Here is a 48,572-nt window from a genome sequence, read left to right on the forward strand (position 1 = left end):
TAGTTTCCATGAGAAGGCCTCTTTCGAAATGTATTTGCCCGTCAAAGCATACATTTATGATAGAGTGCCTTCTCTTTTTTGACTAGAAAATTGCCTCAGGTGGCCCCGAGAATTATTTTACACATATTATAGTTTTTTAAGATGAAGTTTAGTGCAGATCAGTGTTCATGAACAAGGTTCTTGATAATTACACCTTCTCGAGCGGATGTTTAGCTCTACCGTTGATATTTGAGGGTTTACCGTTGATGTCTGCGCCCCTACCGTTGATGTTCATGCCTTTACCGTTGATAATCGCCCTACTGCCGTTGATGTTCACGCTCCTACCGTTGATATCCACCTCTCTACCGTTGATGTTCACCTTTTTACCGTTGATAGTCGTGCCCACCGTTGATGTTCACGCTCCCACCGTTGATAGTCGTGCCCCTTCCCTCGATGTTCACGCTCCTACCATTGATATCTGCGCCTCCACCGTTGATACCCGCCCCTTTACCCTCGATAGCCGTATCCCTACCACTGATATCGGCCCCTCCACCATCGATAGTCGCGCCCCTTCCCTCGATGTTCACGCTCCTACCATTGATATCTGCGCCTCTACCGTTGATATCCGCCCTTCTCCCGCTGATGTTTCGGATCGCTGATGGGTCCCCCCTCGTGTGCAAACCACTTTTTAATATAATTTTATTGATAATCAATAAAAAAACATTGAATAATATAAATTAAATATGGTAATATAATAATTGCTCCACATAATTCTATGTGAATTGTATATTTCAGCTGACAAGGAGTGTACCAATGAGTCTCAACATTCTATTTAAGATCTCATCCCTTCTTAGTTTACTATTGTTTTATTTTGTGCTTTTAACAGGCTTATTCACCATCGTAGCAAATGTTTCCTATATCTGGTGGCCGGACAGTTCCTTCACGCAATCGTTGGGAGAATTCAACCCGATATATGGTTATATGACGCTTGACTTTTATCAGCAACCTGATCTTTATACAGATAAATCCTTTATGGTGCTGTATTTCATTTCCAATATCACCTTGTTTCTGTTTGCGCTTGCGTTCCTATGGCTCATGTACAAATTCCTGAAAAATATTTATAAAGAAGGGCTGTTTATGCATGAAAACGTCTCACTTCTTTTCGGTATAGGACTGACATGTCTTGTTCTGGGATCAGCCACTACATATACAGATGGCCTGCTACTCTCAAAAGCTGTGACGGCGCTTGATATTTCCAATGCATCGATTGCTTTTTCAAATATCGCTTATGCTGATTTCATCATCACTGGATTTGTGCTTATGTTTATCGCGTCAGCTCTTAAGACAGCTGTCAGTGCGGTTGAAGAAAACAAGCAAACAATATGATGAAACAGGAGGGCTGCAATGATCCGAATAAATCTTGATGTTATGATGGCCAAGCGTAAAATGTCACTAAATAAACTCTCTGAATTAGTCGATATTACACCTGCCAATCTGTCCATCCTTAAAAATGAAAAAGGCAAGGCTATCCGCTTCACAACACTAGATGCATTGTGTCAGGCTTTGGATTGCCAGCCCGGTGACTTAATGGAATATATCGACGGAGAAAGCCAGCATTCGACATAATGGACCTGAACGGCTGAAACTTTTCTGTGGTTTTTACGTATTACAAAATAGTTAATGAAATGGAGGATTTATCATGTCAGATACAGCAATGGAACTAATCGATGTCAAAAAAGTCATCGGAAACAAAGACATTATTAAAGGCCTGACTTTCAATATTCATAAAGGGGAAGTGTTTGGGTTCATCGGTCCCAATGGTGCCGGCAAGACGACGACTATACGTATGATGGTCGGATTGATGGGACTGTCAGGTGGTGATGTACGGATACTTGGCAACAGTATCAAATCAGACTTTAAAGATGCCATCCGGGAAGTTGGCGCGATTGTCGAGAATCCGGAGATGTACCCGTTCATGACCGGGAAGCAGAATTTAACTCACTATGCCCGCATGATGCCAAAGGTCACGAAAGAGCGTATCCAAGAGGTCGTTAAACTTGTCGGACTGGAAAAGGCGATTAACGAAAAAGCCGGAAAATATTCTTTAGGGATGCGCCAGCGGTTAGGCATTGCTCAAGCCATACTGCATCAGCCATCTGTTCTTATTTTAGATGAGCCGACCAATGGATTGGATCCGGCTGGAATTCGTGAAATCCGTCAGTACATACGAAAGCTGGCAGAAGAGGAAAATGTTGCTGTGATCATTTCCAGTCATTTGCTTTCTGAAATCGAATTAATGTGTGACCGAATCGGCCTGATCAAAAATGGGGAAATGGTCGCCATACAGGATGTGAATGCGGCGACGGAGCAGACGACTGTTGTTGAAGTACAACTGGAGGTGACACCCATACAAGAAGCGGTTAACATCTTAACGGAGGATTTTGGCATTAAAGCATCCGGTCGTGATACGTTGCTTATCCAAGCCGAGCGGGATAGAATACCAGACATTATTGAAACGTTTGTGAAGCAAAATATCCGGATTTACCAGGTGACGGTCACGACATCAACACTGGAGGATAAATTCTTTGATTTGATTGGGGAGAATACGATTGAGTAACTTTTTTCAGCTATTAATGAATGAACAATTTAAATTATACATCCGTAAGTCGACGTGGATCATGTATATTCTGATGGCCGTACTGATCGTGGGAGTGGCTTTTCTGTCCAACTTCGGTGTGGAAAATACACCGACATATCAGGCAGCACATGATGACGACTGGCGGCAGACACTGCAAGACGACAATGCCAGTATGCAGAAAAAGATGGAACAAGACGAGATGATGCAAGGCGCCTATACAGGCCAAATTGAAAAGAATAATTATTATCTTGACAATGACATCCAGCCTGCACCATACGATACATGGCAGTTTGTCATGGAAAACAAATTCCTGCTTTCACTGGTAAGCCTCTTGACGATCATCGTCGCGGCAGGGATTGTCGCCAATGAATTCAAATGGGGCACCATTAAACTATTGCTGATCCGCCCAATTACCCGGACAAAAATTCTGGCATCCAAGTATGTCTCGGTATTATTATTTGCGTTGTTCACGCTTCTTTTTGTCCTGATTTTTTCATGGATCATCGGCGCAATATTTTTTGGTATCAATGGAATGGATCCGCATATCGTGGTCAACCAGAGTGACGGCTATGCCTATGTTTCCGTTATCGGACAAATTGTTCAAGGCTATGGATTGCAGCTTGTGACACTTGTGATGATGGCCACGTTCGCCTTTATGATTTCGGCCATTTTCCGGCAGAGTTCGCTTGCGATCGGAATTGCCATTTTCCTGATGCTGTCCGGAAATGCGATTGTCGGCTTCTTCTCTGATTACAACTGGGCAAAATATATTCTGTTTGCCAATACCAACATGAATCAATATATCAATGGATCACCGATGTTTGATGGCATGAGCCTCGGATTTTCCATCACGGTATTAGCGGTTTATTACGTCATTTTTCTGACCGTTTCATGGGTATTTTTCACCAAACGGGATGTTGCCGGACACTAAACTGCTTTACCAGCATATGATTGAAACATGTATTATAATTGAAGTAAGAGCGTATACCCGAATATCCGAGGTGTAGAAATCATGAAACGTCATTTAACTGCCATATTTATCCTCATAACTGGCATCGTTTTGATTATTGGCATGGGTGTGGATCTTTATTGGAGCGGGATTGCTTCATGGGGTATAGCAGTGGTTTGTTTAATGTTTGCCGTATACTTTACGAAATATATACCAAATGATAAAAATGATAAACAGCAGTAAACAGGACCGGGGTGTTAAGGCATCCCGGTCCTGTCAGCATTTACTGGAAATGATGTTTTTCCTTCAATGATTCCGGTGCCACTTTCACCATCCGCTGCAAAAGAAAGGCTGCGACTGTAATATCATCAAAGAACCCGAATAAATAGAAAAAATCCGGGATCAGGTCAAACGGAATGAGGATATAGCCGATTACCAGGACGACATATAAAAGTTTTGTCGTTCCTTTCACTTGTGATGAACGGAAAAAGTCTATCACAAAAGGAATCGATTTATGAAATTTGAGTAGAAAAATTAATCGTTTGAACAACCTTCTCAATTGCTGGCACCTGCCTTGGCCTTATTTTAAAACTTCCTTTAACTAAAAGAAGCATAACATATAAGGAAGAATAGTTTGTTCGCCAAAGGGGTTTCTTCTGATATTTTCCCACTTCTATTGATATTCCATCTTTTTGTAAATTCCAATCATCTCCCGCAAATCATTCACCGTAACATCACATCTTATTAAAAAAACCGGTAACAGCTCTTGCGGCCATTACCGGTTCAATCATTAACCCATTTTCGTTTTTTTGGATGCTTTTTCACGTTCATTTTTATTCAATATCTTTTTGCGAAGGCGGATCGTTTCCGGTGTCACTTCACAATACTCATCGTCATCGATATATTCGATCGCTTCTTCAAGGGATAAGTCACGCGTTTTTCGGATGACGGCTGTCTGGTCTTTCGTAGCGGAGCGAACATTGGTTAAATGTTTCTCCTTTGTGATGTTCACGGTCAGGTCGTTATCACGATTATGTTCCCCGACGATCATACCAGCATAAATCTCAGTCCCTGGTTCAACAAAAATCATACCGCGGTCCTCGAGCTGCATAATTCCATATGTCGAAGCCTTCCCATCTTCCAGTGAAACGAGAACCCCTTCACGACGTTCGCCAACAGGGCCTTTTGCGACTGGTTCATAGGCATCAAACGTATGGTTCAGGATACCATAACCACGCGTCAGAGACATGAATTCTGTTGCATAGCCGATCATGCCGCGAGATGGCACTTTAAATTCAATGCGCACTTGACCATTGTTCTGGTTCGCCATGTCAAGCATTTCTCCTTTGCGCGAACCGAGCGATTCCATAACCGGACCGGTATAATCTTCCGGAACGTCAATTTGGACACGCTCCACCGGCTCACATTGAACGCCATCGATTTCTTTAATGATGACTTGAGGCTTCGACAATTGCAATTCGAATCCTTCACGCCGCATGTTTTCAATTAAAATGGAAAGATGCAATTCCCCACGTCCTGAGACGGTCCAGGCATCCGGAGAATTGGTTGGTTCTACACGCAGGCTGACGTCGGTTTCGAGCTGTTTCAACAGGCGTTCTTCAATTTGTCTGGATGTGATATAGCTGCCTTCACGGCCGGCAAACGGGCTGTTATTGGTCAAAAATGTCATTTGCAGCGTCGGCTCGTCAATACGGAGCCATGGCAGTCCTTCAGGGTGATCCCTCGGGCAGATCGTTTCACCGACATTGATATCATCCATACCAGCAATCGCCACAATGTCACCGGCTTTTGCTTCCTGAATTTCGACCCGCTTCAGTCCGATGAACCCGAATAATTTACTAATGCGGAACGTTTTTTGCGATCCGTCTTTTTTCAGGACTACCACCTGCTGCCCGACACTGATTTCTCCGCGGACAACACGTCCGATTCCAATCCGGCCTAGATAATCGTTGTAATCCAGCAGTGTAATCTGGAATTGCAGCGGTTCACCTGATGTATCTTTCGGTGCAGGAATGTGATCCAATATCGTTGTAAATACCGGGTCCATTGTTTCTGTCTGTTCATCGGGCTCCTCACCTGAAGTACCATTTATTGCGGATGCATAAATGACCGGGAATTCCAGTTGTTCATCATCTGCACCCAGTTCGATAAATAAGTCCAGCACCTCGTCGATGACTTCATTCGGCCGGGCGTTCGGACGATCGATTTTGTTAAGCACAACAATCGGTGTTAGCTTTTGCTCAAGTGCTTTTTTCAGGACAAATCGTGTCTGCGGCATACAGCCTTCATAAGCATCGACTACCAGCAGAACACCATCAACCATTTTCATAATCCGTTCCACTTCACCGCCAAAATCGGCGTGACCTGGGGTATCAAGGATATTAATCGCTGTGTCCTCATATTTGATTGCCGTATTTTTCGACAAAATGGTAATTCCGCGTTCACGTTCAATATCGTTCGTGTCCATGGCGCGCTCATCCACTTGTTCATGTTCGCGGAAAGTCCCCGAATATTTCAGCATCTGATCAACAAGTGTTGTCTTGCCATGGTCAACGTGGGCGATAATGGCTATGTTGCGGATATCTTCTCTTAATTGCATAAACGTACGCTCCTCATTTGTTTCAGGATGGCTCAAACTATACTAGTATAACACAAATGTTTACTCAGGAAAAATAATTACAAATTTTGCCCCGCCAAGTTCGGACTTCTCCACCATGATCTTCCCGCCGGACTGCTCGATAATGGCTCGAGCGATTGCTAGCCCAAGTCCTGTTTCGCCAGTCTTACCTTTTACAAATCGGTGGAATATATGTGGAATGAGGTCCTCTGAAACACCTTCTCCATCATCTTCAACCATGATTGTTTTATGTTTCACGGTAATCTCTACACGCGAATGAGCATGGCGAATGGCGTTAAAAGTGAGATTCAGTAGAGCGCGCAGCAACTTTTCCTGATCAGCGAAAAAGACACTTTGTTCATCCACGACGTGTTCCAGACTAATATCATTTTCACTGACCAGCGGAAACGCCCGACCCAAAACCTGATCAATCAATTCGGAACCCTTAATCCGCGCTGGCTGATATTCCGTCTGCTCACTGTCCAGTTTCGCGAGCAGGATCATTTCATTAATGATTTTTTTCAGACGGTTCACCTCGGTTACCATCATCTCAAGACCTTTTTCCTTATCGTCGTCATCAAAAACGTTATCACGGATGCCTTCCGCATACCCTTGTATCGTCATGAGCGGCGTTTTCAGTTCATGACTGGCATTTTGGAAAAACGCCTGCTGTGATTTCATGTACCGGTTCAGTTCAGTCGCCATATCGTAGACACCTTGCTCGACCTCTTTTATTTCGCCTGTTGCCTTCACGCGTTCGATTTTATCGAACTGACGGTTTTCAATCTTCTTCAGCTGCTTTTTCAATTTTGTGAGCGGCGTCACTAACTTATTGGTCAGCAAATAACTAAGAAAAACAGCAGCTATGGTACCGATGAGAAACACAAGAATCAACCGTCTGAAAAAATCCTGCTGTATGACTTGTAAATCCGTTAACGGGGTCAGTAAAATCAGCTCAAGACTAGTTTGCTCTGGGTAAATTAAAATACGTGATGTGACAAATTTACTGTTTCCCGCTTCCCATAAATCCTCACGGGTTTCTGCAAAATAATCATTGGCTGAAAATCCTTTCACATACTGCTCCGGCATCGTTGACATGAGGACCTGATTTTGTCTGCGGTCGTATAGAAACAGCTGCAGGTCCTGATCTTCCAAAAAACCGCCGAAGTCCTGTACATTCCCCTGTGGCCGGTATTGTTCGTTCAGTACATCAACAAGCAATTCACCTTTTTGCTGCAATTCCGTTTTTTCATTGTCGATCAGCATCTCAAGTATCATGGAGTAAATGACATAGCCTGTAACAGCAAGAATGACCAGTAAGAGCGCCGTGAACGCTACATTTAACTGTGACTGCAGTTTCATCGTTATTCCTCTTCACCGCGCAGCCGATAACCATATCCCCATACGGTTTCCAATGGAATATCGACCAATTTTTTGCGAAGCCGTTTAACCAGATCGTCGACAGCACGATCACTGCCGAAGTAGTCTTCTCCCCAGATTTTGATGAGTAATTCCTCGCGAGAAAAGGCCCTGTTGATGTTTCTGGCAAGCAACAGAAGCATATCAAATTCCTTGGTAGTCATATCCTGTTCCTCACCATTCCAAAAAATCCGGCGATCATTCTCGTGAATTAGCAGATTGCCCGCCTTAATCCGGTCATGTGGTGTATCCTGTACGGAATGGCTGGTACGCTTGAGCACACGCTTGACACGCGCCACAAGTTCGCGGGGGCTGAACGGTTTAGTTAAATAATCATCACCGCCCAATTCAAGCCCAAGGATTTTATCAATTTCATCATCTTTTGCTGAAATGATAATAATCGGGACATCGCTTTCCTGCCGAATTTTTTTACAAAATTCATAGCCGTCCATCCCAGGAAGCATAATATCAAGCAGCCACATGTCCGGTTGCCGGGTTTCCCACAATTCCCAGGCTTTCTCAGCCGAATCCATCACCGTGACATAAAAGCCTTCTTTTTTCAAATAGGCTGAAACAATGTTTTGGATATTCGCATCATCTTCCACGACACCAATATGGTTCGTCATAAGCGATTCCTCCATTATTTGATCTTTATGATTGTTCGTACGCGAAAACGGGAATACCCTGAATAGAATTACACACTTTTGCCATATCCGTACCAAAATACTACCAAACGTTATGGCTATAATGAAACTTGTAATCATCATAACGCAGAAGAGGTGAGATATTCATGGATGACAATCAGAATCATCAAAATGACAATATGAATCATGATAACGAGGAACAAAAGGAAAACGCGTCCATCCAGAATACAGAACCGGAAACGAATGGCGGCATTGCCCAAACGGCAAGACAACATACAAAAGCGAAACAAACTGAAAAACCACCAAAACAGAAAAAATCCGGTAACCTGCTGAGCGGGCTGGCTGGCGGTCTTATTTCAGCCATTGTCGTTGTCCTATTGTTTACATCGAACATTATACCAGATAATAACAACAGCTCCACTTCCGACGATGCTTCAAGCGAAAATAACCAAGCATCAGAATCACCGGAAGTTACGGAAACCATTGCATCAGACAATGCTGAAGCCGCATCAAATATGGATGAAGCAGCAGATGCCGTTGTTGGGGTCACCAGGATGCAGCAAACAAATATTTGGGAACCCAGCCAGAAATCCGGAACAGGCTCAGGGATTCTTTATAAAAAAGAGGATGGCAATGCCTATGTCGTTACCAACCATCACGTTGTCGCCGACGCTCAGGAAGTGGAAGTGGCGCTCAACAATGATGAACGCATTAAGGCAGAAGTTCTCGGTTCAGATGAACTGAGTGATTTGGCTGTCCTGAAAGTTGACGGCTCCAAAATCGATACCGTTGCTAATCTTGGGGCCTCAGAGGATGTGAAAGCAGGCGAAACCGTCGTCGCCATTGGCAACCCGCTTGGGATGGAGTTTGCCAACACCCTGACAAGAGGAATCGTCAGCGGCATGGACCGTTCCGTCAGTACGGATACGAACGGTGATGGCCAGCCTGACTGGGTAACAGAAGTCATACAGACAGATGCTGCCATTAACCCGGGGAACAGCGGCGGTGCACTTGTCAATTCAGATGGCAAGGTAATTGGAATCAACTCGATGAAGATTGCCCAGACGGCCGTTGAAGGCATCGGATTTGCCATACCAATCGACTCAGCCATGCCAATCATCGAGCAGCTTGAATCGGATGGCAGTGTTGCCCGGCCATACATTGGCATCAGCACAGCATCCATTCAACAGGTTCCACCGCAATACCGTGACCAGATTCAGCTTCCGAAAGATATGGAAGGTGGTATGGTTATAGCCCAGGTCGAAACAGGCTCACCTGCTGAGCAAGCGAACCTGCAGCAATTTGATGTGATCACGAAAATTAACGGAAATGAGATTAACTCGTTGGTGGATTTGCGTAAGTTCCTCTATAATGAAACAAAAATCGGTGAAACTGTCGAGCTTGAAATTTACCGAAACGGCGAAGCACAAACCGTCTCACTCGATTTGGTTGAACGCGAACAGGGACAATAGAAAGCCCCCTTGCAAAAAACCTGCACTCAGTTGCAGGTTTTTTGTTATGATAGAGAATGGACACTTTTCGAAATGCAAAATATACCAAAAACGATTATACTTTAAATAAGCGTTCAAAAAGAAGGATGAAAAGGACCGAGAAATTCGAGGCGAGGCAGCTTTGAGAACGAAGCGTGACTTTTGCGGTTGGCGATTGACGTGGGCATTCGCAGCAGAAGATCATTTATCGATGCGTTGTTTTCACCAGTTTTTTTGAACAACCCTTTAAAGTAAGTATCAAGAAAGGAAGTGATGGTATGCAATGTCCATCGTGTGGTCAGTATTCAGAAGAAGGAAAATTCTGCACCAGCTGCGGGGCGCAACTCGTCCCGGAGCATGAACAGGTAAAGGAAGAATATTCGGGAGACAACGAAGTCTCTGCAGCAAGCGTCAACCCCGGGCAGGACAAGGAAACCGGGGAATCATCCAATGAATTCGTGGAAGTTCTAAAAAATAAGGCAATCGACTTCGGGCACTTTTTTATTACACTTGTTAAAAATCCGGATGAAGCCAAAAAGGCCAATCACTCAGACATGATTTCAAGCCTTATAGCCATCATTTTATTTGCCCTATTATTGTCGGTGAGCTACCATTTTATACTCACTGCCATCCCGGCAGGATTTTTTAGTAATGTTTCCATTTTGGACAGTTTCATTCTGCCGTTGATTACCTTTGTGTTACTGGAATTCCTGATTGCTGGATTGACGTTTGCCGGTGCAAAATTGTCTGCTCAGGCCGTCACATTCCCGGATGTCATCGCCAAATATGGTGCTTATTTAATCCCGTTTCTGCTTTTATATGCAGTAGGCCTGATATTTTCTTTAATCGGAATATCGGCACTCGCTGGCATCCTTATTCTGATAAGCATCCTTGGCTTATTATTGTTGACCCCCACTTTCATCTTATTGGAACAGCCGGCGGAAGGGTTTGATCGCATTTATGTACTTCTGGGGCTGTACATTATCGTCATTCTGGCTTTTGCCTTTTTCTCGCAGTCATTCCTGAGTTCAATTGTCGGGAACATGATGGATACGATGCTTCGCGGATATTAGAAGAAAGGAATGGAAAAGTCCGATAAAAACGGCTGAGAACGCAGCTAAATCCTCCATCAAGTAAAAAGACTGTCGTCCACCTAAACGACAGTCTTTTTATGCTTATTTCCTATCTATCTGACAGGCAAACCGGGCTTACATCACATAACTGAATAAAACAGGTTTTTGATCGTCTTCAAATCTTCATTCCATCGATGAAGACCTAGTCGAACGATTTATGATTTCCTTCAGGTCTTCATTTCTCCGATTAGTGAACGACACCGTGGTTGGGCTAAAATGGTATACGATCTTACCTCACAGCAATGGGCACCAACCACGCATGGATTGGTGCCCATTTTTCCTATGTGATTTGATTATTTTTCGTTAATCTGAATGCTGGATTAGCTGCAAACATCTGGATTTTCGCGCGTCTTTAGCCAGTACCGCTCTTCCACTCCCAGATCGGACTTACCCAAAAAAGAAATCAAATATGTTACTGCCTGATGAGCTTTTCTTATTGTAGAATTCCGAATATCCGCAGTTCTTGCACCAGACCACAATGAACTGGTTACTTTGCACATCAAACATTTTCGATAGGCCTGTCCCGGTCATGGCGACTTCCTTCTGCTCGGCATCTGTACTGCCGCATTTGATACACCCGTGTTTATCTTCCAATTTCATCATCTCCTTATGATGCCATACGGATACACGGCGCTTATGGTTTCACACCTCAAGCGAATCCTTCATCAGCAAATACCATTTATTCCTCATATTCTTTGTGATTCGGCGTCACACCAGTGAAATTCCCTTCACGGTCAGCCGCCAGAAAGCTTTCCTCATCGGTAACACTTCCGACGTTCTCATCACTGTTCGGATACATATCATCGTAGTTGTCACGATCGCCATAAAAATCTGATGCCGTCTCCGATGTCCCGTAGCGGCTCACTTCCTGCCAGGCATCTTCCGCATCGTAACCCGTTTGTTCTTCATCGGTTATCTCATCCGGATTGATATTCGGGCTGAAGACACCTTCTTCCACCGGCCGATCAGCCTTAGCAAGATTATCCAAATCCTCCGCATGTTCAAAACAGCGGTCTGCTGTTGGGATAGCTTCCAGCCGCTCGAACGGTATATCGCGCCCGCATTCGCTGCAGATGCCATACGTTCCATCCGCAATCGCGTGAAGAGCGGCATTAATATCTTTCAGTTCCTTTTCAGCGTGTTCATTCAGCGCAATATCCTTCTCGCGCTCAAACATCTCTGTACCCATATCACCAGGGTGGTTATCATAATTGGATAGTTCATCCATTGACTGTTTTGTCATTTCAAGTGAGGTTCCGAAATGACCCTGCACCTGAGGGATTAACGCATTCTGCCTCTCCAGCAGTTCGTTTTTACATTGATTAAGCTGATCATTTGTCATCATAGCCGTCAGCCTCCATTGTCTAAAAATGAATCGCTAACCATACTATGTGCCGATACAAATGAATGATACTTTATTTTTACTTCCATATCATGTTAATGTGTACGATCCCGTCGTCAAGATATGGTTCAGACACTTGCCGGAACCCCAACTCCGAATAAAAACCTTTTAAATATTCCTGAGCTTCAATCTTAATTTCCGACGAATGCCATTGATTGGAAATGTAGTCGATTGCTTTTTGCATAATCTCGCGTCCATAACCACGGCCCCGGAACTTTTCAGCAACCGCGACCCTGCCTATGGACGGTTCTTCAAATATGGTGTTCCCCGGCAAAATTCGGACATTGGCTGCAATGTCATGATCATCTTTCAAAAAATAATGGACGGCCTGCTGATCATAACCATCCAGTTCAGGGTATGCGCATTCCTGCTCCACGACGAAAACTTCCACCCGAAGTTTCATCAGCGCATATAAGTCATCATTCGTCAGGTTCTGAAATGGCTTTATGTACCAGTCCATCAGCTGTCCGCTCCCTTACATCTGCAAATTTTTGTTCGATTATCATGTCCGTTGACCCATCAATCAGCGGTATTTTTACTTTTATCAGAGCTTTTCTCGGCTTTGTCAACGATTTGCTCCTGCACAACGAACGCCAGGTCTTCATTGCCAAACAACTGTAAAACATTAAGCACTGTTTGATCTGGAATGGCCTCGGATTCCTGTTTTGAAACCGTTAATTCCAGTGCTTCCCTTAAAGATCCGTTGTTCATTTGGTTTGGATATGCATGACTGTATAGTGCTTCCGGATCCAGATCGTTGTTGATGCACCACTGAGCATACACAAGGATCATCATTTTTTCATCCTGCTGATAGCCTTCAATCACTTTTTGTTCGATATCATCTTTCTCCATTTTTGTTCCCCCACCTTTCGCAGCATGAACTCATCTACCGATATTATCATTCTAAACAAAAAAGGTTTACCTCACAAACGAGGTAAACCTTTTTCTAATCACAGTCAATTATACGGCTGTAACGTTAGCAGCCTGTGGTCCGCGGTTGCCTTCAACGATTTCGAATTCAACGTTTTGACCATCTTCAAGTGTTTTGAAGCCTTCAGCATTGATTGCTGAGAAGTGAACGAACACATCGTCTCCATCTTCGCGCTCAATGAAACCGAAGCCTTTTTCAGCGTTGAACCATTTTACTGTACCAGTCATCATATAAAACGACCTCCTTATGCAAATATGTGCAAAGTAATTGAACCATAAATACTTTTACACCACTTGTTAAAGAGATCGTAAAGTATTACTAATTTCAATTTCATTTGCTAAACCCTACTTTACTCCTTTACGGAACAAAATGCAAGCAGTTTGGGAAATTATTTTGAGAATCGATTGAAGAACGACTTATATGGCACTTTACATTTGCTAAAAAGGCCATAAAAACTTATGAATCCTTTTAGACAGGTTTCAACAATTTGAACTGGTGCTTGGTCTTTCATTTGAAGGCTTCGTGCTTTCCAATCAAGGTTTTTAACTTGATCTGTTAAAATAACCCATCAGAAAGTGCTGCTTCTGGTAAAACAGGCCAAAACATGATAAAATACTCTTCTGCAAGATGAAAATCCACTGCTTGTATCTTGCAAATACAAAGTGTAGGTGGTATAGAAATGGAAAATAAACAGATGTACCAAGTGCTGCTTTATTATAAATTTGTGCCTGTGGACGATCCGGAGACATTTGCCGAAGAACATTTGGCATTCTGTCAGGATCTTGGACTGAAAGGGCGCATCATGGTGGCACATGAAGGACTGAACGGAACCGTTTCCGGCACAGTCGAACAAACAGAACAATATATGGAAGCCATGCATCAGGATCCGCGATTTGCGGACATGGCGTTCAAAATCGATGAACACGATGGACACGCTTTTAAAAAAATGCATGTGCGGCATCGTCCGGAAATTGTCAGCCTGAAGCTGAACGAGGACGAAAATGTGAGCCCAATGGAAAAAACGGCGGCGTTCCTCTCGCCGGAGGAATTTTATCAGGCGATGCAGGACGAAGAAACGGTCATTCTGGATGCACGCAACGATTACGAATATGACCTTGGACACTTTCGCGGTGCAATTCGGCCGGACATTGAAACATTTCGTGAACTGCCCGGATGGATCCGTGAAAATAAAGATCAGCTGAAAGATAAAAAAGTGTTAACCTATTGCACCGGGGGCATCCGTTGTGAAAAATTCTCCGGCTGGCTGATGAATGAAGGCATTGAAGATGTCGGTCAGCTCGATGGCGGAATTGTTACCTATGGCAAGGATTCCGAAGTACAGGGCGAACTATGGGACGGCAGATGTTACGTCTTTGATCAAAGAATTTCCGTTCCGATCAATCAGAACGAACATGTTGTCGTCGGAAAAGATTATTTTGACGGCCAGCCATGTGAACGCTATGTCAACTGTGCCAATCCGCCATGCAACAAACAGATCATCTGCACAGAGGAAAACGAACACAAATTTATGCGCGGGTGTACCCATGAATGCCGGGTGAGCCGGGACAACCTGTATGTTCGGGAGCATAACTTATCCCAGGACGAAATTGACCGCAGACTGGCAGTCATTGAAGAAGAAAGCAAAGCGAAACAGGAAGTATTATAGGTAAACTGTAAGAGGCCATCCCTTTGTAAGTTGCATTGGATGGTCTTTTTTTATCGTTTATTAAGCGAATTTCCTATGTGAAAGGGAGTTGGTTCGGCTCAATCATCGTGAGAAGCCCCGTCCCGATGAAAAGGACACCGATTTTGGTTATAAATCATCGTGAGAAGCTCCGTCTTGATGAAAAGGACACCGATTTTGGCTATAAATCATCGTGAGAAGCTCCGTCTCGATGAAAAGGACACCGATTTTGGCTATAAATCATCGTGAGAAGCTCTGTCCCCGGGAAAAGAATGGAAAAGGAAGTATATTCCATATGCGTAGCATGAAAGCCTCACTAAATGAAACCTCTCAAACTTATGCCGCAGTTCACAGTTTGTGCTTATTGATTCGAAAGTTGAGTGGGTATCATAACCCCAAAAACTCATGATTCAATTTTTTGACAATATTTGGGGGAATTGTTACGGTTTAGTCAAAAGGGGGGCACTCATCATTAATATTTATCAATTTTCAGCCCATACAATAGATGGAGAGGCAAAGTCGCTTGCTGATTTTGGAGGAAATGTCCTCCTGATTGTCAATACCGCCAGTGAATGCGGCTTTACACCACAATTTGACGGACTGCAGAAACTATATGATGCGTATAAGGATGAAGGGTTCGCTATACTGGGGTTCCCGTGCAACCAGTTTAACCAGCAGGACCCTGGATCCGATGACGAAATTGCCGGTTTTTGCCGGAGGAATTACGGTGTTACATTTCCGATGTTCAGTAAGGTTGACGTCAAAGGAGAACGTGCACACCCGTTGTTCACCTATTTGACTAGCCAGGCCAAAGGGGTTGTCACCAGGCAAATCAAGTGGAACTTCACTAAATTCCTCATCGACCGAAATGGGAATGTGCTTAAACGCTACGCACCACAGACAAAACCCGAAAACATTGCACAGGATATTGAAGAATTACTGCATGCATAGGATGGCTGACCTACTATTACCGGGACAGCCTTTTTGTTAGTAGAGGCTTTTGAGGCTTATGATGGACTTTGTCGGATGAATAACTGAATTTCCCCATAAGTTACGTAAGATTAATCGAGAGGTTCACTCCCAAAAAGGTCACTCGGGCATTTTTGATACCATATACAGCGTTAGTTGTATCCAATTAACCACGATATCTTATGCTTTTTAAGGTATATTTTTTAAAAACACACCTTTTTGGGGACTAACCATCCAGAGACAAAATGGCAGAGGTGATGTCACTTGAAAAGTCACTACCTATCATTTTATTTTCAAATGATTGAACACCGGCGGGATGCTTTTTATCGGTATGTCACGGAAAATGTGAACGACACATGGGAGCGGCCAATGCCGGATAAATGGTCGGTTGGCGAAACAATTTATCATCTCGTGCTGATGGTACGGTTAGTGAGAAAATTTTCCACTTTCTATCTCCCGGTCATGACGCTTTACGCAAATCTGCGCAAGGCGCGTCCATACAAAACGGAGACTTATAATATCTATGCGGAATACAGTCAAATGAAGAAAAGGCCGATGAAAGCGCCTTTTGTATTAATGCCGCCCAAAAACGTAAGTCAGAAATATCACTTCACGGATATTCAGCAGCTGCTTGACAGCGAAACGGCCAGATTGAAGAACAAACTATCCCGTATGGACGAACGTGTTGCCGGACAAATTTACTATCCGGATCCGATCGCACACTACCCAAACGTTATTCAAAGCATTCACTTATTAGCCATCCATGAACAACACCATTTCGATTTGACCAGGAAGTATCTTCAGCAGCAAATAGTTCAGTAAGCGGAAATGATTATGTTATAGGATAGCCGTTCAACCCTATTCCGACCATATTTCAATTTGACCCTTTATAGTCCAGTGTTATTGGCTGATTGTTCTTCATAGTTGCTTTGTATAAACGAATATTTCCGACAGTCTGCTCAGAAGAATCGGAATGTACCTCGAAGTTTTCATTTAACGATAGGGTCCAAGCGGCTTCGTCATTTTTATGTAAAACGACCGCAAGTGTGCCAAACTGCTCCATATTGTCCCATCCAAATGTTTCTGTTTCACCATCCACCGTAACCGAAATTCCTTCTGTGCCGCTTACCACCTCTGTATTATCAGCCTGCCACTGTCCGTGAATTTCTGCTCCCACATAGTAGTAAGACCGGCCACTGCCGCGATCACCATATGTCGCGATGAATTGCTGAATCGATTCATCCGCCGCTTCATAAGTAACAGCCGCAATATCATGCGCCAACCATTCGACGTTAAACGCACCCTCTGCTGCATCGGGCAATTGTTCTTTGGGGCGGGCCAGAATACCGTAATAAGGCCGGTAATAAGTGGCCTCCCCACTCCCCGCATCTTCTTTAATCGATAAAACATGCTTCCAGTCAGGGGACACACTGAGGATATGGTTCATGTCCCGACTGTTGCCTATAAGCAATACACCATTAACTATGACAAACAGAATGGCAACACCGTAAACGATGAATTTGTATTTTTTCGTGAGTGTAAGTAACAGTAGAATCGCTATGGCCAAACAAATAATACAAAGCATATTGATGATGAAAAAGAGCCGATCGTCAATATACGTTACCTGATATTTTTCATGCACAACTAAATAGCCCATTTGCAGACAGAAAAACCCGACGGCGAAAAGTAACAGTGCCCAGCCAACGATTTTAATCAGTTTACTGCTGTTTTGTTTCATCAGGCTGTACCTCCGTTGAAAAATTCCATGTTAAACCGTTATCCTCTGACACAAACTTTCCTTTCACCTTTCCACCCTTATAATCCCCATTTGGACCCTGGTTGACCAAAACGGATAAATGATTGTCCACTTTTTTGGGAACATCGGCCTGAACAAAGACTTGATGATACTTTTCCGGAATGTGAAAGACTGCTTTCTCCCAACTCTCTCCACCATCCTGTGTCACATAAACATCCGGTTCCATGGGGTTAATCGTTCCATAGGACAAAAATCCAGTCGTTGCATCCAGGAAGCCGCCGTCTGCAATCAATCGTGTTGTCGGCGGATCTGCTGTTGCTCCCCAGGTGTCACCGCCATCTTGTGTTAAGAAAGCAGTTGAATACTCCTGTGACATCGTTCGGCCGCCGGAGGCAATCACATAACCAAATTGGTCCGTTAAGAAGTCAGTTTTCCTGAACCGCATTTCCGGGAAAGACTCCGAAACAACGCTATCCTGCCATGTCTTCCCCTTGTCAGTGAAATATGTTAATGCGACCGAACTCTGCTGATATAAGAACGCTGCACGATTTTCCGTCAAAATATAGCTGCCATCAATCAGTTCCTGTTCGTCACCTCTGTATTCCCCGTTAAATAATAATTCTTTCTCAATCGGGACCTTTATCCAATCGTCCCCGCCGTTATACGTGATGTTCAGCTCGTCGTTTTGCAAGGTATAACTGATGGTATCACGATTAACCGGCCGCAATGGTTCCTGCTCAGGTTGCGCAGTCTGATTTGGCCCTGTTGCATTCTCCTGCACATCATTCGGCTGATTCAATTGTGGTGCCGTCGGCTGATCCAGGCCCTGGTTAACGTACATCCCGATGCTCAGGCAAATCACCATCACAATAGACAGCCCCAAGATTAAGTGTTTCATCAACAATACTCCTTATGTCTATCATTCATTTGCCCTTCATGCGATACCGAAAACGCCAGTGATATGACAGGATCATTATTCCGAACACACCCATTCGCAGACATAACGTTTTGCATTGGCGTGTTGTCAACCTTGGTTACACCATAATAGGATGTGGCACCAAATTCATGCTGCAGTCTGTATAATCCAATGAGATGCAGCAGCCTGCCGTAGCCTTTCCCACGAAATACTGGATGAACACCTATCCAGAACATACGCCCTTCCTTGTCTGTATCCGGTTCGATATGCGGCAGCACCACACCAATTGGCTCGCCATCAACCATATAAACCGTATACATATTATCCGCCTGTGACGGCAATTCGGTCTTCATGCCCTTTAGGAACTTCTCTGCGTCACGGAAGCTCCTGCCCATTACTTCGGATAAAAGCGATATGGCATTCGGTCTGGTAATGGGACAGACCTCGTGATACGGCACCGTGCTTTTTTCAATCGGATTTGTGAGCGGTTTTGTATAGACTACACGTTTTCCGGTCATTCGCATTTGCTTTTTCACTTCATGCAAATTATTCAACATGGCTTCGGAACATTCAAACAATACCTTCTCAAACCGGCTATTTCCTAATCCGGTCAAAAGGTCACTTATAAGTGAATCTATCTTGGCGGCACGGTGGTGTCCGGCATCAGATAGTTCCAGCATGATGTCAAAATCATTTTTAATGCTGCGTACACCAGCACGCTTTAGCTGTTTCAATAGGGTATCCATGGAAAGCTCCCCCTTTTCTAAAATCATTTTACTACAAATTGCCTGTTCCGTCTGTGAATTTTTCGGATAAAAGATCGTGATGGGCGGGATCCTTGGGTTTGTAGCCAAGCATTAATTCATAATGCCCGGCTAAACAAATGACTTCACCATTGTATAAAAACTGCTGCCAGGCGGATAACCCTTAATCTCACCGACGACTTCATCCCCATTTGTTTCATAAAAAGAACGGACCTAAAATTCAAATGTGGTTAATAACGCTTTTCTTGCACCCTTCTCTTTGGCAATCGTCTCCATTTTGTTTAGAATCAGACCGCCTGACCCTTGACCCCTAAAATCTTTCCTGAACCAAAAGTCATTAATTTCCACCCAAAGCCAATAAATTTCAGCGCTTATGCCACCGATCCATTGACCATTCTCATATGGAATACCTTGCAGCCCTCAATTTAGGATACTGGTAAATATTTACTTGAAAATTGGGAATATTATTGTTACATTAATAAATAGGAAAAATGTCCTAGGGAAGGGGAGACGAGGTTGAATTTTCAACAGGCGCCACACGGGGGACTATTTAAACTCGTATACACCAAGGAATATGCTGGAGATATCAGGCTTTATGTTATGGTTGAAACTGATGATGGCATGCAGAAAAGGGCATACAGCTGGAGTAAGGTTTCGGACATGCATCATGAAGGGCTTAGACATTATTTATTATCCTTGGAGGAAGGGATCGTGAGCGGGTTGTATGATATTGATAAATTTTCCGATATAAGCCACTGCTTTTTTGTTCCATCATTCGTCATTTATAAGAGCTTATTGGATAACCATTCACGTTGAACATCCCACTACATGTCCCACATACTGATCCAACCATCTTGTAGTTTAGATCTGTTCGATAAAAAACCATCTTTGTGCAGCTTAACTAGACTGTTACTGCGACTTTGACTTTTTATTCATCACCCTAAATATACGCCTTTCGGAACAAAAATCAGGTAACTGCAAGGCGCCCTATTTTTATACATGTTAATAGGAATTGACGGTTTACATAATAGACTTGGCTGTTGCTGCGAATTACCCTTGGACAAGCGCCGGGTTTTGGTGGAACAATAACAACATGAATGCGCTATGCATACAAACCCTCCCGTTGCCGACGTAACATTAAAAGTCAGTGGCGGACACAATAGTTCAGCAGGGCGCCAAATGTACTACAACAGATGTCTAAACGCAATTCCAAGTAAAAAGTGGCGAATGTCTTAAATCAGACCGCCACTTTTTTTATTAATCCGTTTCAATTCTTTCGATTTTCTCTATGTAATTAATGATCTCTTCATTGGCAAATGGTTCTATTTCCACTGTGTCTGTATTTTGAGCAATATCCTCGGTGGCATTTTTTATTTCCTCTTTATCCACTTCACCAACCAACTTTTCATTCCAACGCGCAGGAACTTTATAAACATTGATAGTACCATCCCCGTTCCCGCTATAAGTGACGGCTCCATCTACTATGCGAGTGCCCTTCAACATAATCACATCTTCAGGATAGGTGGCACTTACGTCTTCGTGTTTAGGTCTAAGCGGTGTGCCGGCAGATTTTTTGATAACATACAACTTGTCGATCTCCGGATTTGGACCCAGTTGGTGCCAGATTCTTGCATATTCAATTTCTTCAGAGGAGTATTGGGATAAATCGACATCTTCATCGTTAGGTTCGTCTTTAGTCTTTGAGGATGTGGTATTCGATTCATCGTTTTCTGATTCATTAGATGAATGATTAGATTCGCTCTCTTTTATATCATCTGTGTCCGCTGGGTTCTCAGATTCATCTTTTTCCGTATCTGATGAATTCTCATCTGTTTCAGTCTCGACTGCAGATTCGTTGTGTTCTTTATTCGCTTCTTTGCTCTCAGAATCCTGACAAGCTGTGAAAACCAAAGCAACTAAAAGCAGAACTGCAAAATAAAACAGTACCTTGAATTTTCTCATTCTATCAACCTATCCTTTCATGTCTACAACCATATGAATTCGGGAACAAAAGAAAGCTCCAATTCATCATACATACTTTAATCTAAAATGACAAGATTTTGCAAATTATTTCTAATATTAAATGCAGAAAATTTTCGTTTATACTGCCTTCCTGTTTTAAATCGTTATATTCAACAGGAATGGGTGGTTCATGGATGAATTGTGAACTTTACTTAGCATTTTTCCAAATGGTTCGTTGGCCAGTATTGGAAAAATACCGATTACAATCATTGCACCATTTTAATGAAACGGTCAGAGGTTTTCTAAACCATTGACCTTAATACGTCTAGTGGGGGTAATCTTGCTACAAAATTCGGAGTTTTTATGATATGATAATATAGATGGTATTAAAGTACTATGTAAGGGGATTGAATTGAGGTTCCGATCGACCCCACACGACAGCTTGTTCAAACTTAGCGCCACCAGAAAATGCGCAATAGAAGTTTTTGAAATTATTACTCAAAGTAAACAGTCATCACTTCAGCACCCACATTTGTTCCCTTCGAATTAGTTCATGCACGGCCAAATCCATAAAGTTCGGAATACAGTGTGAACATGTACAAAATTTCGGAATTACAAGTATCGCTAGTAAACTATTAAGAGGGTAAAGATAAAATGAATGATAAAAGAGTAACAGTCAATAATAGAAAAAGAAAACGGAGAAAAAGAAATTTTTTTCTCCTAATATTAGCCGTTATATTTGTGGTTTTTTCGAGTATTTTTGGATATGCCTATCTTCAATACAGATCCGCATTAAGTGGGTCCAAAGCCGATGCCGGGGATTCTGAACAACAATCAGATACTGAATTTCATGGAGTGAAAGATAGATTTGGCAATATCAATGTACTATTAATGGGCGTTGACTCCAGAGGGGAGGAAAACTCTCGATCAGACAGTATTATGATTGCACAGTATAATCAGGACACCGAAACACCAAAAATTGTCTCCATAATGCGGGACAGTTATGTTAACATCCCTGGATACGGCATGAACAAAATTAACGCAGCGGAAGCCTTTGGAGGGCCGGAGTTAGTGCGTAAAACCATCAAAGAAAACTTTGATATAGATATTCAATATTACGCACAAATTGACTTTAAAGGTTTTACGAAAGTGATCGATAAGGTTTTCCCAGACGGCATTAACGTTGATGTTGAGAAAGATATGTCAAAAAATATCGATGTCTCTCTTTCCCAGGGAGAGCAGAATCTACATGGCAAAGAACTTCTGGGCTACGTTCGTTTCCGCCATGATGCAGAAAGTGACTTTGGCAGGGTAAAACGTCAACAAAAAGTATTGGGTATCCTTGCAGACGATATAATCAGCTTTCATGGTATCACACACCTTCCACAAATGGTTGGAACAATTCAGCCTTTTATCGATACGAATGTGGAAAATAGGTTAATTTTATCGATAGCCACCAGCATCATTAAAGATGATAGCAAAATTGAAACATTCCGTATTCCAATTGAAGATGGGTATAGAAACTCTCGTGTTTTGATTGGTACTGCTAATGCTGCAGTGCTTGAGCTGGACCTCGAAAAGAATCGTCAGGCTTTAAACGATTTTTTAAATACGGATTAACTTACGTTCGAAAGTAAAAACTCAGAGGTGGTGTTATCGATCACAGGCTCATAAAAATCGGGCAACTGCAAGCAGTCTCCCGATTTTTTTCATCTAATAGGCCCGTGCCCAATAAACCATCTCTTTCGCCTCTCTCCCGCAGCACACACAGGTATCCGAAACTTTTTCCTGCTCAAATGGAATGCAGCGGGATGTGGCGGACGTTTCTTCCTTAATTTTCTCTTCACATGCTTCATCACCGCACCACATGGCTTTGATGAATCCCGGTGACTCCTCCAGTGCTTGCTTAAACTCATCCATGTTGACAGCCGTTGTGGTCGTTTCCTCAAGATGTTCTTGGGCCTGGTCATAGAGATTACGCTGCACCTCTTCAAGCAGAGCCGGCAGCCGCTCCTCCAGCTCAGCCAATGGCACAAATTCCTTATCACCCGTATCGCGGCGGACAAGCACGACCTGGTCTTTTTCAATATCTTTCGGCCCCATCTCGATTCGGACAGGGATGCCTTTCATTTCATACTCATTAAATTTCCAGCCTGGTTTCTTATCACTACCGTCAATATCGACCCGTACAAGATTCTGCAGACGGTCACGCAGATCATAAGCTTTGTCCAAAACGCCTTCTTTATGCTGGGCAACCGGCACGATCATCGCCTGCGTCGGCGCAATGCGTGGTGGAATCACCAGTCCGCGGTTGTCGCCATGCACCATGATCAGTGCCCCCATAATCCGGGTGGACATGCCCCATGATGTCTGATGGACCGGTTTTTGCTCGCCGTTTTCATCCAGAAAATTAATATCAAACGCTTCAGCAAAGCCTGTACCCAAATAATGTGAAGTGCCGGATTGCAGCGCTTTGCCGTCGTGCATCAGACTTTCAATCGTTAAGGTGTAATCCGCACCGGCAAATTTCTCACTTTCGGTCTTTTTCCCGCGCAGGACAGGGAAGGCGAGATAGTTTTCACAAATATCGGCATAAATTTCGAACATCTGCTTAGTTTCTGCTTCAGCGTCTTCACGTGTTGCATGGGATGTGTGCCCTTCCTGCCATAAAAATTCAAGTGAACGCAGAAACGGACGGGTTGTTTTCTCCCAGCGGACAACGTTGCTCCACTGGTTGTACAGCTTCGGCAAATCACGGTAGGAATGGATGTTTTTCGAATAATACTCACCGAACAGCACTTCCGAGGTCGGCCTGACACAGATCCGCTCCGTCAGCTCTTCCTCCCCGCCGTGGGTCACCCAGGCCACTTCGGGGGCGAATCCTTCAATGTGATCTTTTTCCTTCTGCAGCATGCTTTCCGGAATAAACAATGGAAAATACACATTCGAATGGCCCGTTTCCTTAAATTTTTTGTCCAGTTCATCGCGGATATTTTCCCAGATGGCAAAACCGTATGGCTTGATGATCATCGTTCCGCGGACGTTTCCGTAATCAACCAGCTCCGCCTGTTTGACCACGTCCGTATACCACTGGGCAAAGTCGTCCTCCATCGCGGTAATTTTTTCAACGTATTGCTTGTTTTTCGCCAATTAAAACACTCCTTCAATAATATATGTAAAATCCTTCTTTATTAAAAAATCCTCCGTCCTGAAAAAGGGACCGAGGTCTGTGGTGGTACCACCCTTGTTTGCAGACGTCCATCGACTGCACACTTCATATCATAACGGTGTAAAACCGCGCACGTCTTTCGGCAAAAGCTGTCCTGACGGCGAACTCGGAGGCAGGTTCCAGTTGCGACTTTGGAAATTTTCACCAACCATTTCCTCTCTATCAAAGCCATGCAAACCGTACTAATCCTCATCAACGTTTCAGTTATTATACGTTATAATATAAAACGACGGGCGGTTAAAGTCAAGCCTGACCTGTACAGTGAATTTTTATGCCACCGATTTCAGAACCGCCTTCTGTATGGTTTCGACTATTCTAAACACGACCATGTCATTTCAAACGATCAACAGCTTTGCGTTCCACTTTCAGCATTTCCTTATAACGCACCAAATACTTTGCAAAGTTTCCCATTCCTTCTCTGCTGGGGTCGATCGTTTTTACCTCCTCAGATGAAAACGCCTCTTTGCTGAGGTAGTCTTCCAACGATTGTTTTTCCTGTTTATTCACGGAATAGGCTGCAAGTAATGCCATGCCCCAAGGCCCGCCTTCTCCTGCAGTTTTCATAACAGAAACGGGAACGCCAAGTGAATCAGCCATTAATTGCTGTCCAACATGCTCAGTTTTAAAATAGCCGCCATGCCCTAAAATAGAATCCAGCTGAATTTTTTCATGTTTTGTCAGAATATCCATCCCGATTTTTAATGTAGCCAAAGCTGAATAAATTTGTGTCCGCATAAAGTTCGGCAAACTCAGCTTACTGTTGGGCATCCGTGAGAATAGCGGACGTCCTTCTTCCAGCCCGGTAATCGGTTCGCCGGAATCATAATTACAGCTGACCATGCCGCCAACATCGGGATCCGCCTTCATCGCTTGCTGAAATAATACAGTCAATAATTCTTCCGTGTCCACGTTTACCCCATAGGCAGTCATTAATTCAGCAAACAACCCGGTCCAGGCATTAATATCTGACGTAAAATTATTACAGTGGACCATGGCAACAGGCTTTCCGGTTGGTGTGGTGACGATATCGATTTCCGGGTAATAATTGGATAACGCTTTTTCCAAAACTATCATCGCAAAAATAGAAGTACCCGCTGAGACATTCCCCGTACGTTCCGTGACACTGTTTGTTGCTGCCATGCCTGTACCGGCATCTCCTTCAGGCGGGCAAAAAAGGATCCCTGCCTGCAACGCCCCGGTAGTGTCCAGTAACGCTGCCCCTTCTTCCGTTAAAACGCCGGCCTCAGAACCTGCCGTTTGGACGTTGGGCAACATATTTTTCAAGGACCATTTATAACCAAATGGTGCCACCAAATCATCGAATTGTCCCAACATGCGGCTGTCATACGCAGCAAGTTCGGGGTCAATTGGAAACATCCCTGATGCTTCACCAACACCAAGCACTTTTTTCCCGGTCAGTTTCCAATGAACATAGCCGGCCAGTGTCGTGAGAAAGGCGATATCCTTTACATGATCTTCTTTGTTCAGCATCGCTTGGTACAGATGCGCCACACTCCACCGCAATGGAACATTAAATTGGAACCGTGATGTTAACGTTTCCGCCGCCTGTTTGGTCGATGTATTCCGCCACGTTCGGAATGGCGCCAATTGCCTTCCTGCTGAGTCAAATGGCAGGTATCCGTGCATCATTCCGGAAATGCCTATTGACCCTACTTCAGAAAGTTCCACACCATACTTTTCTTTCACTTCTTGAATAAGTTCCAGGTAAGCAGATTGCAAACCTTGCCAAACATCTTCCAAAAGGTAGGTCCATACGCCATTTTTGAAACGATTTTCCCATTTATACGATCCACTTGCGATTCGTGTATGATCCGGCCCGATCAATACTGCTTTGATTCGTGTAGAACCAAGCTCGATACCCAGTGCTGTTCTTTTAAGTGTCAATTTTTTCTGTTCCATATTTTCATCCTTCTATCAGTTAAACATAATAGGAATAAAAAGCCGCCCTTAAACTTTTATCCAAAGGCGGTTTAACATTTCATGACGTCATTCATTCCAGTTCCATTAGCTTCCTTACGATTCAATCGTTGCAGCCCTGGCTTCCTGCATCACATGTACGCTTTCAATATACCGTAGTCTCTTCTCTTTTCCGCTGATCAGGATGGATTGTGTCATATGCTGCCCGCTGTCTGTCTTAATTCCATTTAAAAGAAGATTATCGGTTATTCCTGTTGCGATGAAAGCACAATCGTCCGAGTTGACTAATTGGTGATGATACAAAGCACATTTTGGTTCTTTCATCCCCATCCGCAAACACCTTTTAACCTCGTCTTCACTTTGAGGGATCAGTCTTGCCTGCATTTCTCCACCCAAGGATTTCATTGCGACAGCGCTCAATACCCCCTCTGGTGCCCCGCCAATTCCGATAAACATATCAACATTCATATTTTTTATGCAGGTTGCTGTTGAATAAATAACATCCCCATCGCGAAACAGATGTACTTTTGCTCCCGCTTCTCTGATTGTCCGAATATATTCCTCATGTCTCGGCCTATCCTGAACATAAATATTTAATTCATTTACCTGTTTTCCGTTGGCCTCTGCTACCTTTTTCATGTTATCCTGCAAGGGTAATTCAATATCGATTTTTCCTTTGGCTTTTGGTCCAACGGCTATTTTCTCCATATACATGTCAGGTGCATGGAGTAATGAACCCTTGGGAGCAGCAGCTATGACCGTAATGGCATTCCGCTGTCCGTTAACAGTTGGCGTGGTCCCCTCAATCGGATCAACTGCAATATCCAATTCAGGACTGTTTCCTTTTCCCAGCTTCTCCCCGATAAACAGCATCGGGGCATCATCGATTTCACCTTCCCCTATGACCACCGTGCCACTGATAGGCAACAGATTGAATGTATCACGCATAACATTCGTTGCCGCATTATCAGCTGCGATTTTATCCCCGCTACCGATCCATGGCGACGCAGCAATGGCGGCTGATTCCGTGACATTTAAAAAATCTAATAACATTGATTTCATTGGATTGGCTCCTCCTGTATAGCAGCATTACTCTTCCATTGTTTCTTGAACACCCTTACCGGCGAATTCCTTTTCGATTTCATTAATCTTATCCACTTTTCGCTTGGAACCTTCTGCCCATTCAACGTTCAGGTATGCTCCCACTACTTTCTTTGCCACTTCAACGCCAATGATCTGAGCACCCATGGCTAATATCTGCGCGTTATTGCTTAACTGAGCCCTTTCAGCAGAATAGGTGTCATGGCATGTTGCTGCACGAATACCGGGATATTTGTTAGCGGAAATAGCTACACCTAACCCTGTTCCACAGATTAAAATGCCACGGTCCAACTCCCCTTCATTAATTGCCCGGGATACTTCATAGGCAACGTCCGGATAGTCAACTGCTTCACAGTCATGACAGCCATAATCAACAATTTTGTGTTCCGTATTTTGTTCAATAAATGCTTTAACCCCTTCTTTTAATTCATATCCATTGTGATCAGCACCAATTGCGATTTTCACGGTGAACGCCCCTTTCCATCTAAAGTAATTCCTCGTCTTATTTCATTTTACATTATTATTTTTTGTTTATCAATGTTTGTTTTCATTTATTATTGAATATATTCATTTTGAAATTCAAAAAAAAGAACCAGATAAACCCTGTTCTGATTCCTTTCATTTCTATTACAATCTCCATATAATGGATAGATTCCTAGCCAGCTTTTTGTGTTAAATCCTCAATCAACGCCAAAAAGGTAACCAAAAGGAAGTAGGCGGATGTTGCGCCCGGATCCTGGGCACCAATAGATCGGTCGCCCAAACGGCTGGAACGTCCCTTTTTCGATATAAGCTTTTTCGTTGAATGCATTCCTTCTTCCGCTTTCGTAACCGCTTCCCGAAAAATTGTAGAAAGATCTTCTGCTCCTTTGCCGTTTGCTTCCAGCGCATCAACAAAAGGAGCAAACGTATCAACCATCGTTTTGTCACCAATCTCTGCCCGGCCGCGCTCTTTCACGCCATTTCCGAAAGCAATCCAAAATGCAATAACGTCTTGATCGTTTAGGACCTCTTTCTTTTTGATTTGCTTAGCCCCTCGCATGAATCCCGTCGCATATAGCGGCCCGACAGAAGAACCGACTGCATTTAAAAATGTTTTTCCCACAGAGATGCTGATCTTACTGCAATCTGTTTCCTCCGCCAGTTCATGATCTAAATTCTCACGTACCGCCTGGAAGCCGATCGACATCGTAATACCATGGTCGCCATCACCAATTTTGCGGTCCAATTCACAAAGATAATCTTTCTCTGATTCAACCATCGTAATGACATTTTTTAAATAAGTTTTAAATTCTCTTGCTGTTATTTCCATTTCTATCCTCCTTACTTTTTAAGAAAAGCGCAGGACGCCTCGTTTACCCCCAAAAAACTTAAGCAAGAATTTGCAGTGGGGGTTTGCCACGTAAATTTCTGCTTAAGACATCGAGGGGGCAGGCGCTGGCCGGCTAAGTTCGGCACGTCCTGTACGTCGAAGCTGGACATGGCTATTGCTGACAAAGAGCTTCATATAGCCAAAAACTTTATACTTCTTATCTTTGAACAAACATCGGACAATCAACCGGGTGATCAACCGTTTGCTTCAATTCTTCATCCAACTTCATAATCGTTACGGAACAACCACCCATTTCCAAGGAGGTTATATAATCTCCTACATAGGAACGGTAAATACTTATGCCTAATTCATTTAAAAGTTGCTGGACCCGTCGGTAGACAATATACAATTCCATCCTTGGCGTCGAGCCGAGTCCATTAACCAGAACAGCTACTTCGTCTCCCCCAGTCAAAGGCTCATCTGCCAAAATATCCTGCACAAGTCGTTCAGCTACACGATCAGCTGATTCCAATTTCCCTTTTTCGATGCCTGGTTCACCATGATGTCCCAAACCGATTTCCATCTCATCGTCGCCAATTTCAAAGCTGGGCTCACCTGTCTGTGGAAGCGAACATGGCGTTAACCCGACTCCCATCGAACGTGTCTGTGCGTTTGCTTTTTCAGCAACACGCATAACATCGTTCAATTCGTACCCGAAGTCAGCAGCCGCACCTGTAGCTTTAAAGATAAAGAACTCACCAGCTATTCCGCGGCGTTTCTCTTTTTCTTCCTTAGGAGCAGATGCTACATCGTCTGTCCCCAACGCCTTCCTTACCTCTATGTCCTCTTCAAGGTCAGCCGACTCCGCGGCCATCCCAAAATTCATCACATCACCTGCATAGTTACCAAACAAAAAGGCAACTCCTGAACCTTGATCAATCGATTTAGTAACCTCCAGGATAGGGTCAGGTGATGGGGACGCGAAGATATTGCCTACCGCAACGCCATCGGCCATTCCTTGACCAACGTATCCCATAAATCCCGGTTCATGACCGGAACCACCACCAATCAGAACACCAACTTTTCGATTTTTGTCTGTCTTTTTCGTTACCAATGACCGCTTATTCGTCGGCAACTGACTCATATAATCGGAATGAGCCATAACATATCCCTCGATCATTTCCTCCACAACATCTACTGGACTATTCACCAATTTTTTCATTTTGCACCGCTCCCTTATTTCTAGTGCTGTTTTTATGCATTTCTTGAAAGGTAATAAAATTATAACATCACTACTGGACCAATCGACAGAAATTTTCGGATTTTGCATAGCATTCGACGTATTAAAGGAAGTGCGAGTGTCCTTTGGGAACAAATCCCCCTGCCACAAACAGGGGATTTGTTTTATTGTCTGTCGGCAATAGTTTCATTCATCCAATACCTGCTTTCTTTTCATGTAACGACTTCGGTCTCATCAACTTCATCAAGTGTCCTCGCGTTATTCGGCAGTTTAACCCAAATCATCATAATGGTGCTGGCAAAATATAGGCCACTCAAAATCCACGTCACACCGACCGCGCCGACAAGGCCATAAAACACCGTCACGATGGCCGGGCCAACAAAGACACACAAACCAGCCCCTAAGTTCAGAATCGACATGGCTGCACCTTTTTCTTCTTTGACCAATGAAGGAACCAGTGCAGAAATCGGAACATAACCTGCCAGGCAGGCCCCCCATAAAATACCTATGATTGTCATGACAGTAAGGTTGCCCCCGACGATTTGCGGTGTATAATAGAGCAGTAGCGTAAACACACCACAACCAATACCGCCGACCCACATAATCGTATTACGCCAGCCCAGTCTGTCCCCAACGACACCAAAAACGAGGTTGAAGGCAATATTGGAAAGGAAGATTGCACTCCAGATCCCCAGCCAGGTTGTCGTTGGAATGCCATATGCTGCTAAGTATGTCGGCAAAAATACCGGAAAGGCATATTGTGCAGCCTGGTTGATAACCCGAACGATACCTGCCACACCTACTTTCGGCTCCCTCACAACAATCGTTATACCACGAGCCAGCTCCTTCAGCTGTTCAGCTCCTTTCGCTGTAGATGTTCTTTCTAATTTGTCGCGATTGACGATCAATGCAAAGAACCCGCCGAGCAACACCCAAAAAATGGACGACCACAGCGTATTAATGTAGCCAAGATTCGCGACGGCCCATGCTGAAAAACCGGCTCCAAGGACATTCATCCCGCCTGAGAAAACAAACCAGAACCAGCCGACAGCTTTACCGAGCCTTTTTTGTGGTGTTCGATAAGTAATCCAGACCAGAAAACCATAAGCAAATAGCGGATAACCAATACCGCGAATCATATACGTTGGAAACATGACCATATAATCTAAATTACTAACCCCGAATCCGACAAATGCCGAATGTCCAACAACATAGGCAATCAAGCCCCAAAGCATGACTTTTCTGGCCCCGAACATGTCAATCAACACACCGGAAAACCAGGAGGCAATCGCAATCATAACCCCATATCCGGTAACTAATGCAGAAGTATGTGTCACTGATAGCCCTTGCTCGACAAGATAAGGTGAAATAAAGGCTACTTCAAGCCCATCTCCCATCATAAAAATAAGAACGCCTAAAAATCCCCACGAAATTTTACTGTTAATCCCCATTCTATCAAGAAAATTCCCACTATTTAACATAAAAATCTCCCTCCCCTATAAACAAGATGTTTCGGAGGAGGGGATAGGATCCCCCTCCACGTTTCTTAAATGATTAAGGTTCTAAAACAATTTTAAGTGATTGATCACCCTTCTTCATGAGTTCAAAGCCTTTTTCAAATTCCTCAAGAGGAAGTTTGTGTGTAACAACACCTTCAGTTGGCAGGGTCCCATCTGTAATACCATCAATGACGGTCGGATAGCAATACGGCCCCAAGTGTGATCCTAAAAGATCCAATTCTTTCCGGTCACTGATAATACTCCAGTCGACCGTTACCGGATCACCAAACACGCTGAATTCTACAAAGCGCCCTAACTTACGAATCATAGACAGACCCTGTTCAACCGATTTAGGATTGCCGGTTGCTTCGATATAAATATCACAGCCATAACCGTCTGTCATCTCTTTAATTTCTTTTTCCACATCCACCTTGCCAGGGTTTAAAACGAGATCTGCTCCGAATTTCCTGGCCAATTCCAATCGATCATCTTTCATATCCAGCACAACTATCTTTTTGGGATTCTTTCTCCTTAAAGCGGCTACCATTCCCAAGCCGAGCGTGCCCGCTCCGGATAACACCACGATATCATCAAGCTTGGCATCTGCTCGCTCAACAGCGTGCATACTGCAGGCATATGGCTCAATTAAAACGGCTTTTTCCAGGGGGAGCTCTTCTGGCACTTTATAGTTGATCCCTTCTTTTGTAAACTTCATGTATTCGGCCATTCCCCCGTTAACGTTGTTCTGGAACCCGTACAGATCATGCCTTTCACACATCCAGTATTCACCCCTGTTGCAAAAACGGCAATTCTCACATGGTACAATTTGTTCCGAAATGACCCGATCGCCAATTTCAAAATCCTTTACTGCATCACCTTTTTGAACAATCCTGCCAATAAATTCATGTCCTGGTATCATCGGTGCTTTAATATAAGGTGGCTGTTTCTCATCTCCCCAAAAACTCGGGGCACCGCCATAGGCCTTGAGATCTCCTGCACATATTCCGCAGCCTTCCAGTTGAATAATCATTTCCTGATCATTTTCCAGTTCCGGCGTTTTTACTTCTTCAAACCTGTAATCCTCAGGCGCATAGGCCACTATCGCATGCATGGTCTCCGGTATTTCTTTTCCCTGCCCCTGTTTTGCTACTTCTGTCTGACTCATGACCATTCCCCTTTCGTATAATAGAAATCCACCCTGTTTTCCTGATGACTTGTCATATCGATTACAACAAACGTGATTGTAACCGCTATCAATTTATGGTTTAATTTTATCACTTGCTTTCATTATGTCAATGATTATTTTCATTTTCTTTTAAATAATTTTATTTGGGATCGATTAAACTAGACAAAGTAGAATTAACACATTATTATTGATAAAAAAGATAAAATGAAATAACATTGTCTTAGGAGTAAAGTTGAGGGTGTGGATATTGTCATGAAAATGTTTGCAAGTGAACGCAGAGAAAAAATCACACAACTTTTAAAAAGTGAAAAACGGGCAACGGTGAAAGGATTAGCGAAAGAAATCGGTGTCTCGGAAGCTACACTTAGAACGGATTTATCCAGAATGGAAATGGATGGACTCTTAACGAGAACACACGGTGGAGCTGTGCTTAATGAAGAAGACAACGATACCAGCTTTGCCGTTCGTGAAAAGAAAAACAGGCGGGAAAAATTGCAAATCGCACAAAGGGCTTTTAGCATGATTGAAGAAAAGCAATGTATTTTATTGGATGCCAGTTCGACCGCACTGGAATTGGCTCGCTGTATAAAAAATAAAACGATTCGTTTGACAGTGGTTACGACCGGCCTGCAGGCAGCCTTAGAACTAAATCAAAACCCGGATGTTACGGTGATCATGGTTGGTGGACTTGTTACGAAAGGGTCAGGTTCTATCGAAGGAACACTTGGGATAAGCTTGCTTGATTATGTCAATATCGATATCATGTTCACGTCAGCCAACGGACTTTCGGCAGAAAACGGTTTAGCAGACTTCAATTTGTATGAAGTACAATTGAAAAAAGCCATCATATTAAAAGCGGAATCCGTTGTCGCCCTCATTGATTCTTCTAAAATTGAAAAAAGCTCCAGTGCCGTGTTCGCATCACTGGATCAAATCGATAAAGTCATTACTGATAAGGCTCTTTCAAACGATGTATCAAGAAAACTGGACAATAAACAGGTTGATGTGATCATCTCCGGTTAACTGTGGTGGCAGCCCTCAACAATATTATCGTGTTTGGTTGCAAATTTTTTACGTCCCTACTCCATTCTCATACCCGAAAGCACCATGAGAATGGATTGATAGCAGTCTCATCAAGCTGGCATAAACCTTACTATTATTGTTTATGGAAAAAGTGGGATTGGATGGAACTCTTGATTTGTGTTTACCAAGAAAAAACATTAGCTAGCTGTTTATAATAATCTAACCTATCCTGCAAAGTGCCGGTATGAAATTCGAATTTATGGCCATCGGGATCGGTGAAATAGATAGATTTTTTGTCTCTTTCATCTCTAGGACGACCAGTTAGGATGTTTACGCCCAATTTCTTCAATTTGCTATATATGCTATCAAAATCTGTTTCTTTAATTGAAAAAGCTACATGTGTATACGACTGACTTTTTTCATCGCGGGAATATTAATATTCCAACTGGCGCAAGTATAAAAGAATTTCACTTTCATTCAATTTTTTAATGTTATATTTGCGGATCTTGCTGTCAATTTTCTTTTGTTGCTTACTTCCCTTGCTAAAGAAATTGATAATATGAAAAAACAATCCTCCCCAAATGCCAGCCCAACCACGAAATCCCAGCTGAAATGTCATTTCTTCCGTTTCCGTAAGCGGCAGTTGCGTATTTTCCTCGAACTCTTTTTTATAGTCTCCCTGAATCATAATATAATCTTCTTTGTTCTTTAACGCAGAAAGCAAATCTCTGGCGTTATCAACAATAAAGCAATCATCCATCTGTTTATAATCCAATGAATTTACCCCTTTTAATGAATCAGTTTATTTTAATTCAATATTAGCATAATTCATTCGACAAATAAATATATACGAGGCAAGCCGGTGGTTTCTGTTCAAGAAGTAGACTCAATTGATGAAGAAATACCATATAAAAAATCACTTTAAGAGTTTGGCTTTAAACAAATAAACAACCTTCCATGTCCATCTGTCTCGCCAACTGTTCTTTTCCTTTCTTTTCCCTTTATAATGGAATCCACATGGAGCTTCCTGTCATCAATATTATTATAAATATGAAAGACGTCCCTATAACTACCTATTTCACTAACTTACTGAATTTATGTTTACATGCCAGGGGAAGTCAACCTATTGCGCTGTAAACCACATTGGCAGAGATTTTATCATTACAGCTAAATAAGATACAATAGTTTTAAAAAAGAATTACTGTATCTAAAAGGTAATTGATCAGATTTAACAGAGAAAGGTCCAACAAATAATATAATAAGTCTTTTTCAATGTCCTCGATAATTTTCTTGAACTGTTCCCTCAATTAAACCTTACGTAAAAGATTCCTCCAAAGCAAGCTTATTCCTCTCTCACGCTCTTCGTATTATTTCTTCAATTTTAGACCTTTGCGCTTACCCCTTGCAATTCGTTTTTGGGCTTAAAGAGTTTTTTTATATTTTTTCAGAACCCCTTACCATGCCTTTCGTATTTTTCTCCACTCAATACAACTGGTTTTAAGTATTGCATTTCCGCACATTCACGCACTCACATAAAAAGCACTCCCCCAAATGGAAGTGCTTTTGTGTAGCATTTAAGACATGAACGCCATGCCGACCAATCCGGCGATCACACCCAGCATCGCCACACCGATCCCGAGAAACGATAGTGTCCGCCAAGTCAGCGCCTTTCGCACCATCAGTGCCGACGGAAGACTGATAACCGGTAATGTGATGATGAGTGCTGCTGCTGGACCCACGCCCAGCCCAAATTCCATGAAGGTCTGGACGATCGGAATTTCCCCCGCTGTCGGAATGACGAACAATGTCCCGACAACAGCAAAAACAAGAACGGCCAAAAGACTGTCACTCCACGCCGTCCCGCCGAGTGTCGGAAATAACCAGGCTCGAAAGGCTCCGAGCACAAATACGCTAATAATATAAGCCGGAATAATAGCCATTGACATCGTGGAGAGACTTTTCAGCCAGCGGATAAAAAGGCTCTCCTTTGGGTCATCCTTTGTATCTTTACCGTTGGAGGCGGCCGTGGTTTGCGCTACAACCTCAACGGCGTCTTCCTTATGACGAACCATTTTGCCCACGACATAACTCAATCCAAACACAAGGATTACCCCGACAACAAGACGAAGTAGTGTGAATTGCCATCCCAAAACAAAAAACATAAAGATCAACACCGCGGGGTTCAAAGCTGTGTTTCCAAACCAGAAAGCAACAGCTGCCGCGACGGAACTTTGCTGTCGACGAAGCCCCACGACCAGTGGCGCAGAACAGCATGTACACATCATTCCGGGTAGCGCTGATACTCCGGCAAGTACTGTGCTGCCATAGGATGTTTTTCCTAATACACGTTGAATCCAATCACGCGGCACAAGCACTTGCACAAGCGAAGCCAGCAAAATGCCGACAATGAACGCTTGCCAGATCGACTTGAAATAGCCTAGACTGAAATGCCAGGCGGCTCCCCAGGACGGGTCCGGAGCCGCTGCATCGTTTCCGGAAATCGTGGACGAACCAATTGCATGAGTGGTTGCGGCCGTAAAAGCTTTGTGGAAATAGGGGTTCCACTTCGCCCAGAACAAACCCGCCACGGCAATCACCAGAAAGACAATGCTCGCTATGAACCAGCGTTTACGGTTCGTCTGTATGTTTGTTACCAGTCCTGCCGGTTGATTCATATTGCTGCCCCCTTCATAGAATAATAACCTTTTTATAATAACAAATGCCTGCCACGTTTGTCATCCGTGCTCCTCAAATCTTGCAAAAGCCCCATTATGTAACTATTTTACAACTGAGCCCACTTAATGAAGATCATTGTTCCCCGTCCTTATCAACTTTTGCGCTCGTTACGAAAAATCAGTGAACAAACGTCACTTATATGTTTTTGAGTGACATATTAGAAATTCGTTAAGTTTTTCACTCACATCTTCAGACCCTTTACCAAGCCATATCAGATGCCCCCATGTATCCAATATACACAACTCGGTATCTGTAATTTGCTGTTGTGCATAATAAGCATGCCCCAATGACACTGAACCATCATGCTTGCTGTGTAAGATGAGAGTCGGTGAAGATATAGCCTTCAAGTCCTTTGTGCTAATTTCCTTAGTTTGTGATAAATCAATTAAAAATCCATGCCCTGATCGTTGACGATTATTCATTCGTTGGATTTCATCAATATCTCCTACCGACATCTTGTCTTCTATTTGCTTATATGGAAGGTTACTAAATGAAGGTACCATTTGTTTAAACATAAAATTCGGAAAGAGACTGCTCATGCTTGAAGTAAGCTTCCATGTCATTTTTTCCAAAGAAGGGCGAAACAAAATCTGTGCTATTTTATATATTTTATCTTTAGGCGTGTACCACTCTTTCGTAACAGCACTTTGCAACGTTAAGGTTTTGACTCTTTCCGGGTAATGAGAAGCAAAATAAAGACCACTTGGTCCACCAGCTGAGACAGAAAGAAGATGGACTTTTTCAATTCTTAAATGATTTAAAAGCCTCACATAGTAACTGCAAGCTTTCGATAAACTTTCACCAATGTCCTTTGAAGTTTTCCCATACCCCGCCCTTGAGGGTGTAATGATCTTGAATCCATTCTCAACGAGTGAACCATATCCAAATTCCTCATTACAACTGGAATGTCCACCGTGCATCACCAGGACTGGTACACCATCTTTTCCTGTGATTGAATATTCGATTGTCTGATCGTCTATGACATATGTACCGATGACTCTTTTCATTGACCCACCCCTAGTTTGTAACATTGCGGATATCTGTTATATGCACTGGAACTGGAGGGATAATGAGATACCCCAACCTTAAGGGCTGTTCAAAACAGAAATGGACTGCGAACGTTAAGTCACTCAGGAATCCCACTGACATCAATCAGCTTGCCTATTTATGGGTGGAAGTCTCAAAACCGCCTTATATTATTATCATCATTGATTATGAGATTAAATATATCAAGTTGCCCACTTACACTTTGATGTTTTGACGATTGAAGCGAGTGTCTGAAATTAATGTCAAATGTTCTATGTTCATTCGCATCAAGTTTCAATTGGTGGTCTTTCAGATTAATTTTGTCCATTACATTGAATCTATGGTGGTCATATTTCTGGTCTATTGAAACACGGAAAGTGACGGGATTGCTACTATGGTTCACAATGGAGATTTTACAATTACCTTCAACAATACCTGAATCACTTGTATCATATTCACAGTTGCTTCTGTCCTGTTGGAATTCTAACGCATAAATACCATTTGTAAAGTTTGATTGATACACGTTTGCAAACAAGTTAGTGGGTACGAGTATCATCGCAAGAAAGAAAACAAAAATCATTTTACCGCTGTATCGTTTGGCCAGAAAAACCAGACCTATGATTAATAGTATAAGAGAAATAATTCCTGTGAAATGTAAACCACTGTCACCATTAGACCATGCAGTTAAACCAATCAAACCAAGCAATCGATCGACAACAGGTTCGCTATATATGAATTCCCACTTGAATAGAAAAGCGAAGGCGAGTAACACAAATCCTGTGATAACAAATGGTCTTGTTTGCTTTTTTTGTTCCAACCTTATCCCTCCTCTTTTTTACTCAGTTAAATAACCCTTATGGTACAAGCGCCAAGTTATATTCTGGATGTCCGTTTGTATACGTAATAATCATTGCTGAAGAAAAGCACACGTTAATGTAATTGACACAAAGGACTGTTGCACGAAAAAAGAAGCATTAATAACCATGTGTTTCTCCTTCACCTAAATTCAAAGAATGATTATTTATTAAAACCTTGTCATTACTCTTCCAGCTAACCTCAACGTTTTCTATGCCTTCCTGATAATAAATCCTTTTTTCGAACCATAGTGGTCCATCTATTTCGCCTCTTACACCAAATGAACCTGTTGCACCTGCATCAAAGTAATAAAAATCAATCCTATAATCACCATTAGGAGAATTGATTGTCTTTATAGGTTCATTTACTGCAATTGAAGAAAATAAGGCTGTGAATGCCATTCCCAGAAAAAGCACCATAGCTGTCAACGATGACAGGGTTACTGTTATCCAGCTGCGTGTTATTGAACACCAATTTTGTCTATTTTTAAAACCAATCATTCCTAAAACCAAGGTTGATAAAATCATTATAAGTAAAACGTAATTCGGAGGTGTAATTAACCAAGTGCTCTTACTGTTAATATTAGAATATAATGAGTAAACTGCTAATCCAATGCAAATAAGTATTAAATAAAATGACCAAAGATTACATTTTTTCTCCACAAAACCACCCTCAAACAGCCTTTTTACTCAAATACCAAGTCTTATTCCGGAAATGGGCTCGTTTGGTTAACGACTATCACAGCATAAAAATAACAACTACAAGACCTAATGATGTCCAAATAAACGAATAGGTGACTTTACTTTCATTGGAGATAGTATTCTGTTTTGCCTTATGTATAATTGCTAAAACAGTCGCACTTATTAAAAATAAAATATAGTAAAATAATGCATATATAATCCAACGATTGCTTTGAGTTACTTCACTTAGAGGACCTGCCAGAAAAAAGATAAAAACCACAACCAAGGATATAGCAAATATTACGGGTATTATAATATACATCTTATCCCATAACCGGTGCTTCAGGAACGTGTCGCTTTTCTTCGTTTGAAAGTACATCAATAAGCTAAGTAAACCAATTGTCACTACTAAAAATAAACACGTCATTAACATCGATGTATTTATTACGTTAGTTGAGGAAAATGGTATTCCGATATCTTTCTTGAATATATCTGCCATAAATGCAAGGACTACTAATAAAGTAATTACAAAACCTTGGAATAGCGTCCAGCGTGAAAAGAACATCGCACATCACTTCCTTGTATTATTCCGTTAACTGATTCTTAAGTATGGAATGGACGCTAAGTTATATTATACAGATAGGTAAGAGTTTGACGTTATCGCTACCCTTTTCCCCCTGTTTGCACCGTATGTGCGACTTTCATCGCGTACGGCGCGCCAACTAATCCAATTCCATTAAATCATCGGCACTTTATGTGCCTCAACATTCAGAAGTTCGTCAGCAATACAGTATTTTATTGTATTTTACGTTGCATTCTCACCATATTTGTTCAACCCAGCGCCATGATTTACGCCATCCCATATGGAACATTGATATATACACTCTTATTCGGTTACTGAGCCCGATTGTTGAGTTTGTTTATTTTTTATTTTCTTCAGGAAAAAATTTGATTGCAAACAAACCACCTATTAAACCTACGATACCAGCAGTTGCAACTTTTACAACAGTGCTCATATTAGGGGTTAAAAGTTCAATGATAAGGATTACTAACGCAGTATATACTCCTAAAAATAGCACTCTTCCCATAACTTACACCTCCTTTTATTCCCTAAGTTTATTTCTATAACCTAGCCCTTATACGCAGGAAGCGCGCTGCTCCTTGTTAGGTAATAGCGCCCGTTTGCTTTAATATGGCACACACAATGTTATTCTAAGAAAAACTCAAAAAATGTAATGACATAATATATAAAGTAAAAATACAGTGCCTGAATTAATAAGAAAACTACTAGAATAATTATAAAATTTCTTATAGATGATTGTTTGATTTGTAAGTAGTAACTTATCGCCCATATGACGTAAATTAGTATAATACTTATGTTTTCAGCTATATAGGGGTCTTGCTGGGGAACGAAATGTGTTCCGAAGTACATAAAAAACCCTAATATTAGTAAACCACAAAGCAAAATTAAGTTGGTTATATGAATCGCAGCTCTAATAATTTTACCTCCATTTGACACAAATAAAGAAGAATTTGAAACCCCATTTAGCTTAACAACATTATTTCAAAATTCCATCATTGAATCAATATTCTAGTCCATTAAATGACCCTTATATCCGCTAATACTTATTCCTGATTAGCGCCCGATTGAGGAAGATGCTCATAGGATTATTCCAGCTGTTTGCATATGCGATTCATAACCTCTGGTACCGATTTTATTCCATCAATAATGATATCGGAGTTTGGTTTAATCGTATTTAGCATTTCAATGTAACCTTTTCTACCTTGGAAAATGTAATTCTCCATATCTGAAAGGATATGTTCAGTGGAGGCAGTTTTAAAATCTCTTGTCACCCGGCGTGCTAACGCAATATCCAGCGGGGTATCAATAGATATAGCAAGATCAATAAATTTACTTGTTTTGATATGTTTATAAGCAAAAGGAAAATCAAAGACAATATAATTGAGTTGCTGTGTGGGTGCTAATATCCTTGATAGTTCTTATAAAACGAGGGTATGTCTTTTCCATTCTATTTTTGCACCTATTTGCTGTGAAAACTTTTCCCCCTTGGTAAGAGTGGTAATCAATATCAATATGGATTTTAAAGTAAAGAGCTTTATTTTGATGGATTTTGAAAGATTTTATCACAGCATTTTATTCTTTATACTTGTTTTTTGTAAGTCAAATAACGCATGTATTTTTCTAAAGGACCCTCTATTTGACGACGTTCCATGAAGTATGCGACTGATAACGTAATGGCCCACATCACGATGCCAAATAGTACGGAGGTTGTGACAGTTAAAAATGCACCTAAATTGAACGCGATTGGAGACAATAGTATAACAAGTAAAATTTCATGTATGACGAAAAATGTTAACGAACGTTTTCCCATTGCTGTAATTGCTTTTACGATTACGCCGTGATGTTTAATACTAACGCCCAATAACCCAAATAGTGTCGCATAGCCTACACCACCTGCAAAACCAGTGAGAACATGAATACCGTATGCAATCCCTGCGGTAAAGAGACTCGGAAACCAAAAATCATTAATCAATACGAGAGGTATGGCTCCGACAAATGAAATTACTAAAAAGATAATCGTTAATTGCTTTAGCCGTTTTATATGATCGTGTGGTTTAATTAATATGTTTAAGTTTCCTAACCAAATCCCCATTAGGACCGAGGGGATAATCGGGAAGAAGATATGGGTGAACAGCGGAATGATGGGTATAGCCATTAGCCCTTCAGAAATTGTGTTTAAGTATGTTTCTTGCCCCGTTAACCCTGTTGATAATCCATAAGATTGGTTACCGAGTATAATGCCCCCCCACAAAAGCGGTATATAAACGACACATATGGTTGTAGAACTGAGCACGTATCTCTTAATCTTCTTGTTATTCTTTTTCAAGGTGAAAACTAATATGAGTCCAGCAATGCCGTATGTCATCAATATGTCTTGCCCGCCTGCAACACCAGCGAGTATGGCGCCAAATAATATTAGATACCAGCAACGTCTTTTTACAATTCGTTTTGCTTCTTCCGCACCCTTTCTTTCCCGTTGCTTGCGGTAAATCATGACTAGACCGTAACCAAACAGTATGGCGAATAATGGGCGCGCTCGATTATCTACCATAATTTCCATTAAGAAATTTAAGAAATGGTCTAAAGGTGTACTGCCAGCTACTTTTGTTAGCACACCTGGTTCTATCGTGTATAGAAACAAAGGTATATGCGAAAGGATAATCAAAAAGAGCATGGACCCCCGCGCGATATCTAAAGATACTGCACGTTTCTTTTGACTAACTTCATCAGTATATAACGCAGTCATACCAACTCTCCTAATTTATAGAATTGTATGGTTACAATAAAGTCATTTAAAAGCGACGTGTTATGATTTTTTTTCAACAATTTTTGTCACCATACTGACTAAATCATTTTTGTATGCTTCTAAGTCAAATAATTCTTCATTCACAAGAATACTTTCAGATATTGCTCCTTGTATCATAGTAGTAAGACTCTTTATATTGAACTCAGAAAACTCATGGGTCTCTTGTCCAGAATGTAAAATCTCCTGCAAATACACATACAATGGATCTTCTTCATCAGACGATACTCTGTAATAAGGAACATTATCTTCTGTACGTGCATTAAAAATAATCTCTAACAGTGCGATATTATTGACTGTATGGGCTCCTTGATAAGCTAAAGAAGCATCTATGAAAGCAATTAGTTGATCATATGCAGTTTCTTCTTCCGATACTCTTTCTTTAATGTAATCAAATTGTATTGTTAATAAATAAATTAACGTGTTATCCAACACATCATCCTTATCTTTAAAATGATAGGAGATTAACCCGGTACTAACCTTGGCCATTTTTGCAATCTTAGCCAAGCTTATGCTTACAAAGCCAATTTCATCAAGCACCTTAATCGTAGCTTTTATTATCTGCTCTCGCCTTGCTTCCGTTATAAAAGATGATTGATCCGCCATTGTAGTTCCTCCGTTTCCTCATTCTTATTTTTTTCTCAACTTATCAATGATCCATAATAACCCGACGATAAAAAGCACTGATAATATAACTACATCAAATTTACTTGGGTAGTTTTCAATAAACATTTGAACCGGTTCAGGAAGGCTTCCTTGAAAGATTGAGTTGATAATCATTCTTATAATCGTCATAAGAAATATAAAAAGTTGTAACAAAAGCAATATAGGCAACAATCCTAATCCACCTATTAACCATCTCCAAGCTAATTCTGCATTAAACACATAAACAATGGCAGAAAATATTAACACCACGCCCATAATGGTAAAGACAATCAAACGGACCCATTGGATAAATTCTAATGATTCCTGGTTATATAGATACATAACATATGAAAATACAAGTACAGACAAAATAACGCTTATTAATGGGATAATACGTTGAAACCAACGGGGAAGATCGTTAAATTCATCCACTTTATTACTCACATCAGGCAGCCTCCATTTTGATTAACTAATATTTATTTTGATTGGTCAATCAAATTTACCATCTAATAACTTCCCTGTCAAGTTAAATAAGAATTTTTCAACAACCTGGCCCTTATATGCCACGTTCTTATTCCAGAATGGCACCTCTATAACGGAACAATGATGAACTAATTTGATTTTCCGTTTTTGATGTACTGATTCAATTCATGCAATTGCCATTCTCGTTCTTCCGTTACCTTATTTACATCATTACTAAAAGCAAGATTCATTGTCTTAACTGCATAATCTGTAGCCATCATTGCATGACCTCTCATATGACCAACACCAACAGCTTGCCCAACAGCCCTTGCCGCAGCCTTTGCCGTTTCATCTTTACATTCTCTAGCGACTTCATGGACTTCAAATCCAGCTTGTCTAACTTGACGGACAGTTGCTTCCCCTCTTTGCCAGAGTTCATTGGTTTTAAATCCTTTTATGATTTTTTCGTTGTCGGGGAATTCATTTACAAGATACGGAAGCACGTGTTTTGCGATGCTAATTGCCCACTTGGCTAAGTCGACTTGATGAATAAGGTCAGTATTCTTCTCAATTTCTTGTCTCAATCCCGTATCATCAACAATTTTATTTTAGGCTTACTTGCCACAAGAACGCCCTCCTATATCTGTAAAAATGCAGTTAGACAAATAAGCAAAGCCAAAGGAAAGGGTTATGAAGTGACCATGTTTTACATTGCACTCAGTAACGTAAATCAAAACATTGAGCGCGTCGCTATGAGAGTAAAAAATGGCGGTCACCATATCCCAACTAAAGATATTCTCAGAAGAGACAAAACTTCATTTAAACACCTTTATGAATACGCTCCTATTATCGATAACCTAATTCTAATTGACAACAGTAAGGATGATGGAGAAATTATATTAGAAATAAATGATGATAAAATTAGTTTCAAGGCAAATCGTCTGCCTAACTGGGCGCTGCCATTATTAAAACAATTTCAAAAGAATTAACCAACGGAACAATAACCAAAACTGATTCCCTCATTACGGACAATCGGTTTTTTATTGTATAAATTTCAAATTTCCCAAAGATTAGTTATTCCACTATCGCGCCCGATCGTATTACAGAAAAGTTGACTTTACTTAGTAACTCTGCGAATCTTGTTTTCGTTTTCATATTAGATTTTGAAATGGCGACTATAATCAAAGAAAACAAATTCAAAGTCAACATTGTGACATAGTAAATACTTGTAGATCCCTCTAAAAGATAAAGTATTTATGCCAAGCACTATCAATAATAAAACAAAGATTTTATTTGCATTCTTTTCACCCTTCTACGTCCTTTTAAAGACATAAAACTGTGTTGGTAGTACTTGATAGACCCAACAAACATTAAAATGGAACCGATGATGTTAAAGGCAACGCGAAATCCATGAGCGATAAGGAATTCTTGTGCTGTTTGTTTCAGGAATCTAACAGAATGAATATCCGCACCTTCGATAAACAAAATCTCGTTACGTGGCCATTCAACCACGATGGATGTCGCTCCTTCTAAAACAATCATGATGATACTAAATAAAATCCAATATCGGGCTGGCTTCGTATTCCAGGCTAGTATCAACGCTAAAATTCCTGTTAAAATACTTGCTGCTCCTAAAGGGGGGAAATAGGTATGTGGGCTTGCCACTGCCATAAATTCCATTCCAAGCTCTAACGACTCAGGAATGTTATGAAAAATATTCGGATACAACATGAACGTATTCACCAAAATACTTCCCAACAAAATCCATTGAACCCAGAGATGGGCTATAACTGTTCCAAACGTAAACTTTTTTAACATAATCAAAACTCCTTATTTGAGATTCAAGGATGGCCCCTTGTTTATTTTTTTAAAACCATCATAATCAAGAAAGCTTAACTGCCTCTTATACAATTCTTAACTAATCCTTAATTATATTTAGGCGTAAAAAACGAAGCTCTCTATGAACTTCGCTTCGCTTTCATAATTCCTAATTTATTTTTTGAACCTGTAGCCTACTCCCCATATTGTTTGAATATACTTAGGATTGGAGGAGACTTCCTCTACTTTTTCCCTTATCTTTCTAATATGGACGGTTACGGTTGTAATATCACCAAATGAGTCTATTCCCCAAATCCGTTCAAATAGTTCTTCTTTCGTAAACACGCGGTCTGGATTTGAAGCAAACAAAACTAATAAATCAAACTCTTTCGCACGTAACTCTTTTTCCTCTTCATTGACATATAGCCTGCGTGATTCCAGGTCGATGTGCAGACCTTTTATACGAATTTCATTTGGTTGACGATTCTTTCCAACGAGCCGTTCGTATCTGGTCAAATGAGCCTTCACTCTCGCAACCAGTTCACTTGGATTAAAGGGCTTCTGGATATAATCATCAGCACCACGATCAAACCCACGTATTGTATCAATGTCTTCTTTTCTTGCTGTCACCATTAAAATAGGAATATCCAACCTATCGCGAAGTTGTCTGCAAATATCAAATCCATCAACACCCGGCAGCATTAAGTCAAGAATTATAAGGTCATAATTGTTCTCTTTAGCCAGTTTCAACCCTTCTTCACCAGTAGTTGCAATGTCAGAAGAATGCCCATTAACTTCTAAATAATCCCTTTCCAATTCAGCAATACGCATTTCGTCCTCAATGATTAAAATCTTTTTCAAGACGACACCTTCTTTAGTGTGAAATAAATACTTGTCCCTTCCCCTTGAACGCTTTCAGCCCAAACCTTGCCATCATGTTCTTCAATTATTTTTTTTACAATGGCCAGCCCGAGTCCACTGCCTCCCGTAGAAGAATTCCTTGAAGCGTCCGTTCTATAAAAGCTTTCGAACAAGTGGGAAATATCTTGTTGAGCAATCCCACTTCCATTATCACTAATTTCAACTTTAACCTGTTGGGACTCAGATTTTAAATAAACCTCAATTTTCTTATGCTCTTTATCCATATATTTCAGGCTGTTTTGAACGATATTGGTCACGATGCGTCTTAATTGCTCACGATCCGCTTTCACAATATAATCATCATTTTTACAGGCCTTTAGAGTTGCCATCCCCTCTTCTTGTTCTAGGTCAAAAGCTAATTCATCAATAAAATCTGTGAAAAAAGAATATAAATCGACTTCTTCAAACTCAAACGGAATTTGTTCGATATCCAATTTGGAATATCGAAATAAATTATTAATAAGATCATCCATATCATCGGCCGTTCTATAAATGATATCCATATACCGTTCCAGTTTCTCCGGTGTATTCGCAACCCCATCCTGAATTCCTTGGACGTAGCCTTTAATCGATGTTAATGGTGTTGATAAATCATGTGAAATACTCGCAATCAGCTCCTGGCGGTTGCGCTCATACCTTGCTTGATCCTCTTTTGCCTGTTTCAGACTCAATCTCATCGCTTCAAACGTATTGGAAAGCTCACCAAGCTCATCTTTCTTATTAGTTTCCACACTATATTCCAAATCTCCTTCACTTATATTTCTTGCCGAAAGGGTTAGTTGCTTTATCGGTGTAATAATACTCCTGGATACGTAATACGTCAGTAGCCCATTCGTAATAACCAAAATGAGTATAATCGCAATCAATCTGAAATTAAAAAATAGTTGTAAATTCGGACCTTCCATACTGCCATCAAAAATAACAAACATAACGTATCCTAATACTACTTCGACTAACAAAAACCCAACAATTGGAAGCACAACCATTCCTATGTTAGATAGTATTAATCGTTGCTTAATGGACATAACCATCACCCACTCACATCAGTTGTAACCAGCACCTGTGAACTTCAACCAGTCGTTAACAGAAGTTTAGCATATCACTTGTCTGATTTCAGACTCTTTTGGTCCATAATCGGTACAACAATTGCACAAATAATGGCAGTAAAATAAGAAAGATATTTAATTCCAACTGGTTCGTTAAATAATATCATTCCCAACACTCCAATAAAACTTGATAACGCAATTCCAAGAACAAATCCTCCAATTAAACCGACAAGTATTCCTAAAAAGATTCTCATACTACGCTCCTCCCTCAATAATTAAATGATTTTCTCCAATATGCTCCCTTCTGATAATTTTTGTTATGGAATGTGATTTTCCATACCTTTAATACCATTGTGTAGGACAACACAAATAATAGAACACCGAAAACGGGATGCATTGCACCAAACCATGGTAATACAGCAGTAATATTCGCAGTAAAATACATGAGGAATATTGAAATTAGAACCCCTAACAATTGCCAGTATGCCCAGCGTGGTAATGCACCGATGAATGCAAAGGCAAACATAAAAACCGGTAGATTAAACCCAAATAAGTGAGCGAATGTCATATGCTTCACCCAATTCACTGGACTTATAAAGATAGCCATGCCTGCCAAAAAGATTTGAGTGGTGACACTTATTGCAAAAATAATGGCTAGTACAAGGTAAATGATTCTACCTATACGAACTCTTTGATTTATCGTCTCCAATTTTTTCCTCCCTTGTTTGAACTCTGTATCTATCATACAAATCAATTCTAAAATCACTCTTAGTTAATTCTTAAATAATTCTTAAATAAAATAAGAAAAAAAGAACGGTAGCTCCTAAAGAACTACCGTTAATGTTCATGCTAAAAACACTAACCTTTTATTTCGTGGATTTCATTCCACAATCTGGACCAACAAAACAAAAAATGAGGATGCAAGTCTTATTGTTTCTTGCCCGATTATTAAAAAAACCCAATCTGTAATTAAAAACCCAATAATAATTTATAGCTAATCCCCATCAAAGCCCCTTTGGTTCAATAATCTCACCCAATTTAGTAGAACGTAATTATTCAATTACTGTCAGCAATAGATAAGCCTTTGAAGTTATCTCCAGCTTTTCCTCCAGGTAGAAGGGCCACCCAATTGGTGGCCTCAACCCCCACAGAACCCGGCGTGCAGATTTCCCGCACCGGGCTCTTCAGAAATGGT

At 41.6% G+C, this 48,572-nt stretch carries 52 protein-coding genes, 1 pseudogene and 1 other annotated feature; of the genes and pseudogenes, 14 read left to right on the top strand and 39 right to left on the bottom strand.

Going from position 1 to position 48,572, the window contains the following annotated elements:
- Positions 1-187 precede the first annotated feature (187 nt).
- Positions 188-385, bottom strand: a complete 198-nt coding sequence (locus E4U82_RS12740) for a hypothetical protein (RefSeq protein ID WP_135110554.1) — start codon at positions 383-385, stop codon at positions 188-190.
- 407 nt (positions 386-792) lie between these two features.
- On the opposite strand from E4U82_RS12740, the gene E4U82_RS12745 reads away from it, so the two are divergent.
- The 5 genes from E4U82_RS12745 (at position 793) to E4U82_RS12765 (ending at position 3,809) form a co-directional block, all read left to right on the top strand.
- Positions 793-1,365 carry a DUF2975 domain-containing protein gene (locus tag E4U82_RS12745; RefSeq protein WP_135110555.1) on the top strand — a complete coding sequence of 191 codons (573 nt, stop codon included), beginning with the start codon at positions 793-795 and terminating at the stop codon, positions 1,363-1,365.
- Between the two features lie 18 nt (positions 1,366-1,383).
- On the top strand, positions 1,384-1,605 hold the full coding sequence (locus tag E4U82_RS12750) for a helix-turn-helix domain-containing protein (RefSeq protein WP_135110556.1): 222 nt from the start codon (positions 1,384-1,386) through the stop codon (positions 1,603-1,605).
- Positions 1,606-1,678: 73 nt separating this feature from the next.
- The gene (locus E4U82_RS12755) at positions 1,679-2,596 is read left to right on the top strand and encodes an ABC transporter ATP-binding protein (protein ID WP_135110557.1); all 918 of its coding nucleotides are present in this window, start codon (positions 1,679-1,681) and stop codon (positions 2,594-2,596) included.
- Positions 2,589-3,548 carry an ABC transporter permease gene (locus E4U82_RS12760; RefSeq protein ID WP_135110558.1) on the top strand — a complete coding sequence of 320 codons (960 nt, stop codon included), beginning with the start codon at positions 2,589-2,591 and terminating at the stop codon, positions 3,546-3,548. Before E4U82_RS12755 ends, E4U82_RS12760 begins: the two co-directional genes overlap by 8 nt.
- Positions 3,549-3,629: 81 nt before the next feature.
- Positions 3,630-3,809, top strand: a complete 180-nt coding sequence (locus E4U82_RS12765; RefSeq protein ID WP_135110559.1) for a hypothetical protein — start codon at positions 3,630-3,632, stop codon at positions 3,807-3,809.
- A 40-nt stretch (positions 3,810-3,849) separates the two neighbouring features.
- Here the strand turns inward: E4U82_RS12765 and E4U82_RS12770 are convergent, their stop codons facing one another.
- The 4 genes from E4U82_RS12770 to E4U82_RS12785 form a co-directional block, all read right to left on the bottom strand.
- Positions 3,850-4,125, bottom strand: a complete 276-nt coding sequence (locus E4U82_RS12770) for a YkvA family protein (protein WP_135110560.1) — start codon at positions 4,123-4,125, stop codon at positions 3,850-3,852.
- A 231-nt stretch (positions 4,126-4,356) separates the two neighbouring features.
- Positions 4,357-6,186 carry a translational GTPase TypA gene (gene typA / locus E4U82_RS12775; RefSeq protein WP_135110561.1) on the bottom strand — a complete coding sequence of 610 codons (1,830 nt, stop codon included), beginning with the start codon at positions 6,184-6,186 and terminating at the stop codon, positions 4,357-4,359.
- Between the two features lie 60 nt (positions 6,187-6,246).
- Positions 6,247-7,566, bottom strand: a complete 1,320-nt coding sequence (locus tag E4U82_RS12780; RefSeq protein ID WP_135110562.1) for a sensor histidine kinase — start codon at positions 7,564-7,566, stop codon at positions 6,247-6,249.
- Positions 7,567-7,568: 2 nt separating this feature from the next.
- On the bottom strand, positions 7,569-8,249 hold the full coding sequence (locus E4U82_RS12785) for a response regulator transcription factor (protein ID WP_135110563.1): 681 nt from the start codon (positions 8,247-8,249) through the stop codon (positions 7,569-7,571).
- Between the two features lie 164 nt (positions 8,250-8,413).
- Here E4U82_RS12785 and E4U82_RS12790 point away from each other — a divergent pair, with 164 nt between their 5' ends.
- Positions 8,414-9,739 (top strand): S1C family serine protease, encoded by a 1,326-nt coding sequence (locus E4U82_RS12790; RefSeq protein ID WP_135110564.1) that lies wholly within the window; start codon positions 8,414-8,416, stop codon positions 9,737-9,739.
- A 296-nt stretch (positions 9,740-10,035) separates the two neighbouring features.
- Positions 10,036-10,830 (top strand): zinc ribbon domain-containing protein, encoded by a 795-nt coding sequence (locus tag E4U82_RS12795; protein ID WP_135110565.1) that lies wholly within the window; start codon positions 10,036-10,038, stop codon positions 10,828-10,830.
- 447 nt (positions 10,831-11,277) lie between these two features.
- On the opposite strand, the gene E4U82_RS12800 is transcribed toward E4U82_RS12795, so the two are convergent.
- The 5 genes from E4U82_RS12800 to E4U82_RS12820 form a co-directional block, all read right to left on the bottom strand.
- Positions 11,278-11,484 (bottom strand): zinc ribbon domain-containing protein, encoded by a 207-nt coding sequence (locus E4U82_RS12800; protein ID WP_425339526.1) that lies wholly within the window; start codon positions 11,482-11,484, stop codon positions 11,278-11,280.
- 85 nt (positions 11,485-11,569) lie between these two features.
- Positions 11,570-12,235 (bottom strand): TraR/DksA C4-type zinc finger protein, encoded by a 666-nt coding sequence (locus tag E4U82_RS12805; RefSeq protein ID WP_135110567.1) that lies wholly within the window; start codon positions 12,233-12,235, stop codon positions 11,570-11,572.
- A gap of 76 nt (positions 12,236-12,311) precedes the next feature.
- Entirely contained in the window at positions 12,312-12,752 is a 441-nt protein-coding gene (locus tag E4U82_RS12810) for a GNAT family N-acetyltransferase (RefSeq protein WP_135110568.1), read from the bottom strand.
- A 59-nt stretch (positions 12,753-12,811) separates the two neighbouring features.
- Positions 12,812-13,144 (bottom strand): hypothetical protein, encoded by a 333-nt coding sequence (locus tag E4U82_RS12815; RefSeq protein WP_135110569.1) that lies wholly within the window; start codon positions 13,142-13,144, stop codon positions 12,812-12,814.
- A 108-nt stretch (positions 13,145-13,252) separates the two neighbouring features.
- Positions 13,253-13,453: a cold shock domain-containing protein gene (locus E4U82_RS12820; protein WP_209300571.1), complete on the bottom strand. Its 201-nt coding sequence runs from the start codon at positions 13,451-13,453 to the stop codon at positions 13,253-13,255.
- A 449-nt stretch (positions 13,454-13,902) separates the two neighbouring features.
- Here E4U82_RS12820 and trhO point away from each other — a divergent pair, with 449 nt between their 5' ends.
- The 3 genes from trhO (at position 13,903) to E4U82_RS12835 (ending at position 16,698) form a co-directional block, all read left to right on the top strand.
- Positions 13,903-14,889 (top strand): oxygen-dependent tRNA uridine(34) hydroxylase TrhO, encoded by a 987-nt coding sequence (trhO, locus tag E4U82_RS12825; RefSeq protein ID WP_135110570.1) that lies wholly within the window; start codon positions 13,903-13,905, stop codon positions 14,887-14,889.
- A gap of 489 nt (positions 14,890-15,378) precedes the next feature.
- Positions 15,379-15,858, top strand: a complete 480-nt coding sequence (locus tag E4U82_RS12830; RefSeq protein WP_209300573.1) for a glutathione peroxidase — start codon at positions 15,379-15,381, stop codon at positions 15,856-15,858.
- 282 nt (positions 15,859-16,140) lie between these two features.
- Positions 16,141-16,698: a DinB family protein gene (locus tag E4U82_RS12835; protein ID WP_135110571.1), complete on the top strand. Its 558-nt coding sequence runs from the start codon at positions 16,141-16,143 to the stop codon at positions 16,696-16,698.
- A 52-nt stretch (positions 16,699-16,750) separates the two neighbouring features.
- On the opposite strand, the gene E4U82_RS12840 is transcribed toward E4U82_RS12835, so the two are convergent.
- The 4 genes from E4U82_RS12840 to E4U82_RS20330 form a co-directional block, all read right to left on the bottom strand.
- Positions 16,751-17,614: a hypothetical protein gene (locus E4U82_RS12840; protein ID WP_135110572.1), complete on the bottom strand. Its 864-nt coding sequence runs from the start codon at positions 17,612-17,614 to the stop codon at positions 16,751-16,753.
- Entirely contained in the window at positions 17,595-18,530 is a 936-nt protein-coding gene (locus E4U82_RS12845; RefSeq protein ID WP_135110573.1) for a WD40/YVTN/BNR-like repeat-containing protein, read from the bottom strand. Before E4U82_RS12845 ends, E4U82_RS12840 begins: the two co-directional genes overlap by 20 nt.
- The gene (locus tag E4U82_RS12850; protein ID WP_135110574.1) at positions 18,530-19,294 is read right to left on the bottom strand and encodes a GNAT family N-acetyltransferase; all 765 of its coding nucleotides are present in this window, start codon (positions 19,292-19,294) and stop codon (positions 18,530-18,532) included. Before E4U82_RS12850 ends, E4U82_RS12845 begins: the two co-directional genes overlap by 1 nt.
- 231 nt (positions 19,295-19,525) lie before the next feature.
- A complete protein-coding gene (locus E4U82_RS20330) occupies positions 19,526-19,729 on the bottom strand; it encodes a GNAT family N-acetyltransferase (protein WP_342447740.1) in 204 nt (67 codons plus the stop codon).
- A gap of 99 nt (positions 19,730-19,828) precedes the next feature.
- Here E4U82_RS20330 and E4U82_RS12860 point away from each other — a divergent pair, with 99 nt between their 5' ends.
- Entirely contained in the window at positions 19,829-20,128 is a 300-nt protein-coding gene (locus E4U82_RS12860) for a hypothetical protein (protein WP_135110575.1), read from the top strand.
- Between the two features lie 441 nt (positions 20,129-20,569).
- On the opposite strand, the gene E4U82_RS12865 is transcribed toward E4U82_RS12860, so the two are convergent.
- Positions 20,570-21,274: a hypothetical protein gene (locus E4U82_RS12865; RefSeq protein ID WP_135110576.1), complete on the bottom strand. Its 705-nt coding sequence runs from the start codon at positions 21,272-21,274 to the stop codon at positions 20,570-20,572.
- Between the two features lie 654 nt (positions 21,275-21,928).
- On the opposite strand from E4U82_RS12865, the gene E4U82_RS12870 reads away from it, so the two are divergent.
- Positions 21,929-22,894 (top strand): LCP family protein, encoded by a 966-nt coding sequence (locus E4U82_RS12870; protein ID WP_135110577.1) that lies wholly within the window; start codon positions 21,929-21,931, stop codon positions 22,892-22,894.
- Positions 22,895-22,987: 93 nt separating this feature from the next.
- Here E4U82_RS12870 and proS read toward each other — a convergent pair whose 3' ends face one another.
- The 8 genes from proS to E4U82_RS12910 form a co-directional block, all read right to left on the bottom strand.
- Positions 22,988-24,385 (bottom strand): proline--tRNA ligase, encoded by a 1,398-nt coding sequence (gene proS, locus E4U82_RS12875; RefSeq protein WP_245183584.1) that lies wholly within the window; start codon positions 24,383-24,385, stop codon positions 22,988-22,990.
- A 101-nt stretch (positions 24,386-24,486) separates the two neighbouring features.
- Positions 24,487-24,708 (bottom strand) — a binding site (T-box leader).
- Positions 24,709-24,833: 125 nt separating this feature from the next.
- The gene (locus E4U82_RS12880; protein ID WP_135110579.1) at positions 24,834-26,423 is read right to left on the bottom strand and encodes a xylulokinase; all 1,590 of its coding nucleotides are present in this window, start codon (positions 26,421-26,423) and stop codon (positions 24,834-24,836) included.
- A gap of 114 nt (positions 26,424-26,537) precedes the next feature.
- Entirely contained in the window at positions 26,538-27,503 is a 966-nt protein-coding gene (gene glpX / locus E4U82_RS12885; protein WP_135110580.1) for a class II fructose-bisphosphatase, read from the bottom strand.
- 27 nt (positions 27,504-27,530) lie between these two features.
- Entirely contained in the window at positions 27,531-28,007 is a 477-nt protein-coding gene (gene rpiB, locus E4U82_RS12890; RefSeq protein WP_135110581.1) for a ribose 5-phosphate isomerase B, read from the bottom strand.
- A gap of 190 nt (positions 28,008-28,197) precedes the next feature.
- Positions 28,198-28,854 carry a dihydroxyacetone kinase subunit DhaL gene (gene dhaL / locus E4U82_RS12895; RefSeq protein WP_135110582.1) on the bottom strand — a complete coding sequence of 219 codons (657 nt, stop codon included), beginning with the start codon at positions 28,852-28,854 and terminating at the stop codon, positions 28,198-28,200.
- Between the two features lie 217 nt (positions 28,855-29,071).
- A complete protein-coding gene (locus E4U82_RS12900) occupies positions 29,072-30,076 on the bottom strand; it encodes a dihydroxyacetone kinase subunit DhaK (protein ID WP_135110583.1) in 1,005 nt (334 codons plus the stop codon).
- A gap of 230 nt (positions 30,077-30,306) precedes the next feature.
- The gene (locus tag E4U82_RS12905) at positions 30,307-31,575 is read right to left on the bottom strand and encodes an MFS transporter (protein ID WP_135110584.1); all 1,269 of its coding nucleotides are present in this window, start codon (positions 31,573-31,575) and stop codon (positions 30,307-30,309) included.
- A gap of 73 nt (positions 31,576-31,648) precedes the next feature.
- A complete protein-coding gene (locus tag E4U82_RS12910) occupies positions 31,649-32,758 on the bottom strand; it encodes an MDR/zinc-dependent alcohol dehydrogenase-like family protein (RefSeq protein ID WP_167751409.1) in 1,110 nt (369 codons plus the stop codon).
- Between the two features lie 261 nt (positions 32,759-33,019).
- On the opposite strand from E4U82_RS12910, the gene E4U82_RS12915 reads away from it, so the two are divergent.
- Positions 33,020-33,802, top strand: coding sequence for a DeoR/GlpR family DNA-binding transcription regulator (locus E4U82_RS12915; protein ID WP_342447739.1), 783 nt, complete (start codon positions 33,020-33,022; stop codon positions 33,800-33,802).
- 181 nt (positions 33,803-33,983) lie between these two features.
- Here E4U82_RS12915 and E4U82_RS12920 read toward each other — a convergent pair.
- The 11 genes and pseudogenes from E4U82_RS12920 to E4U82_RS12965 all read right to left on the bottom strand — a co-directional run.
- Positions 33,984-34,229, bottom strand: a pseudogene (locus E4U82_RS12920) (VOC family protein); the annotation flags it as partial.
- A gap of 6 nt (positions 34,230-34,235) precedes the next feature.
- Positions 34,236-34,577, bottom strand: coding sequence for a hypothetical protein (locus E4U82_RS12925; RefSeq protein ID WP_245183582.1), 342 nt, complete (start codon positions 34,575-34,577; stop codon positions 34,236-34,238).
- Between the two features lie 799 nt (positions 34,578-35,376).
- On the bottom strand, positions 35,377-36,477 hold the full coding sequence (locus tag E4U82_RS12930; RefSeq protein WP_135110585.1) for a permease: 1,101 nt from the start codon (positions 36,475-36,477) through the stop codon (positions 35,377-35,379).
- Positions 36,478-36,669: 192 nt separating this feature from the next.
- Positions 36,670-37,545 (bottom strand): alpha/beta fold hydrolase, encoded by an 876-nt coding sequence (locus E4U82_RS12935; RefSeq protein WP_135110586.1) that lies wholly within the window; start codon positions 37,543-37,545, stop codon positions 36,670-36,672.
- 173 nt (positions 37,546-37,718) lie between these two features.
- The gene (locus tag E4U82_RS12940; protein ID WP_135110587.1) at positions 37,719-38,381 is read right to left on the bottom strand and encodes a hypothetical protein; all 663 of its coding nucleotides are present in this window, start codon (positions 38,379-38,381) and stop codon (positions 37,719-37,721) included.
- 157 nt (positions 38,382-38,538) lie between these two features.
- Positions 38,539-39,081, bottom strand: a complete 543-nt coding sequence (locus tag E4U82_RS12945) for a DUF5412 family protein (RefSeq protein WP_135110588.1) — start codon at positions 39,079-39,081, stop codon at positions 38,539-38,541.
- A gap of 938 nt (positions 39,082-40,019) precedes the next feature.
- Positions 40,020-40,187 carry a hypothetical protein gene (locus E4U82_RS19920; RefSeq protein WP_167751410.1) on the bottom strand — a complete coding sequence of 56 codons (168 nt, stop codon included), beginning with the start codon at positions 40,185-40,187 and terminating at the stop codon, positions 40,020-40,022.
- A 1,074-nt stretch (positions 40,188-41,261) separates the two neighbouring features.
- Complete coding sequence (locus E4U82_RS12950; protein ID WP_135110589.1) at positions 41,262-42,428, bottom strand: DUF418 domain-containing protein; 1,167 nt, start codon at positions 42,426-42,428, stop codon at positions 41,262-41,264.
- Between the two features lie 60 nt (positions 42,429-42,488).
- Positions 42,489-43,091 (bottom strand): TetR/AcrR family transcriptional regulator, encoded by a 603-nt coding sequence (locus E4U82_RS12955; RefSeq protein WP_135110590.1) that lies wholly within the window; start codon positions 43,089-43,091, stop codon positions 42,489-42,491.
- A gap of 24 nt (positions 43,092-43,115) precedes the next feature.
- Positions 43,116-43,574, bottom strand: coding sequence for a hypothetical protein (locus E4U82_RS12960; protein ID WP_135110591.1), 459 nt, complete (start codon positions 43,572-43,574; stop codon positions 43,116-43,118).
- Between the two features lie 167 nt (positions 43,575-43,741).
- Complete coding sequence (locus tag E4U82_RS12965; RefSeq protein WP_135110592.1) at positions 43,742-44,176, bottom strand: putative immunity protein; 435 nt, start codon at positions 44,174-44,176, stop codon at positions 43,742-43,744.
- Between the two features lie 111 nt (positions 44,177-44,287).
- Between E4U82_RS12965 and E4U82_RS12970 the strand changes: the two genes are divergently transcribed.
- Positions 44,288-44,581, top strand: a complete 294-nt coding sequence (locus E4U82_RS12970) for a hypothetical protein (RefSeq protein WP_135110593.1) — start codon at positions 44,288-44,290, stop codon at positions 44,579-44,581.
- A gap of 280 nt (positions 44,582-44,861) precedes the next feature.
- On the opposite strand, the gene E4U82_RS12975 is transcribed toward E4U82_RS12970, so the two are convergent.
- The 5 genes from E4U82_RS12975 to E4U82_RS12995 form a co-directional block, all read right to left on the bottom strand.
- Positions 44,862-45,410, bottom strand: coding sequence for a hypothetical protein (locus E4U82_RS12975; protein ID WP_245183583.1), 549 nt, complete (start codon positions 45,408-45,410; stop codon positions 44,862-44,864).
- Between the two features lie 174 nt (positions 45,411-45,584).
- On the bottom strand, positions 45,585-46,271 hold the full coding sequence (locus tag E4U82_RS12980) for a response regulator transcription factor (protein WP_135110594.1): 687 nt from the start codon (positions 46,269-46,271) through the stop codon (positions 45,585-45,587).
- Positions 46,268-47,356 (bottom strand): sensor histidine kinase, encoded by a 1,089-nt coding sequence (locus E4U82_RS12985; protein WP_135110595.1) that lies wholly within the window; start codon positions 47,354-47,356, stop codon positions 46,268-46,270. The genes E4U82_RS12980 and E4U82_RS12985 overlap by 4 nt, the downstream gene beginning before the upstream one ends.
- A 74-nt stretch (positions 47,357-47,430) precedes the next feature.
- Complete coding sequence (locus tag E4U82_RS12990; protein WP_135110596.1) at positions 47,431-47,631, bottom strand: DUF5957 family protein; 201 nt, start codon at positions 47,629-47,631, stop codon at positions 47,431-47,433.
- Positions 47,632-47,645: 14 nt separating this feature from the next.
- Positions 47,646-48,086, bottom strand: a complete 441-nt coding sequence (locus tag E4U82_RS12995) for a DUF6220 domain-containing protein (RefSeq protein ID WP_209300572.1) — start codon at positions 48,084-48,086, stop codon at positions 47,646-47,648.
- Between the last annotated feature and the right edge of the window lie 486 nt (positions 48,087-48,572).

This window comes from Lentibacillus salicampi (assembly GCF_004565465.1).
Taxonomy (GTDB): Bacteria; Bacillota; Bacilli; order Bacillales; family Amphibacillaceae; genus Lentibacillus; species Lentibacillus salicampi.

Excerpts from the sequence above, each read along its gene's own strand:
- E4U82_RS12745 (WP_135110555.1), top strand. The coding sequence starts at position 793 with ATGAGTCTCAACATTCTATTTAAGATCTCATCCCTTCTTAGTTTACTA.
- E4U82_RS12750 (WP_135110556.1), top strand. The coding sequence starts at position 1,384 with ATGATCCGAATAAATCTTGATGTTATGATGGCCAAGCGTAAAATGTCA.
- E4U82_RS12755 (WP_135110557.1), top strand. The coding sequence starts at position 1,679 with ATGTCAGATACAGCAATGGAACTAATCGATGTCAAAAAAGTCATCGGA.
- E4U82_RS12765 (WP_135110559.1), top strand. The coding sequence starts at position 3,630 with ATGAAACGTCATTTAACTGCCATATTTATCCTCATAACTGGCATCGTT.
- typA (WP_135110561.1), bottom strand. The coding sequence starts at position 6,186 with ATGCAATTAAGAGAAGATATCCGCAACATAGCCATTATCGCCCACGTT.
- E4U82_RS12780 (WP_135110562.1), bottom strand. The coding sequence starts at position 7,566 with ATGAAACTGCAGTCACAGTTAAATGTAGCGTTCACGGCGCTCTTACTG.
- E4U82_RS12785 (WP_135110563.1), bottom strand. The coding sequence starts at position 8,249 with ATGACGAACCATATTGGTGTCGTGGAAGATGATGCGAATATCCAAAAC.
- E4U82_RS12790 (WP_135110564.1), top strand. The coding sequence starts at position 8,414 with ATGGATGACAATCAGAATCATCAAAATGACAATATGAATCATGATAAC.
- E4U82_RS12795 (WP_135110565.1), top strand. The coding sequence starts at position 10,036 with ATGCAATGTCCATCGTGTGGTCAGTATTCAGAAGAAGGAAAATTCTGC.
- E4U82_RS12805 (WP_135110567.1), bottom strand. The coding sequence starts at position 12,235 with ATGATGACAAATGATCAGCTTAATCAATGTAAAAACGAACTGCTGGAG.
- E4U82_RS12810 (WP_135110568.1), bottom strand. The coding sequence starts at position 12,752 with ATGGACTGGTACATAAAGCCATTTCAGAACCTGACGAATGATGACTTA.
- E4U82_RS12815 (WP_135110569.1), bottom strand. The coding sequence starts at position 13,144 with ATGGAGAAAGATGATATCGAACAAAAAGTGATTGAAGGCTATCAGCAG.
- E4U82_RS12820 (WP_209300571.1), bottom strand. The coding sequence starts at position 13,453 with ATGATGACTGGTACAGTAAAATGGTTCAACGCTGAAAAAGGCTTCGGT.
- trhO (WP_135110570.1), top strand. The coding sequence starts at position 13,903 with ATGGAAAATAAACAGATGTACCAAGTGCTGCTTTATTATAAATTTGTG.
- E4U82_RS12840 (WP_135110572.1), bottom strand. The coding sequence starts at position 17,614 with ATGAAACAAAACAGCAGTAAACTGATTAAAATCGTTGGCTGGGCACTG.
- E4U82_RS12845 (WP_135110573.1), bottom strand. The coding sequence starts at position 18,530 with ATGAAACACTTAATCTTGGGGCTGTCTATTGTGATGGTGATTTGCCTG.
- E4U82_RS12850 (WP_135110574.1), bottom strand. The coding sequence starts at position 19,294 with ATGGATACCCTATTGAAACAGCTAAAGCGTGCTGGTGTACGCAGCATT.
- E4U82_RS12865 (WP_135110576.1), bottom strand. The coding sequence starts at position 21,274 with ATGAGAAAATTCAAGGTACTGTTTTATTTTGCAGTTCTGCTTTTAGTT.
- E4U82_RS12870 (WP_135110577.1), top strand. The coding sequence starts at position 21,929 with ATGAATGATAAAAGAGTAACAGTCAATAATAGAAAAAGAAAACGGAGA.
- proS (WP_245183584.1), bottom strand. The coding sequence starts at position 24,385 with ATGGAGGACGACTTTGCCCAGTGGTATACGGACGTGGTCAAACAGGCG.
- E4U82_RS12880 (WP_135110579.1), bottom strand. The coding sequence starts at position 26,423 with ATGGAACAGAAAAAATTGACACTTAAAAGAACAGCACTGGGTATCGAG.
- glpX (WP_135110580.1), bottom strand. The coding sequence starts at position 27,503 with ATGAAATCAATGTTATTAGATTTTTTAAATGTCACGGAATCAGCCGCC.
- dhaL (WP_135110582.1), bottom strand. The coding sequence starts at position 28,854 with ATGGAAATAACAGCAAGAGAATTTAAAACTTATTTAAAAAATGTCATT.
- E4U82_RS12900 (WP_135110583.1), bottom strand. The coding sequence starts at position 30,076 with ATGAAAAAATTGGTGAATAGTCCAGTAGATGTTGTGGAGGAAATGATC.
- E4U82_RS12905 (WP_135110584.1), bottom strand. The coding sequence starts at position 31,575 with ATGTTAAATAGTGGGAATTTTCTTGATAGAATGGGGATTAACAGTAAA.
- E4U82_RS12910 (WP_167751409.1), bottom strand. The coding sequence starts at position 32,758 with ATGAGTCAGACAGAAGTAGCAAAACAGGGGCAGGGAAAAGAAATACCG.
- E4U82_RS12930 (WP_135110585.1), bottom strand. The coding sequence starts at position 36,477 with ATGAATCAACCGGCAGGACTGGTAACAAACATACAGACGAACCGTAAA.
- E4U82_RS12935 (WP_135110586.1), bottom strand. The coding sequence starts at position 37,545 with ATGAAAAGAGTCATCGGTACATATGTCATAGACGATCAGACAATCGAA.
- E4U82_RS19920 (WP_167751410.1), bottom strand. The coding sequence starts at position 40,187 with ATGGGAAGAGTGCTATTTTTAGGAGTATATACTGCGTTAGTAATCCTT.
- E4U82_RS12950 (WP_135110589.1), bottom strand. The coding sequence starts at position 42,428 with ATGACTGCGTTATATACTGATGAAGTTAGTCAAAAGAAACGTGCAGTA.
- E4U82_RS12955 (WP_135110590.1), bottom strand. The coding sequence starts at position 43,091 with ATGGCGGATCAATCATCTTTTATAACGGAAGCAAGGCGAGAGCAGATA.
- E4U82_RS12975 (WP_245183583.1), bottom strand. The coding sequence starts at position 45,410 with ATGTTAAAAAAGTTTACGTTTGGAACAGTTATAGCCCATCTCTGGGTT.
- E4U82_RS12985 (WP_135110595.1), bottom strand. The coding sequence starts at position 47,356 with ATGTCCATTAAGCAACGATTAATACTATCTAACATAGGAATGGTTGTG.
- E4U82_RS12990 (WP_135110596.1), bottom strand. The coding sequence starts at position 47,631 with ATGAGAATCTTTTTAGGAATACTTGTCGGTTTAATTGGAGGATTTGTT.